We start from the raw sequence: 57,671 nt of genomic DNA, 5'->3' as shown, positions 1-57,671 counted from the left end.
GTTGAGCACCATGTCGGTGCTCTCCGCCGCGCCGCCGATACCGACCGTGGTCTCCGTCGTAGGAGTCATGGGCCCAGTTTCCCCTACGTACGCTGGGCGCATGGAAACGGGGAGTCCCGAAGGGACCGGAGCGCCGGCGGACCAGCCGGTGTGGCGCGGGCTGCGGCCCGCTCTGCTGCGCGTGCGCCGGCTGCTGCTGGTGGTGTGGACGGCGGTGCTCGCGCTCGCCGCGGGGCTCCTGCCGGGCCTCCTCGCGGGGCCCGGGTGGGCGGTCTGGGCCCTGCTGCCGCTCGCGTGCGCCGCCTGGTGCTGGTGGCTGCTGGAGCGCAACTGGCGCTCGTGGCGGTACGCCGAGCGCGCCGACGACCTGCTGATCAGCCGGGGTGTCCTGTGGCGTGAGGAGACGGTGGTGCCGTACGGGCGGATGCAGCTGGTGGAGGTGACCTCCGGGCCGTTGGAGCGGCGCTTCGGGCTGGCCACCGTGCAACTGCACACGGCCGCCGCCGCGACCGACGCGACCATCCCCGGCCTCGACCCGGCCGAGGCGGAACGCCTGCGCGACCGGCTGACCGAGCTGGGCGAGGCACGATCGGCGGGCCTGTGACCTCCCCCGACGGCCTCGAAGACGTACCGGACGGCGGCATACCGAGCGGGGGCGGACCTCACGACGGCACGCCGCACGGCGGTACACCCGAGCGCCCGCCCGTGACCGAGCACCGGCTGCACCCGGTCACGCCCTTCCGCCGGGCGTGGGCGCCGCTGGCGGTGCTGGCCGGCTGGGCCGCGCACGACCCGAACGGCGCGCAGGAGCAGCTCGACCGGCTGACCGGCACCGTGCTGCTGCTGGGGCTCGCGGTACTGGTGCCGGCGGCCGGCCTCTACGGCTTCCTGTCCTGGTGGTTCACGCACTACGCGGTCACCGACACCGAACTGCGCATACGCACCGGACTGTTGTTCCGGCGCACCGCGCACATCCGGCTGGAGCGCGTCCAGGCCGTGGACGTCTCGCGTCCGCTGCTCGCGCGGATGGCGGGCGTCGCGAAGCTGCGGATCGACGTCGTCGGCGCCGACAGCAAGGACGAGCTGGCCTTCCTGGGCGAGCGGGAGGCGGGCGCCCTGCGCGCGGAACTGCTCGCGCGCGCGGCGGGTTTCGCGCCCGAGACGGCGCACGAGGTCGGAGAGGCGCCGGCGCGCGTACTGCTGCGCGTGCCCCCGCGGGAGCTGGCACGCTCCCTGGTGCTGACGGGTGCCACCTGGGGTTCGCTGTGCGCGGCGGTGGTGATTCCGACCGTGCTGTGGCTCGTCACCCACAGCCTGTGGACGGTCGTCGGGACCGCCCTGCCCCTGGTCGGCGCGGCCGGCGCGAGCAGCGTGGGCCGGTTCGTCACGGAGTTCGACTGGACGGTGAGCGAGTCCCCGGACGGGCTCCGCATCGACCACGGGCTGCTCGACCGCACGCACGAGACGGTGCCGCCCGGCCGGGTGCAGACCGTGCGGATCGTGCAGCCGCTGCTGTGGCGGTGGCCGGGCTGGGTGCGGGTGGAACTGGACGTGGCGGGCTCCGCCAACTCCGTGCTGATCCCCGTCGCCCCGCGCGCGGTCGCCGAGACCGTGGTCGCGCGCGTGCTTCCCGGCGTGACCGTCCCCGGGGAGCTGTCGCGGGTGCCGCGCCGGGCCCGGTGGTGCCTGCCGTTGTGGTGGCGCGGGCACGGGCTCGCGGTCACCGGCGCGGTGTTCACCGCCCGGAGCGGCCTGCTGTGCCGCCGGCTCTCCCTCGTCCCGCACGCCAAGGTGCAGAGCGTACGGCTCACCCAGGGGCCCTGGGAGCGCCGCTGGGGGCTCGCCGACGTCCACGTGGACACCGGCGCGGACAAGACCGTCACGGCCCGGCTGCGGGCCGCCGAGGAGGCCGCGCGGCTCCTGGACGAGCAAGCGGAGCGGTCCCGCACGGGCCGCCGGGACGCCCTCCCCGACCGCTGGATGACCACCGGCTGACCGGCGCCGCCCACCGGACCGCTGCACCGACTTACCGGTCCGGCGCGTCCGGAACGCCCCGGGCCCGGCTCCCCTCGCGGGAAGGCCGGGCCCGGTGCTCGTCGCGTACGGCTGACGCCGGTTCAGGAGGCCGCGCTGCGCAGCCCCTGAAGGTCGATCTGCTCCGTCTCGTCGTGCGCGGTCAGGTCGATGACCTGGCCCACGCCCCGGGACCGCTCGTCGGCGGCCTTGAACCCGGCCTCGGACTCGGCCTTGTGCACGGCGAGCGCCTCGGGGCCGACGACGTCGGCGAGGTCCTCGTTCTGCACGGAGTCCAGCGTCGTCCTCGGTGCGCTCTTCTGGGTGCCGAAGAAGTCGAAGCCGCCCTCGACCACCGGGCGCCGCGCGGGCGCGGCCGGTACGACGGCCACGGCGGTCGGCACGGTGAAGTGCCCGGCGGCCGGCCGGCCGGCGGGACGCACGGGTTCGGCGGCCGGCGCCTGGCCGGCGTCCTCCTTCACGCCGTCCGCGGGTTCTCCTTTGGCGGCGGCCCCGGTGTCGGCATCCCCGGGAGCCGGGTGAGCCTCCGCCTCGGGCGCCTCGGACGCCTCGGACGCGACGGCGACGGGCTCGGCCTCCTGGGCAGCGTCAGCGGGCTCGACGGACCCGGTGGCGTCAGCGGGCTCGGCGAACTCGGGGGCGTCAGCGGGCTCGGCGGCCTCGACCTCCTCGGCCTCGACTGCGGCCTCAACCTCGACCTCGGCGTCGGTCCCGGCCCCGGTCTCCCCCTGACCCGCGCTCTCCCGGTCGAACCGCGCGAGAGCCGCCAGCGCCGACCGGTACAGCGGGGCGCCCTCGGGCGAGAACACCGCCGGCCGCTCCTCGGTGCCGGCCGCCTGCACAGCCGCGGCGGCCGCGGGCTCGGCGCTGCGCGCCGGCGGCAGCGCGCGCGACGGCGAAAGCGCGGGCTCCGGCTCGGGCACCGCCGCTTCGATCTCCAGAAGCCGCCGTCCCTCCAGGGCGCTGGCGCGCTCGGTCTCCGCCGTGGCGTACCGGCGCAGCAGGGCCGCGTGCTCGTTGCGCAGGCCCGCCAGCTCCGCCCGCTTGGCGCGCAGCCGCTGTTCCAGCTTCGCGCGCAGCTCGCGGGACTCCTCCAGGTCGGTCTCCAGTTCGGCGACCCGTTCCTCGAACCGCCACTCGTCGCCCACACGCGCACGCGTGAGTTCGGCGACCTGCTTGCCCGCCTGCGCGTCCCAGCGGCGCATCACGACCGCACCGGCGACCGCCGTCGCGGCGGCCGCAGCGGCCAGCGCGCGCAACACGGTGACCTCGGAGAACACCCACGGACCCAGCGCGCAGGCGACGGATACGCCGGCGATCGCCGACGGGGGCAACAGCCGGTGCAGAGGCGGGGAATGGCGGTGGCGTCCACGTGGCATGGCCAGAAACTTACCGCGCGTAGGCGAATCGTGGGCCCCCGCCCCGTAAAAACACGGCCACACCGTGGACCTCACCGGGCGCCGGGGCCACGACGGCTCAGCGGTCGGTGAGCCGTCCGCTGAGCCACTGGAGCGTCGGCGGGATCTCGCGCCGCCAGGTGTTGAAGTTGTGCCCGCCGCTGCCGAGGATGATCGACGAGATCCGGGTCAGATCGGTGGCCTGGACCCGCTGGATGAACTTCATCGTGGCGTTGTAGTTGTGCTCGCCGACCTTGCTGCTGGTGACGAGCAGCGAGGTGTCCGGCGCGTCCTCGTGCTTCAGCAGCCAGAACAGGTCCGCGCGGTTCCGCAGCTTCTCGTCGCCGTGGAAGAGGTCACCGGTGGTCGGGTCGATCGGCGCCTTGTAGTACGGCGAGAGACCCGCGGCGGCCGCGTACACGTTCGGGTGGTGCATGGCGAGCTTGAGGGCGCAGTAGCCGCCCGTGGAGTCGCCGACGAGGCCCCAGCTGCCCGGCCGCTTGCCGGCCCGGTAGTGCCCGAGGACGGCCTCCGGCAGGTCCTTGGCGAAGAACGTCTCCGCCTGCGGCCCGCCCGGCACGTCGACGCACTCGGTGTCCCGCGGTGGTGCCACGGTCGGCCGCAGCATCACCATGATCATCGGCTGCACCTGCCCGTCCTTGGCCATCCGCTGCGCCGTGCTCGGGTAGTCCAGCTTCTCCACCAGCGCCCGCGCGGTGCCCGGGTAGCCGGTCAGCACGACCGCCACCGGGAACGTACGCGCGCGGTACTGCGGCTGGAAGTACTCCGGCGGCAGGTACACGTACGCCGGCGTGACGATGTGAGTCGCACGGCCCACGATGTCGACCTTCTGTATCTGCCCGCCGATCTCCGGCCGCGCGGCGCTCACGCCCGGCACGTCGGAGGTGGAGACCACCTGGAGCGGGCCGCCGGTGCTGCCGTTGGCCGAGTGGTCGACGACGACCCCCTGGTCGGTCTCCTGGCCGAACAGGTCCGCCCAGCTGGCGTAGAAGCCGAAGGCCTGGTTGGCGGCGAGCCCGACGCAGGCGAAGAGCGCCACCTGGGTGAACAGCAGCAGACCGACCCGCCCGCTGACGGACCGCCAGTTCGAGCGGGCCAGGCGCGGCCACAGCCATACCGTGCCGACGAACAGCACGACGGCGATCAGACTCGCCAGCACCAGCACTTTGTTGCTCGTGAGACCCATGCGCTGCTTCCTGCCTGTGCTTTCCGCCCGCGTCGTGCCCGCGCGACGTTGCGAGGGCTTGCCCGGGGCTTTCCTTGGCCTTTGACCCGACTTTTCGATGGGGAGTGAACCTCTCCCCCCGAGACACCGTCCTAGAGGGCGCAATGTCGCCGGATGCCCGATCGGGCCCGGGTTCAAGGTCTCTCGCAGAACTACGGGATGCGATGTCTGTCAGGATAGATGGGGAAATGTCGGGCGGGGTTCCGGGCCGATCAAGCCGGGCGCGGCGCATACTGCGCGGCCCGCGCCCCGAGGCCGTTCCCGCCGTGGTCGGCAGGGCCGCCGCGCTCGTGGGCGTCCTGGACATCGCCGCGGGCGTGTTCCCGCGCTTCCGTCACAGCCGTATGCACGCCCTGGCGGAGGTGCTGCCGGGCTCCTTCGGGCCGTTCGCGGCGGCGCTCTCGCTCAGCGCGGGCGTGCTGTTGCTGCTGCTCGCGCACGGGCTCAAACGGCGCAAGCGCCGGGCGTGGCGTGCGGCGGTCGCGCTGCTCCCGGCGGGTGCGGTGGCGCAGTTCGCGTACCGGCACTCGGTGGTGGGCATGCTGATCGCGGTCGCGCTGCTGGTGCCGCTGCTGCGCCACCGCGACCAGTTCGCGGCCCTGCCCGATCCGCGCAGCAGGTGGCGCGCGCTCGCCAACTTCGTGCTCATGAGCGCCGGTTCCCTCGCCCTCGGTCTCGTCATCGTCAGCGTCCACCCGCACCGGACGATCGGCGACCCGAGCCTGGCCGACCGGCTGACGCACGTCATCTACGGCCTGGCCGGCTTCGAGGGCCCGGTCGACTACCAGGGCAACACCTCCTGGACGGTCGCCTTCTCCCTCGGCGCCCTCGGCTGGATCACCGCCGTCACCACGATCTACCTTGCCTTCCGCCCGGAGCACCCGGCCGCCCGCCTCACCGAGGACGACGAGGTCAGGCTGCGCGCGCTGCTGGACAAGCACGGCAGGCGCGACTCGCTCGGCCACTTCGCGCTGCGCCGCGACAAGGCCGTCGTGTTCTCGCCGAGCGGCAAGGCCGCGGTCACCTACCGGGTCGTGTCCGGCGTGATGCTCGCCAGCGGCGACCCCATCGGGGACGTCGAGGCCTGGCCGGGCGCCATCGAGCGCTTCATGGACGAGGCCAGGGCCCACTCCTGGACGCCCGCGGTCATGGGCTGCTCGGAGACCGGTGGCGAGGTGTGGACCCGCGAGACCGGCCTGGACGCCCTGGAGCTGGGCGACGAGGCGGTGGTGGACGTGGCGGATTTCTCGCTCGCCGGACGCGCGATGCGCAATGTGCGCCAGATGGTCAAGCGCATCGAGCGGGCCGGCTACGAAACCCGGGTACGGCGCATCCGTGACGTCGGCGAGGCCGAGCTGGAGCGGATCCGCCGGGCCGCGGAGGACTGGCGCGGCACGGACACCGAGCGCGGCTTCTCCATGGCGCTCGGCCGCATCGGCGACCCGGCCGACGGCGACTGCCTCGTCGCCACCGCGCACAAGCAGGATGACGCGCCGGGCGAGTACGGCGACCTGAAGGCGATCCTCCACTTCGTGCCCTGGGGCAAGGACGGCATGTCGCTGGACCTGATGCGCCGGGACCGCAGCGCCGACCCCGGCATGAACGAACTGCTCATCGTCGCCGCCCTCCAGGCCGCCCCCAGGCTCGGCATCACCCGGGTCTCGCTGAACTTCGCGATGTTCCGCTCCGCCCTCGCCCGCGGCGAGAAGATCGGCGCCGGCCCGGTGCTGCGCGCCTGGCGCGGACTGCTCGTGTTCCTCTCGCGCTGGTTCCAGATCGAGTCGCTGTACAAGTTCAACGCCAAGTTCCAGCCGCGCTGGGAGCCGCGGTTCGTGGTCTACCGGAACTCCGCCGACCTGCCCCGCATCGGCTTCGCCGCCATGCAGGCGGAGGGCTTCGTCAACCTCGCCGTGCCGCTGCCGCGGTTCCTGCGCCGGCGCCGGGCGACGGCCCAGCGCACGTGCGCACACGCGGTGGCCGAACGCGACGTCCGGGCGGCCTGATCCGGCCCCCTGCCCCGAGCCCCGACACGCCGAGCGGCACAACCCCCGGGACCGGCCCGGGCGGAGCCCCACCCCCTCCGGCACGGGGGCTTCCGCCCGGGCCGCGGCGCGTTCCGGCACGGTCCTGGGCCTACGCTGAACGTATGAACAACCTCAGCGGGCGCGGCCGAGTAGCCGGCCTTCCGGCATGGGACCGGTGCGCGGTCATGGGGGTCGTGAACGTGACCCCCGACTCCTTCTCCGACGGCGGCCGCTGGTTCGACACGACCGCCGCCGTCAAACACGGCCTGGACCTGGTCACCGAGGGCGCGGACCTGGTCGACGTCGGAGGCGAGTCCACCCGGCCCGGTGCCACGCGCGTGGACGAGGCCGAGGAGCTGCGGCGGGTCGTCCCCGTGGTGCGCGGTCTCGCCTCCGAGGGCGTCGTCGTCTCCGTCGACACCATGCGCGCCTCCGTCGCCGCGCAGGCCCTCGCGGCCGGCGCCGCCCTCGTCAACGACGTCAGCGGCGGCCTCGCCGACCCCGCGATGATCCCGGTGGTGGCCGACGCCGGCGCCCCCTTCGTCGTCATGCACTGGCGCGGCTTCCTCGAGGGCGGCAACGTCAAGGGCGTCTACGGGGACGTCGTCGGGGAGGTCGTGGACGAACTGCACGCGCGCGTGGAGGCCGTTCTGGCGGGCGGTGTCGCCCCGGACCGCATCGTCGTCGACCCGGGCCTCGGCTTCTCCAAGGAGGCCGAGCACGACCTCGCCCTCCTCGCCCACCTCGACCGGCTGGCCCGCCTCGGCCACCCGCTGCTGGTCGCCGCCTCCCGCAAGCGGTTCCTCGGCCGGGTCCTCGCCGGACCGCAGGGTGCGCCCCCGCCGGCCCGGGAACGCGACGCGGCCACGGCCGCCGTCTCCGCCCTCGCCGCGCAGGCCGGCGCGTGGGCGGTGCGCGTGCACGAGGTGCGCGCCACGGCGGACGCGGTCCGGGTGGCGCGGGCCGTTCAGGAGGCGCGCGGCGCGGCGGACGCGCCCGGCACCGGCGGCGAGCGCGGGGCGGAAGGAGAGCGGTGAGCGCCCCCCATACCGACGTCGAGCAGGTGGAGGCCGCCAACACCGCCTTCTACGAGGCACTCGAACGCGGCGACTTCGAGGAGGTCTCCTCGCTCTGGCTGACCCCCGCCGACCTGGGCGTGGACGAGACCTACCACGACCCCGCCGACAGCGGCGTCATCTCCTGCGTCCACCCCGGCTGGCCGGTGCTCTCCGGCCGGGGCGAGGTCCTCAGGTCGTACGCCCTGATCATGGCCAACACCGACTACATCCAGTTCTTCCTCACCGATGTGCACGTCTCCGTGACCGGCGACACCGCGCTCGTGACCTGCACGGAGAACATCCTCAGCGGCGGCCCCGCCCCCGAGGAGGGCGCGGAGCTGGGCCCGCTGGTCGGCCAGCTCGTCGTGGCCACGAACGTGTTCCGGCGCACCCCCTCCGGCTGGAAGCTCTGGTCGCACCACGCCTCCCCCGTGCTGGCCGAGACCGACGAGGACGACGACGACAACCACGTGAACGGCGCGAACCCGGACGACGAACCCCTGGCCTGACCCCGAGAAGTGGTTGGAATCACCTACCCCGGGGTAGAAGCGGCTACCAGCCCATGGCAGGACCGGGCTCCCGGGGGAAACGACCGGTGAACCCCGCAGACACCGGCTCGTGCCGACGCCCCCGCGGCCCGGCTCTGTCGGTGCCCGCAGGTAGATTCGTCTGAGGCCGGTGTGCCGCCCGCACGCGGCACGGGCCGGTCGTTCCCGACGATTGCAGGAGTGATTCGCGTGGATCGTGTCGCGCTGCGCGGCCTCAAGGCCCGCGGGCACCACGGGGTGTTCCCCAAGGAGCGCGAGGAGGGCCAGACCTTCATCGTGGACATCGTCCTGGGCCTGGACACCCGGCCGGCCGCTGCCGACGACGACCTGACGAAGACCGTGCACTACGGCATCGTGGCCGAGGAGGTCGTGGCCGTGGTCGAGGGCGAACCGGTGAACCTCATCGAGACCCTCGCCGAGCGGATCGCCCGGACCTGCCTGAAGCACGAAGGGGTGGAGGAGGTCGAGGTCCGCGTCCACAAGCCGGACGCCCCGATCACCGTCCCCTTCGACGACGTGACCGTCACCATCACCCGGAGCCGAGTATGACCCGACCTTTCCACCAGGGTCACAGCGACCCGACCGTCCAGCCGGTGCCCGCCTCGGTCCTCGAGCAGGTCGACGCCGCCGACACCACGCTGAGCAACCCGAAGTGGGCCGTGATCTCCATCGGCTCCAACCTCGGCAACCGCCTGGAGACCCTCCAGGGGGCCGTCGACGCCCTGGAGGACACCCCGGGCGTCCGGGTGAAGGCCGTATCCCCGGTGTACGAGACCGAGCCGTGGGGCGTGGAGCCGGGCAGCCAGCCGTCGTACTTCAACGCGGTCGTGGTCCTCAAGACGACCCTGCCCCCGTCGTCCCTGCTGGAGCGGGCGCATGCCGTCGAGGAGGCCTTCCACCGCGTCCGGGACGAGCGCTGGGGCCCGCGCACGCTGGACGTCGACATCGTCGCCTACGCCGGCGTCACCTCGGACGACCCGCGGCTGACCCTGCCCCACCCGCGCGCCCACGAGCGCGCCTTCGTCCTCGCGCCCTGGCACGACGTCGACCCGCAGGCGCAGCTCCCCGGCCGCGGCACGGTGGCCGACCTGCTGTCCGCCGTCACCCGTGAGGGTGTCGCGCCCCGCGCGGACCTGGAACTCCGGCTGCCCGAGTAGTCGTTAAGGTCGAGACGGGTCAGACCAAGACGACCACCGTCCGGAACGGTCCGGGGGAACTGAAGGGACACCGTGAGAGAGCTGCGCATCAGGGTGCTGGCGGGCGTGTTCGTCGTGGCAGGCATCCTGTCCTGGGCGGGTGCCCGCCTCTGGAACTCGATCGGGACCCTCCCCAGCGTCCCCCTGGCCGCCCCCGTCGTCCTCGGGCTGATCGCGGTGGTCCTGCTCTCGACGGCGCTGTCGCTGCGCGCCCGTCTCAAGGCCCAGCGCGAGCGCCGGCCCGGCGCCAAAGGCGTCGACCCGCTGATGGCCGCCCGGGCGGTCGTCTTCGGCCAGGCCAGCGCCCTGGTGGCCGCGCTCGTCGCCGGTATGTACGGCGGCACGGGCGTCTTCCTGCTGGAGCTGCTGGACATCCCCGCCCGCCGCGACCAGGCGATCTACGCCGGTTTCTCGGTCGTGACCGGCATCGGCGTGATAGCCGCCGCCATCTTCCTGGAGCGGGTCTGCAAGCTCCCGGAGGACGACGACCAGAACCACCCGGGGGCGGAGCCGGTGGCCTGACCGCCTGCCCCGCGTCCCGGCGCGTCCTCCGGCCCGCTCAGCGCGCCATGATGAGGCTCATCGCCTCGTTCCGCGTCGCGGCGTCCCGCAGCTGACCGCGGACGGCGGAGGTTATCGTCTTCGCGCCCGGCTTGCGGATGCCGCGCATGGACATGCACATGTGCTCGCACTCGATGACCACGATGACGCCCCGAGGCTCCAGGATGTTCATCAGGGAGTCCGCGATCTGCGTGGTGAGACGTTCCTGCACCTGCGGCCGGCGGGCGTAGACGTCGACCAGGCGGGCCAGCTTGGACAGGCCGGTGATCTTGCCGGTCTCGGACGGGATGTAGCCGACGTGGGCGACGCCCCGGAACGGCACCAGATGGTGCTCGCAGGTCGAGTACACCTCGATGTCCTTCACCAGGACCATCTCGTCGTGCCCCAGGTCGAACGTCGTCGTCAGGACGTCCTCCGGCTGCTGCCACAGGCCCGCGAAGATCTCCTTGTAGGCACGCGCCACCCTGGCCGGCGTCTCCCGCAGCCCCTCACGGTCCGGGTCCTCGCCGACCGCGATCAGCAGTTCGCGTACGGCGTTCTCCGCGCGCTTCTCGTCGAACTCGCCGATGGGGCCCTCGCCGTCCAGCGTCACCGGGTCGGTCATCTGGGTTCCTCGTTCCTGTGCCTCGCACGCGGATAGCTCGCGTTCCGTCCGCGGACATGCGAAATGCCGCGCCCCCCAGGCTAGAACCTGGGGGGCGCGGCATCCATTCCGGGCCTTCGCCCGGGACAGGGTCAGCTCTCGGAGCGGTCCTCGGGGGTCTGCTCCGTCACCGGGGCGGACTCCGCGGCGGTGGACTTCACCGTGCTGATCGCCGCCGTCGCGCCGTTCGCACCGTTGGTCAGTGCCAGCTCCTTCGGGGAGAGCACCGGCGGGCGGGTGGACGGGGTGCGGCGGGAGGAGCCGGTCCAGGCGGGCCGCGGCGGGCGCTTGACGATCGGGGCGAAGATCTCGGCGATCTCCTCCTTGCCCAGCGTCTCCTTCTCCAGCAGCTGGAGCACGAGGTTGTCGAGGACGTCGCGGTTCTCGACCAGGATCTCCCAGGCCTCGTTGTGCGCGGTCTCGATGAGCTTCTTGACCTCTTCGTCCACCAGCGCGGCGACCTCTTCCGAGTAGTCGCGCTGGTGAGCCATCTCACGGCCCAGGAACGGCTCGGAGTTGTCGCCGCCGAACTTGATCGCACCGAGGCGCTCGGTCATGCCGTACTGGGTGACCATCGCGCGGGCCAGGTTGGTGGCCTTCTCGATGTCGTTCGCGGCGCCCGTGGTCGGGTCGTGGAAGACCAGTTCCTCGGCCGCCCGGCCGCCCAGCATGTAGGCGAGCTGGTCGAGCATCTCGTTGCGCGTGGTCGAGTACTTGTCCTCGTCCGGCAGGACCATCGTGTAACCGAGGGCACGGCCGCGGGACAGGATCGTGATCTTGTGGACCGGGTCGGAGTTCGGCGAGGCCGCCGCGACCAGGGCGTGACCGCCCTCGTGGTACGCGGTGATCTTCTTCTCCTTGTCCGACATGATCCGGGTCCGCTTCTGCGGGCCCGCGACCACGCGGTCGATCGCCTCGTCCAGCGCCTTGTTGTCGATCAGCTTCTGGTCGCCGCGGGCGGTGAGTAGCGCGGCCTCGTTCAGCACGTTGGCGAGGTCGGCACCGGTCATGCCCGGGGTGCGGCGGGCCACGGCGGACAGGTCGACGTCGGGCGCGACCGGCTTGCCCTTCTGGTGGACCTTGAGGATCTCCAGGCGGCCCTGCAGGTCCGGCGGGTCGACCGCGATCTGCCGGTCGAAGCGGCCGGGGCGCAGCAGCGCCGGGTCGAGGATGTCCGGGCGGTTCGTGGCGGCGATCAGGATCACACCGCCCTTGACGTCGAAGCCGTCCATCTCGACGAGCAGCTGGTTCAGGGTCTGCTCGCGCTCGTCGTGACCGCCGCCGAGGCCGGCGCCGCGGTGGCGGCCGACCGCGTCGATCTCGTCCACGAAGACGATCGCCGGGGCGTTCGCCTTGGCCTGCTCGAACAGGTCGCGGACCCGGGAGGCACCGACACCGACGAACATCTCGACGAAGTCCGAACCGGAGATCGAGTAGAAGGGGACGCCCGCCTCGCCGGCGACGGCGCGCGCGAGCAGGGTCTTGCCGGTACCCGGGCGGCCGTAGAGCAGCACACCCTTGGGGATCTTGGCGCCGACGGCCTGGAACTTGGCCGGCTCCTGGAGGAACTCCTTGATCTCCTGGAGCTCCTCGACGGCCTCGTCGCAGCCCGCGACGTCGGAGAAGGTCGTCTTGGGGGTGTCCTTGGTGATGAGCTTCGCCTTGGACTTGCCGAAGTTCATGACCCGGGAGCCGCCGCCCTGCATCTGATTCATCAGGAACAGGAAGACGACCACGATCAGGACGAAGGGCAGCAGCGAGAGCAGGACGCCGACGAACGGGTTCTGCTTGGACGGCGCGACCGTGTAGCCGTCCGGAATCTGCTTGTCCTGGTACTTGGTCTGCAGCGTGCCGGCGATGGTCACGCCCTGGTCGCCGATGTAGCTCGCCTGGATCTTCGAGCTGCCCTGGACCTTGTAGCCGTCCTTGAGCGTGACCTTGATGCTCTGCTCGTCACCGGTGGTGAGCTTGGCCGACTCGACCTTGTTGTCGTTGATCGCCGCCACGACCTGGCCGGTGTCCACCGTCTTGTAGCCGCCGGACGAGCCGACGACTTGCATCAACACGACCACGGCAAGGACGGCCAGCACGATCCACATGACCGGCCCACGGAAGTATCGCTTCACGTCCATCCATACGGAGCGGTGCCGCCCCGTCCCTCCTGCCATAGTGAGTTTGATAAGACAGTTCTTCTGACGGTACCCCAGCATTGTTGCCCGAAGCCGCACGGAGCCGTTTCGACGGCTGGGGAACCCGCCTCTGCATCGTTCAACGGCGGGGAACCCGCTGGGGTTCCCGATCGTCCTACCGGGCTTGGGCCGACTGGCTCAGCCGCCGTAGACGTGGGGCGCGAGCGTACCGACGAACGGCAGGTTGCGGTACTTCTCGGCGTAGTCGAGGCCGTAGCCCACGACGAACTCGTTCGGGATGTCGAAGCCGACCCACTCCACGTCGATGGCGACCTTGGCGGCGTCCGGCTTGCGCAGCAGCGTGCACACCTTCAGGGAGGCGGGCTCGCGGGAGCCGAGGTTGTTGATCAGCCAGGACAGGGTCAGGCCCGAGTCGATGATGTCCTCGACGATCAGGACGTGCCGGCCCTTGATGTCGGTGTCGAGGTCCTTGAGGATCCGCACGACACCGGAGGACTGGGTGCCCGCGCCGTACGAGGACACGGCCATCCAGTCCATGGTGACGGGGGTGGACAGCGCCCGGGCCAGGTCGGCCATGACCATCACCGCGCCCTTGAGGACACCGACGATGAGCAGGTCCTTGCCCGCGTACTCCGCGTCGATCTTCGCGGCCAGCTCGGCCAGCTTCGCGTCGATCTCTTCCTTGGTGATGAGCACCTGCTGGAGGTCGGCACCCATGTCTTTCGCGTCCACCCGCATCACTTTCGGTCGTCCCGCACTTACGGCCGCGTGCGCGGCCACCGGCTCCGGCCGCGCGCACGGCCTCCGGCTGCCCGGCCCGCCGGAGGTCGCTCCGGGGAGGTCGGGATTCAGCCTTGCCGAATCACCAGTCTGCCACCCTGCCGCTGGGCGACGACCCTGCCCGGGAGATTGATGGCTCCCTGGCCGCGCCAGCCGGTGATCAGGCGGTCGACTTCCTCGATGTGGCGGGCGAACAGAGCGCCGGCCGGAGCACCGGCCTCGATGGCGGCGCGGCGCAGGATCCGGCGGCGCACGGCGGGCGGGAGAGCGTACAGCTTGGCGCACTCCAGCAGGCCGGCGGCGTCCCGGACGGAGGCCTCGGCCTGGCGGGCCCAGGCGTCCAGGGCGTCGGCGTCGTCGCGGGAGAGCTGGGCGGTGCGGGCGAGCGCCTCGACGACGCCCTTGCCGAGGGCCTTCTCCAGGGCGGGCAGGCCCTCGTGCCGGAGCCGGGAGCGGGTGTAGGCGGGGTCGGCGTTGTGCGGGTCGTCCCAGACGGGCAGCGACTGGACCATGCAGGCCTTGCGGGCGGTCTGCCGGTCGAGCTGGAGGAAGGGCCGCCGGTAACGGCCGCCGGCCCCCGAGACCGCGGCCATGCCGGACAGGGAGCGGATGCCGGAGCCGCGGGCGAGTCCCAGCAGGACGGTTTCGGCCTGGTCGTCGCGGGTGTGGCCGAGCAGGACCGCGGCGGCGCCGTGGCGTTCGGCGGCGGCGTCCAGGGCGGCGTAGCGGGCGTCGCGGGCGGCGGCTTCGGGGCCGCCCTCGCGGCCGACGGTCACGGCGACGGACTCGGCCGGATCGAGTCCGAGTCCGCGCAGCCGCAGGACGACCTCCTCGGCGCGGAGGTCGGAGCCGGGCTGGAGGCCGTGGTCGACGGTGACCCCGCCGGCCCGGACGCCGAGCTTGGGTGCCTCGAAGGCGAGGGCGGAGGCGAGGGCCATGGAGTCTGCGCCGCCGGAGCACGCGACGAGGACGAGCGGGGAGGGGGGCCGCTCGGCCGTCCGGTCCGGGCGCGCGCCGGCCGGCTGCGCGGCCGGGGGCGCGGCCGGGGGCGCGGGGAGGGCCTGGTGGTCGTTGAGGATGTCGTGGAGGACGCGGCGAACCGCCAGGCGTATCGCCGCGACCGCAGGATGGGGACCCATGTCCGGTTCCCTTCATGAAGTTTTCGGGGGGTGAACCCGGTGCGGTCACTCAGAGTGTGTAGATGGTGACAGAAGCGGGCCGTTCCCCGAGCATCGCACGCCTACGCATGGCCCACGGTCCCTCGGACGGGTGATTGGAGGGGCGTTCGCCTGCCGTCGGCCGGATTCCTTTCACGACGTCCACGTGACGTTCACGACTCGGCCTTGCGGTGCACCCGCGCGACCCAGTCCGCCGGTTTGGCGATCTCCGCCTTGGTGGGGAGGGTGTTGGGCGAGGTCCACACGCGGTTGAAGCCGTCCACGCCGACCTGTTCGACCACGGCCCGCACGAACCGTTCGCCGTCCCGGTACTGCCGCAGTTTGGCGTCCAGACCGAGCAGCTTGCGCAGGGCCATGTCCAGACGGGAGGCGCCCTTCGCGCGGCGCTGCTGGAACTTCTCGCGGATCTCCGCGACGGTCGGCACGACGCTCGGGCCGACGCCGTCCATGACGTAGTCGGCGTGGCCCTCCAGCAGGGACATCACGGCGGTGAGCCGGCCGAGGATCTCGCGCTGGGCGGGGGTCTGCACCAGCTCCACGAAGGAGCGTCCGGCGTCCTCCTCCTCGCCCTCGGGACGGCCGCCGACCAGGGACTGGGCGGCGTCCCGGATGCGCTCCAGGAAGGTCATCGGGTCGACGTCGGTCTCCGCGAGGAACGACTGGATCTCGCCCTCCAGGTGGTCCCGCAGCCAGGGCACGGCGGTGAACTGCGTGCGGTGGGTCTCCTCGTGCAGGCACACCCACAGCCGGAAGTCGTGCGGCTCCACGTCGAGTTCGCGCTCGACGTGGACGATGTTGGGCGCGACGAGCAGCAGCCGCCCGCCGCCGTTCTCGCCGGCCGGCAGGTCGCGGCCGGCGGGCGCGAAGGTCTCGTACTGGCCGAGGACCCGTGAGGACAGGAACGACAGGAGCATGCCGAGTTCGACGCCGGTGACCTTGCCGCCGACGGCGCCGAGGACCGCGCTGCCCGGGTTGCCGCCGCGCCGTTCCTGCATCTTCTCCAGGAGCGGGCGGAGGATCTCGCGGAAGCCGGCGACGTTGGCGCGGACCCAGCCGGGCCGGTCGACGACGAGGACGGGGGTGTCGTGGGTCTCCTCGGTGCCCATACGAGTGAAGCCCCGGACGTGTCCCTCCGAGGCCTTCGCGTGCCGGCGCAGCTCCGCGACGACGGCCCTGGCCTCGTCGCGGCTGACGTCGGGGCCGGGGCGTACGAGGCGGGTCGCGGTCGCCACCGCGAGGTTCCAGTCGACCATCCCGGGAGATGCGGTGCCACCGAAGCCAGTCATGCTGTCAACCGTACGTGAGCGCCCCCCTTTCGGGCAGGCCGTGGGGACACCGACAGGGCCGACCGTGCTTTCCGGTCACCCGGCGCCGCGAGTGTCCCAGGGCAGGCGGAGCCCGGGACCACGGCCGGGGCGGTGGTCGTCCGGGTCAGCCCGCCAAGGCCGTCGCCGCCTTGTCCAAGGCCGCCTGGGCCGCCAGGGGGTCGGTCGTGTCCGAGGCGAGGAAGGCGAAGGCCAGGAGATGCCCGCTCTTGCCGACGACCGTACCCGCCAGGGTGTTCACGCCGGTCAGCGTCCCCGTCTTGGCCCGTACGAGACCGGCCGCGCCGTCGGTGTACCGCGAGCTCAGGGTGCCGGTGAAGCCGGCCACGGGCAGACCGGTGAGGACCGGGCGCAGGCCGGGACGGCCAGGGTCGCCCGCCTTGACCAGGAGGGCGGTGAGGAGGTCGGCCGTGAGCCGGTCGTCGCGGTTCAGTCCGCTGCCGTCGTGGAAGGCGGCGCCCGCCATCGGCAGGCCGAGCTTGCGCAACTGGGTGGCGATGGCCTTCGCGCCGCCGTCGAAGCCGGCGGGCTGCCCGCTCGCCAGGGCGGTCTGCCGGGCCAGGGCCTCCGCGATGTCGTTGTCGCTGTTGGTCAGCATCCGCTCGACCAGTTGCGACAGCGGCGGCGAGGAGACCCGGGCGAGAGTCTCCGCGCGCGTGCTGGCCTTGGACGGTCCGGGGGCCGTGGTGGTGATGCCGGCGTCCTTCAGGAAGCCCGCGAACCGGCTGACCGCGTCCGCCGCCGGGTCGCCCACGCGGGGCGCCGGGCCCTCGGTGGAGGCGTCGGTGCGGCCCTCGTCCACGGTCAGGGCGCTGACCGGGGCGAGGTTGTCGTTGACGCCGATGGGGTGCAGGGCGGGGCCGGTGAAGAGGGTGGTGTCGTACGAAAGGGTGATCTTGTGGATGCCGCGCCGGTCCAGTGCCTTCGCGGTGTCCGCCGCCAGCGCCCGCAGGCCGGCCCAGCCGCCCGTCTTGACGTGCGCGGTGAGGGTGGGGTCGCCGCCGCCGACCAGGACGAGTTCCCGGGTGTCGGGTTCCAGGGCGGTGCGGGTGGTGAGGCGGTGGTCGGGGCCGAGGGCGGACAGCGCGGCGACGGCGGTGGCGATCTTGGTGGTGGAGGCGGGCGTGAGGGCCTTGCCGGCGTCGGCGCCGTAGAGGCGCTCGCCGGTGGTGACGTCGACGACGGCCGCCGCGTGGCTGTCGCCGAGCGCGGGCACGTCCAGCAGGGGCCCCAGGGCGTCCGAGAGCGCCTTCGCGTCCGGAGAGGTCTTTTTGGTGCCGACGGCGCCCGTGGTGCCGCCGAGGCCCGTCAGCACGGCCGCGGCGCTCGGCGCGGGTTGGGGCGTCCCGGCGGCCCTGCCGGAGCGGCCGTGATCTGCGCCACCTGACCGCTCCAGTGCGGCGGCGCGGTCCCGCTCGGCCGTACGCTGACCGTTGGCGTCCCAGGGACCGGCCACGGTCACCACGCCGGCGGCCAGTGCCAGGCCGGCGGTGGCGGCGCCCGCGGTGTACTGCCAGGTCCTGACGGTCCGCGGACGGGGGAGGTGTACAGGCCTGACGCGGACGGCTTCCGTCAGCCGCGCGATCCGCGGCCGGGCGGCCGTCACGGCGCGCGCCAGACCCGGTCGTACGGCGGCCGCGATCCGCGCCACGCGCGGTCTCGCGGCCCGCCAAGGTCCCAGCTCAGGCACGATCACCAGCCCCTTTCGCGATCACACACCTGCGTGAGGGACACTTAACCACCAGAACTATGTGCTGATCATGGAGGAGCCACCGGTGGAGTTCGACGTCACGATCGAGATCCCGAAGGGTTCGCGGAACAAGTACGAGGTGGACCACGAGACCGGTCGGATCCGCCTGGACCGTCGTCTCTTCACCTCGACCGCCTACCCGACCGACTACGGCTTCGTCGAGAACACCCTCGGCGAGGACGGCGACCCGCTGGACGCGCTGGTCATCCTGGACGAGCCGACCTTCCCGGGCTGCCTCATCCGCTGCCGCGCGATCGGCATGTTCCGCATGACGGACGAGGCGGGCGGCGACGACAAGCTGCTGTGCGTCCCGGCGACCGACCCGCGCGTGGAGCACCTGCGCGACATCCACCACGTGTCGGAGTTCGACCGCCTGGAGATCCAGCACTTCTTCGAGGTCTACAAGGACCTGGAGCCCGGCAAGTCGGTCGAGGGCGCCAACTGGGTGGGCCGGACGGACGCCGAGGCGGAGATCGAGCGGTCGTACAAGCGCTTCAAGGAGCAGGGCGGCCACTGAGCACCCGCTCGCGTGAACGGGCCGCACGCGCACGCGTGCGGCCCGTTTCGCATGTCCGCACAGGTACGGTCCGTCCGGGTACGTGTGCGCATACTGATGCTTACGGCAAGTGCGGTACAGGGAGCGGTGCGAGGTGACGGAGGCGGAGGAGCGCAAGCCCCGGTCGGACGAGGCGCGGTACGACCCGGAGATCACGTCCGAGTTCGCCATCCCCGAGGGCCTCGACGTCCCGAGGGCAGGCGAGTCGGAGACGACCTCCGAGTTCGCCGTGCCGAAGGGGCTGGAGACCCCGCAGCCGCCCAGTGCCGAACCGGAGGGCTCGGCGTTCGGCACGCCGAGCACCTACAGCGCGAAGAGCGCGCCGGCCGCGTTCACCCCGGCCACCGGTGTGCCGCTGGTCAGCCTGGTCAAGGACGCGCCCTGGCAGGACCGGATGCGCACGATGCTGCGCATGCCGGTGACGGAGCGGCCGGCGCCGGAGGCGGTGCAGCGCGTGGAGGAGGGCGGTCCGGCCGTCCCGCGCGTCCTGGACCTGACCCTGCGCATCGGTGAGCTGCTGCTGGCCGGCGGTGAGGGCGCGGAGGACGTGGAGGCCGCGATGTTCGCGGTGTGCCGGTCCTACGGCCTGGACCGGTGCGAGCCGACCGTCACCTTCACGCTGCTGTCGATCTCGCACCAGCCGTCGCTGGTGGAGGACCCGGTGACGGCGTCCCGGACCGTCCGGCGGCGGGGCACCGACTACACGCGTCTCTCGGCCGTCTTCCGGCTGGTGGACGACCTGACCGACCCGGAGACCCATGTCTCCCTGGAGGAGGCCTACCGGCGCCTGGCGGAGATCCGCCGCAACCGGCACCCGTACCCCGGCTGGGCGCTGACCCTGGCGAGCGGGCTGCTGGCCGGCGCGGCCTCCGTGCTGGTCGGCGGTGACCCGATCGTGTTCCTGGCGGCGGCCGTCGGCGCGATGCTCGGCGACCGGCTGGCCTGGCTGTGCGCGGGGCGCGGGCTGCCGGAGTTCTACCAGTTCACGGTGGCCGCGATGCCGCCCGCCGCGATCGGGGTGGCGCTGACCCTGGCGCACGTGGACGTGAAGGCGTCCGCGGTGATCACCGGTGGGCTGTTCGCGCTGCTGCCGGGGCGGGCGCTGGTGGCGGGGGTGCAGGACGGGCTGACGGGCTTCTACATCACCGCCTCGGCCCGGCTGCTGGAGGTCATGTACTTCTTCGTCGGCATCGTCACCGGGGTGCTGACCGTCCTGTACTTCGGCGTGAAGATCGGCGGCAAGCTGAATCCGGACGCGCAGCTGGGCATCTCCCACCGGCCGCTGATCCAGATCGCGGCATCGATGCTGCTGTCGCTGACCTTCGCCGTACTGCTCCAGCAGGAGCGGTCCACCGTGCTCTGGGTGACCCTCAACGGCGGGGTGGCCTGGTCGGTGTACGGCGCGATGCGCTACGCGGGCGATATCTCGCCGGTGGCCTCCACGGCCGTGGCGGCGGGGCTCGTGGGGCTGTTCGGGCAGCTGCTGTCCCGGTACCGGTTCGCCTCGGCGCTGCCGTACACGACGGCGGCGATCGGGCCGCTGCTGCCCGGTTCGGCGACGTACTTCGGGCTGCTGTCCATGGCGCAGAACGACGTGGACAAGGGACTGGTGTCGCTGGCCAAGGCCGCGTCGCTGGCGATGGCCATCGCCATCGGGGTCAACCTGGGGTCGGAGATCTCCCGGCTGTTCCTGCGCATCGGTTCCGCCGGGAAGCGCCGGGCCGCCAAGCGGACGCGCGGGTTCTGAGTCTCCCCGTCCCCCGCGCCCCGGTCAGTGGCCGCGGTTGTCGTACGGGTACTGGTTCGGGTCGTACTGGTTCTGGTCGTACTGGTTCTGTTCGTACTGACTCTGGCCGTACTGACTCTGGTCGTACTGGTTCGGCTGCTGCTGCGGGTGCTGCTGGTGCTGCTGCTGGGGGTACTGCTGCCGGTCGTAGGACTGCCCGGCGTCGTAGCCCTGGCCGTCATAGCCCTGGTTGCCGTACCCCTGATGGCCGTGGCCCTGGTTCTCGTAGCCCTGGTTCCAGTCCTGCTGCCGGGGCTGCTGGGGCTGCTGGTACGGCTGCTCGTACTGCGGGGTGTACGGCTGCTCGGGCTCCACGCGCCGCAGGCGGGTCGTGGCGTCGTCCATGACCGGGGGGTGCTGGTACTGCGGCTGCTGGTGGACGGGCTGGGCCTGCTGGTGGGCGGGCTGCCGCGCGGGCTCCGGGGCGCTCTGCCCGGCCTTCTTGCTCTTGCCGCGCGCCCGCAGGTACTCGATGGCGATCGGGATCACCGAGACGAGGACGATCAGAATCAGGATCGCCTCGATGTTCTTCTTGACGAAGCCGATGTTGCCGAGCCAGGAGCCGAGCAGGGTGACGCCCGCGCCCCACAGCACACCGCCGATGACGTTGAAGGTCAGGAACGAGCGGTACTTCATGCCGCTGACGCCCGCGATGATCGGCGTGAACGTGCGCACGATCGGCACGAAGCGGGCCAGGACCAGGGACTTCGGGCCGTACTTCTCGAAGAACTCGTGCGCCTTGGTGACGTTCTCCTGCTTGAAGAGGCGGGAGTCCGGCCGGTTGAACAGGGACGGGCCGACCTTCTTGCCGAACATGTAGCCCGCCTGGTCGCCGAGGATCGCGGCGAGGGAGATCAGCGCGATGGCGGCCCACAGCGGGAAGTCGAGGTCCCCGGACGTGATCAGCAGGCCGCACGTGAACAGCAGCGAGTCACCCGGCAGAAAGAAACCGATGAGCAGGCCGGACTCGGCGAAGACGATGAGCAGCAGACCCCAGACGCTGTACGTGTCGAGCAGATAGTTGGGATCCAGCCAGCTCGGGCCGAGGGCGAGTGTCATAACGGGTCCGGCTCCTGAGAGGTGAAGGCGGCTACGGCGGCAGAACGTCGATGGGGCGCCGTACAAAACTATCAACGTAAGGGGACCATCCCGGGTTCCACCGCGTCACCGTGGGGTGCCCGGGCCCGGGGAGCCGGCCCCGGGCCCGGACGTCAGGAGGCGGTGTGCCGGTCCGCGTTGGCGAGGATCGCGTCGCGCAGGTGCTCGGCGAGCCCGGGGCGCATCGCGTCGTAGAACGCCTTGAAGCGCTCGTCGGAGACGTACATCCGCGCGAAGCACCGGTGCGTCTCGTAGGGAACCTCGAAGTAGTACCGGCCGATGTGCCGCCGGTGTTCCTCGGCCAGGTCCATGGCCGCCTCGCCGGCCGGCCGCTCGCCGGCGGCGACCAGGGCGGCGTACCGCTCGCCCCAGTCGGCCACCTCGGCCTGGATGCGCTTCCAGTCCTCCTTGGTGTACGTCGCGGCGCGGCGCCGTGACTCGGCGTACGCCTCGGTGCCGCCCCAGCGCTGCTCGGCCTCCTCGGCGTACTGCTCGGGGTCCTTGTCCCCGAAGACCTCGAACCGCTCCTCCGGTGTCAGGTCGATGCCCATCGTGCGTGCCTCCAAGGCGTGCTCCACGGCCGCGGCCATCTTCTGCAGCTTCTCGATCCGGGCGGTCAGCAGGTCGTGCCGGCGGCGCAGGTGTGTGCGCGGGTCCGCGTCCGGGTCGTCGAGCAGGGCCGCGACCTCGTCGAGCGGGAAGCCGAGCTCACGGTAGAACAGGATCTGCTGGAGCCGGTCGAGGTCGGCGTCGCCGTAGCGCCGGTGGCCGGCGTACGTCCGCTCGCTGGGCACGAGCAGGCCGATCTCGTCGTAGTGGTGCAGCGTGCGCACCGTGACGCCGGCGAACCCCGCGACCTGTCCCACGGAGTAGCTCACTTTCCGCTCCTTGTCGTCGGTACGCCCCCACGCTGCGGCCTCACGTCGCGTGAGGTGCAAGCCGACAGCGCGTTCCGCGTGCCGTGGTTCCGGATGTTGCGGGCGTTTCGTCCGCTTATGGTGAGCCCGTGGCCGAGGAGACGACGCAGCAGGCGCCCCCGAGCGCTCCGAGCGCCCCGGCACGGGCTCTGCTGCCGTTCATCCTGCCCGCCCTCCTCGTGGGCGTGGCCGCGAGCCTGGTCTTCGTCGGGGTGAGCACGGCGGGGGAGAAGCTCCAGCGCCTGCTGTGGGGCCCGCTGCCCGACGCCCTCGGTGTGGGCCGCGCCAGCGTGCTGTGGATGTTCGTCATGCTCCTGGCGACCGGGATCGCCGTCGGGCTGGTGGTCTGGAAGGTCCCCGGCCACGCCGGGCCCGACCCGGCCACCGTCGGACTGGACGCGCCGGTGCTGCCGCCGGCCGTCCTGCCGGGCCTGGTGCTGGCCACCGCGCTCATGCTGGCCGGCGGTCCGAGCCTCGGCCCGGAGAACCCGGTCATCGCGGTCAACGTGGGCCTCGCGGCCTGGCTGGGCGCGCGCTTCCTGCCCCGGACGCCGGGCGCCCTGTGGCCGGTGCTGGCGGAGGCGGCGACGATCGGCGCGCTGTTCGGCACACCGGTGGCGGCGGCACTGGTGATCTCCGAGGCACTGGCGGGGCGGCCGATGCCGGGCCGGCTGTGGGACAACGTGTTCGCGCCGCTGACCGCGGGCACGTGCGGGGCGATCACGACGGCTCTGGTGGCCCGTCCGACCTTCGACCTGGGACTGCCGCCCCTGGGCCACCCGCGCGCGAGTGACCTGCTGGCGGCCCTGGTGATCGCCTCGGTCGCCGCGCTGCTCGGCATGTGCGCCGTCCGCGCCTTCCCGTACGTCCACGCGGCCTTCCGGCGGCTGCGGCACCCGATGCTCATGCTTCCGGCCGGCGGGGTCGTACTGGGGGCCCTGGCGGCCCTGGGCGGCCGGCTGACGCTGTTCAAGGGCGTGACGGAGATCGGGCAGCTGGCCCGCGACCCGCAGAGCTGGTCGGCGGGACAGTTAGCCACCATGACGGTGGCGAAGCTGGCCGCGCTGGTCGTCGCGGCGGCCTGCGGCTTCCGGGGCGGCCGGATCTTCCCCGCGGTCTTCGCCGGCGCCGCGCTGGGCCTGTGCGCCCACGCCCTGGTACCGGCCGTGCACCTCGCGGTGGGCGTGGCCACGGGCGTGCTGGGCATGCTCCTGGCGATCACCCGGCAGGGCTGGATGAGCCTGTTCACCGCCGCCGTCCTGGTCACCTCGCCCGGGACCCTCGCCCTGCTGTGCGTCGCCTCGCTGCCGGCCTGGCTGCTGGTGACGGGCCGTCCGCAGATGCAGTTGCGGCAGGACGGGACCCCGGTCCGATGACTCTCCCCACCCGACCCCCACTCACTCCCGACACCCGTTTTCCTGGAGGCACATCCCGATGGCCCTGCACAAAGGTCCCGAGAAGCACGAGCGGCGGACGATGTCGGTCAACCCGTTCTTCGGGGAGGCCAACCCCGTCGGCGGCATGACCGAGGCCCCGCCCACCCACCGGCTCCCGGACGCCCCGCTGCCGCCGTCCACGGCGTACCAGCTGGTGCACGACGAGCTGATGCTGGACGGCAACTCCCGGCTGAACCTGGCCACCTTCGTCACCACCTGGATGGAGCCGCAGGCCGGGGTGCTGATGGGCGAGTGCCGGGACAAGAACATGATCGACAAGGACGAGTACCCGCGCACGGCCGAACTGGAGCGGCGCTGCGTGGCGATGCTCGCGGACCTGTGGAACGCGCCGGACCCCTCGGCGGTCGTCGGCTGTTCGACGACCGGGTCGAGTGAGGCGTGCATGCTCGCCGGGATGGCGCTGAAGCGGCGCTGGACGAAGCGGAACGCCGACCGCTACCCGGGCGCGCGGCCCAATCTGGTCATGGGCGTCAACGTCCAGGTGTGCTGGGAGAAGTTCTGCGACTTCTGGGAGGTGGAGGCCCGGCTGGTCCCGATGGAGGGCGACCGCTTCCACCTGGACCCGCAGGCGGCCGTCGGCCTGTGCGACGAGAACACCATCGGGGTCGTCGGCATCCTCGGCTCGACCTTCGACGGCTCCTACGAACCGGTCGCCGACCTGTGCGCGGCCCTGGACGCCCTCCAGGAGCGCACCGGCCTCGACATCCCGGTGCACGTGGACGGCGCGTCCGGCGCCATGGTGGCGCCCTTCCTGGACGAGGACCTGGTGTGGGACTTCCGCCTGCCGCGCGTGGCGTCGATCAACACCTCCGGGCACAAGTACGGGCTGGTGTACCCGGGCGTCGGCTGGGCGCTGTGGCGGGACAAGGAGGCGCTGCCCGAGGAGCTGGTCTTCCGGGTGAACTACCTGGGCGGCGACATGCCGACCTTCGCGCTGAACTTCTCCCGGCCCGGCGCCCAGGTGGTGGCGCAGTACTACACGTTCCTGCGGCTCGGCCGGGAGGGCTACCGGGCCGTGCAGCAGTCGACACGGGACGTGGCGACCTCGCTCGCCTCCCGGATCGAGGCGCTCGGCGACTTCCGGCTGCTCACGCGCGGGGACCAGCTCCCCGTGTTCGCGTTCACCACCGCCGACCACGTCACCTCCTTCGACGTCTTCGACGTCTCCCGGCGGCTGCGCGAGAACGGCTGGCTGGTGCCCGCCTACACCTTCCCGCCGCACCGCGAGGACCTGTCCGTGCTGCGGATCGTGTGCCGCAACGGCTTCTCGCACGACCTCGCCGACCTGTTCCTGGACGACCTGGCCCGCCTGCTGCCGGAACTGCGCCGGCAGCCGCACCCCCTGACCCGCGACAAGGAGGCGGCCACCGGATTCCACCACTAGGGTCTTCCGTCCATCAGGCGAACCAGGCAGGCCGGTGGCGGGCTCGTCCAGGAACGGCACCGCGGGGTCGGTGGTCAGGGAGGCGGCCAGGTCCAGGCGGCGGCGCATGCCGCCGCTGCGCCGGAGCGGGCGACCGGGATCCGCCCGGTGCCGGTGAGGCCGAAGCGCTCCAGGAGCTCCGTGGCGCGCACGCGCGCGTGGCGGGCGCCGAGGTGGTGCGGACGGGCGGACGTCTCCAGGTTCCGCCGGCCGTCGAACCGCTCGTCCAGGGCCGCGTGCCGGCCCGGCGGACCGATGCGCCGGCGGACCGCGCGGGCGTCGGTCAGCACGTCGTGCCCGGCGACCCGGACACGCCCGCTGCCGGGCCTAGGGCGGGCAGGATCGCGGACCGGGGTGGCCCCGCCCGCGCCGTCCGTCTGCTCAGCGGTCGTCCTCCGGATGCCGCTCCGCTGTCGCGTACGGGTTCTCCTGCCCCTCGGCGAGCACGCCCACGAACGGCTCGCCCTCCCCCGCGAAGGTGTACGCGCCCGCCTCCAGACGGTCGATGAGCCCCTGGGTCCAGGCCGCGTCGGAGTCGGCCGTGTGGACCCAGAGGCGCATGATCTCCCCGATGTGGCCGAGCTGCTCCGGGCCGCCCTCGGGGACGTAGTGCTCGGTGACGGCGGTTCGCCACCGGGCGATCCGGCGGATCCGTTCCCGCAGCAGCTCCAGGGCCTCCGTGCGCGGCAGTTCGACCAGGAAGCCGATCGCCGCGGACTGGATGTCCGTCTTCTGGTCGTAGGCGACCAGGGACTCGCGCAGCAGCCGGAAGAACTCGTCCTCGCCCGGGTCCGTGATCTCGTACTCCACCCGCGGCGGCCCGCCGGCCGTGGACGGCGCGATCTCGTGCGCGTGCAGCAGTCCTTGCTTGGCCATCTGCTTCAGGGCGTGGTAGACCGAGCCCGGCTTGGCGTTGGACCACTCGTGCGCGCCCCAGTACTCCAGGTCGTTGCGGACCTGGTAGCCATGGGCCCGCCCGTGCTGGCGGACGGCGCCCAGCACGAGAAGACGGATCGCTGACATGAGGTCCAGGTTAGGACCCCGCGATCACCGTCAGGAGCCGCCCCGCTCCAGCGCCACGAGCTCGAACGCGGTCTTCCCGTCCAGGGACTCGCGAATGATGTCGGCGTGACCGGCGTGCCGGGCCGTCTCCCGGATCAGGTGCAGACACAGCCAGCGCACCGACACACGGCCCTCCGGCGGGAACCAGGGGTCGGGCGGCAGCGGGAAGGTGTCGTCCAGGCTGGGCGCCGAGCGGACGAACTTCTCCGTCCCCGCGGCGACCTGCTCCCAGTACGCCAGTTGCGAGGCCACCGTCTCGTCATCGGCCAGCCGGAAGGTCTCGTGCCAGTTGGACTCGTCGCGCCGCACCGCCGGCGGCTCCTGCTTCGCGCGGGCGATCCAGCTCTGCTCCGTCTCGGCGACGTGCTTGAGCAGCCCGCCCAGGGACAGCTCGCTGACGCTGGGGCGGGTACGGGCCTGCTCCTCGGTCAGCCCGAGCAGTGCCCGGCGGATGCCTCCGCGCTGTTCCTCGATGAACGCGAGCAGCGCCCCGCGCTCGTCGCCGTCCGCCTCCGCCGCAACGTGCGTGACCATGGCCTGCCGCCTTTCGTCGGACCGGTTCGCCGGGGCGGTTCCCCCGACACCGACGACGCTACGGACCCTTGCGGTCAGGTGCTGTCCGCAAGGGCCCGCGCGCGCGAGGGCGCCGGAAAGCCGGGCGCGGGACGGCAGGAGGCGCGGGAGAGCGGGAGGCGGGACGACGGGGGCGCGGCTAGAACGGGAACGCGCTGCGCCCGTGCTGCACCGAGATCCACTTCACGGTGGTGAACGCCTCCATCGTGGTCTCGCCGTTGAGACGGCCGAGACCGGAGTGCTTCTCGCCGCCGAAGGGCACGATCGGCTCGTCGTGGACCGTGCCGTCGTTCACATGGAACATGCCGGTGTCGATCCGCTTGGCGAAGGCCACGCCCCGCTCGATGTCGGCCGTGTGGACGGCGCCGCTGAGGCCGTACGGGGTGTCGTTGACGATCCGCACCGCCTCCTCCTCGCCGTCGAACGTGAGGAGGAAGACGACCGGGCCGAAGACCTCCTGCTGGAGCAGCGGGGAGCCGGCCGGGACGCCGGTCAGCACGGTCGGCTCGACCAGGTTGTTGGTCGTGGCGCCGCGCACCAGGGCGGTGGCGCCCTCGGCGAGCGCCTGCTCCACGGTGCCGGAGACGGCGCCCGCCTGCGCGGAGTTGATCACCGGGCCGATCACGGTCTGCGGGTCGCGGGGGTCGCCGACCTTGAGGGTGCGGACCTTGGCGACGAACTTCTCGGTGAACTCGTCGGCCACGGACGCGTCCACGAGGACCCGGTTGGCGGCCATGCAGACCTGGCCCTGGTGCACGAACCGGCTGAAGACGGCCGCGTCCACCGCGTAGTCGATGTCGGCGTCGTCCAGCACCACCAGCGCGCTGTTGCCGCCCAGTTCGAGCACCGCGCGCTTGAAGTGCCGGGCGCAGACGGTGGCGACGTGCCGGCCGACCTTGTCCGAACCGGTGAAGGAGATGACCTTCGGGACGGGGTGCTCCAGGAACGCGTCACCGATCTCGGCGATGTCGGTGACGACGACGTTGAGCAGGCCGCCGGGCAGCCCGGCGTCCTCGAAGATCTTCGCGAGCAGGGTGCCGCCGGCGATCGGGGTGTTCTGGTGCGGCTTGAGCACCACGCCGTTGCCGAGCGCGAGGGCCGGCGCGACCGACTTCAGCGACAGCAGGAACGGGAAGTTGAAGGGGCTGATGACGCCCACGACGCCGACCGGCACGCGGTAGACGCGGTTCTCCTTGCCCTCGACCGGGGAGGGCAGGATCCGGCCCTCGGGGCGCAGCGCGAGGTGGACCGACTCGCGCAGGAACTCCTTGGCGAGGTGCAGCTCGAAGCCGGCCTTGACGCGCGTGCCGCCCAGCTCCGCGATGATCAGGTCGGCTATCTCCTGCTCGCGGTCCTCTATCAGCCGCAGGGCCCGCTCGAAGACCGCGCGCCGGGCGTAGGGGTTGGTCTCGGCCCACTTCTTCTGGGCCCGGGCGGCGGCCTGGTAGGCCTCGTCCACCTCGTCGACCGTGGCCACCGTGATCGAGGCCAGCTTCTCGTCGTCGTAGGGGTTGAAGTCGATGACGTCCCAGGAGCCGGTGCCCGGCCGCCACTCGCCGTCGATGTACTGCTGGGCCAGGTCGGTGAAGTAGGACGACATGTGATCCCTCAATCGCTAGCGGCCACAGATCTATGCCGGGTCTGATCGAGCGTCATCCTACTTGCGAGTCACCAGAGTTGGGGCTCGTCAGGAGAGCTGCAGCAGGCCGCGCAGGAGGTCGCGGCTCTCGTCCGGGCCGGGGCTGTCCTGCTGGAGTTCCTTCAGGGCCTGCTCGTACTGGGCGACGTCCTCGCGCTTGTCCAGGTAGAGGGCGCTGGTCAGCTGCTCCATGTAGACCACGTCGGACAGGTCGGACTCGGGGAAGCTGAGGATGGTGAAGGCGCCGCTCTCGCCGGCGTGCCCGCCGAAGCTGAACGGCATGACCTGGAGCCGTACGTTGGGCCGCTCGGAGATGTCGATCAGGTGCTGGAGCTGGCCGCGCATCACCTCGCGGTCCCCGTAGGGGCGGCGCAGGGCGGCCTCGTCCAGGACGACGTGGAACTCGGGGGCGTTGTCGGCGAGCAGGTACTTCTGCCGCTCCAGGCGCAGCGCGACCCGGCGTTCGACGTCGGCGAGGCTCGCGCCCCTCATCCCGCGCCGGACCACCGCGCGGGCGTACTCCTCGGTCTGCAGCAGGCCGTGCACGAACTGCACCTCGTACGCGCGGATCAGCGAGGCGGCGCCCTCCAGGCCCACGTAGGTGGGGAACCAGCTGGGCAGGACGTCGGTGTAGCTGTGCCACCAGCCCGCCACGTTGGCCTCCCGGGCGAGGGAGAGCAGCGACTCGCGCTCCGCCTCGTCCGTGATGCCGTACAGCGTCAGCAGGTCCTCGACGTCCCTCGTCTTGAAGCTCACCCGGCCCAGCTCCATCCGGCTGATCTTCGACTCCGAGGCGCGGATCGAGTACCCCGCCGCCTCGCGCGTGATCCCCCGCGCTTCCCGCAGTCGCCTGAGTTGCGAGCCGAGCAGCATCCGCCGCACCACCGATCCGGGCTCTCCCGCGCTCACTTTCGCCAGCCTCCCCAACCGTCTTCAGGGGCCGAAGTCTGCCACTAAAACACTTCGAGCAGTACTCGTCCGGTTACGGAAACGGAAAGAGCCCGCCCATTTCCACCCGGGGCGGACCGGGAGAGGTCCGGACCTCTGGCAGGGAACGTCGGCAGGATGGCAGAAAAAATGGCCAAGAAGCGGTACGGGCAGTGTCATTTCGGTCGCGTGCACGTGCATCTGCCCTTGCATCTGTTGTGCGCATCCGAAACCATGGTGCCGCGCCACCGCTGCATCGCAACGACCGCGAATTCCCGGGAGTGCCTCGCATGGGGACGAATGGATCGACCATGCTCAAGCCGTTACGGCAGGGCCTTCCGCCGCTGGATCCCGCGGCCGTGTCCGATGCCGCCTCCTGCGCCCTGCCCGCCCGGTTCGAGGCGGTGCGCGAGGCCCGGCGCTTCACCCGGTGCACCCTGGAGCAGTGGGACGTCGGTGACCGCTTCGACGACATCTGCCTCGTCGTCTCCGAGCTCGTCACCAACGCGCTGCGCCACGCGGTACCGGCCGCGCCGCGCGGGGGCGAGGCGCACCCGTCCGTACGGCTGCACCTGATGCGCTGGACCGAGCGGCTGGTGTGCGCGGTGCGCGACCCGAGCCACGAGACCCCGGCCCCGCGGGACTCGGACGACTTCTCGGCCGAGTCGGGCCGCGGGCTGTTCCTGGTCGACTCCTTCGCCGACAGCTGGGGCTGGCACCCGCTCGCGGGCACGCTCGACGGCAAGGTGGTCTGGGCGCTGTTCCGGTTGCACACGGCCTGCTGATCCGGTTCGGCACCGGCGGGCGCGCGGTTTCCGCGCGCGTCCACCGGTCCGCGCCGCTGCGCCCCGCCGACATCGTTGCCAGCGGCGCGGCGAGAGCGGAGTGCCGGCGTCAGCTCGCGATCAGATGGTCGAACTCGCCGTCCTTGACACCCGCGAGCATGGCCTCGATCTCCGCGCGCGTGTAGACGAGCGCCGGCCCGTCCGGGAAGCGCGAGTTGCGTACGGCGACGTCGCCGCCCGGCAGCCGCGCGAACTCCACGCAGGACCCCTGCGAGTTGCTGTGCCTGCTCTTCTGCCAGGCCACTCCGTCCAGCTGCGTGGCAGCCATGCCGTTGTACACGTCGTACCCGCCGTACACGCCGTCAACGTCGCGGTCCACAGGTCGCTCCCCGAGTGGTGCACTGGCTGCTGAGGCCATAGATGCTGTAGTCAACTGACCCGGATCATAACTCTGTTCACGTGCAACTGCATGAGCAAATGCACGTGCACGGGGAGTGGTGCCACGGTTACAGCCTTGACGTCCGCTTTACCGAAGCCGCTCCAGCGCCTGCCCCGGAGCGGGCAGGCCATGCCCCCTCCGGCCCCCGCCCACGATCTTGCGTGCCACCGGCTGGGCGGGGCCGTCCGGATCGAACCCCTCGTGCACTAGGAAGAGACGCGTACCGCGCCCCTCATGTTCCAGGGTCGAGATGATCGTCCAGTCGGCCGGGTTGGCCGGATCGGCATCCGCCCGGCGGAGGGACAGCATCCGCTTGGTGTCGTAGGCCGGTACCTCCACCTCTACGACACCCGAGAAGCGGGCGTGGGGACGGGGTACGGAGGTCATCCGGTACCGGTGGCCGACCCGGAGCCGGAGGTCCTCGGCGCCGGGCATCTGCGAGCGGGCCGGCAGGTACTCTCCTCCTCTCCCGAGGCCCTTCCAATCCACCGGGGATTCCCGTGCCGCGTACGGAAGTCCTCCCGGTGACTGCTGGTAGCTTGCGCTGCGGGCCGTCCGGCGAGGGCGGCCGGCCGCTATCGCTGAGGGAGCTTCCGGTGACTACTGCGACTGCGAGGACGCGGGCGAGCGCGCGAGGGCGGTGCGCGGCCCTGGCCGCCGGGCTGGCGGGCGCGCTGGCACTCACGGCGTGCGGCGGCGGTGGTTCCGAGGGCGGGGAGGGCAGCTCGGCGTCACCCTCGAAGAGCTCCACCGCGACCCCGTCGCCGGGCGCGGCCTCCCCCGCGGGCGGCTCCGCCAAGCTCCAGGGCAGCTGGATCACCACCGCCGGCGGCAAGATCGTGGCCCTGGTGGTCACCGGGAAGAAGGCCGGGATCTTCGCGACCGGCGGCACCATGTGCAGTGGCACGGCGGGCGCCGAGGACGGCATGCAGATGATCCATCTGACGTGCACCGGCGGGGAGAAGGGGCGCTCCACCGGCATGGTCGACTCGGTCGACGGCACGACGCTCAAGGTGACCTGGTCGGGCGGGGCCGGCCAGGAGACGTACACCAAGGCGGAGGGCGGGAAGCTGCCGTCGGGGCTGCCGACGGCGCCGGTACGGCAGTGAGGACGCTTTCCCGGCGCTCGAAAGCGGCCGAGCACCATCTGAAGTGGTGAATCGGGACGGGGTGCGTGATCGCGTCCCGGACGCAGGGGCCATGATGCGGGGGAGACCGTCACCAGCTCGATGGGAACCTGCTCATGCGCGTCATTCCGCTCACCGTCACCGCTCTCGCCGCCGCTCTGCTGCTGACCGCCTGCAACGGCAGCGGCGGGAACAAGAACGGCAAGAGCGGCTCCGCCTGCGAGATCGGCGGGGTCTCGTTGCAGATCGGGGCGGCGAGCGTGGCCCCGGCCGCCGGGGACACCGGCGAGATCCCGGTCAGCATCACCAATCAGAGCACCCCCTGCACCCTGGACGGCTTCCCGGACGTCGTGCTGAACGGGGGCGGTTCCAAGACCCGGGTGCCCGTACTGAAGGGCGCGAAGGCCCAGAAGCTGAAGCTGGCCAAGGGCGACTCGGCGTCCTTCTCGATCAGCTACGTACGCGGAGCCGAGGGCGCCAAGAACGCGCTGGCCGCGCAGACCGTGAAGATCACCCTGCCAGGCTCGGACACCGGCCGGACCTTCCCGTGGAAGTACGGCCCGGTCGCGGCCAAGACCACCGGAACCGGCCCGGACGCGTCCGTGAGCGCCTTCCAGCAGGTGGGCGACTGAGGGGACGAGGGGGTCGCGGGGCGACTGGGCGGGCCGGCGAGTGGGCCGGTAGGAACGGACGCGGGCCGGCGAGTGGGCGGAACGGCGAGCGAGCCAGTCGGCGAGGCAAGCCAGTCGGCGGCCGGACGGGTCTGCGACCGGGCCGGGGAGCGCGGCCGCGGGGTCGGTCTCCGGGCCGGGGGGCGGGAGCCCGGGCCGGCGACCGGGGCAGGTCCGCGACCGGGCCGCGGGACACGCGCGCGGGTCGGCTACCGGGCGGGTCTACGACCCAGCCGCGGGACATGCGCGCGGATCGGCGACCCGGCCAGGAGGCACAAGCACGGGCCGGCGACCGGGCAAGTCCGCAACCGTGCCGCGAGGCACGCACGCGGGCCGGCAACCGAGCAGGTCGACGACCAGGCCGCGGAGCACGGGTGCGGGGACGGCGACCGGGCCGGGAGGCCCGCGCGGAGCGGCGACCGGGCCACGGAGCACGACGCGGGCCGGCGACCGGCCAGCAGGCACGAGCGCGGGCCGGCGACCTGGCAAGTCCCCAACCCGGCCGCAGGGCACGCGCGCGGGTCGGTGGCCGAGTGTGGTGGTGAGCGAGTCGGATGGCGGTGACCGGGCGGGGCGGTACCGGATCCGGGCCGGGCGACCGGGCGGGGCGGTACCGGAACCGGGCCGGGCGACCGGACGCGGCTTCGGGCGGACAGTCGGCGACCGGGTGGGTCGGCATGAGGCGAGACCGGTGACCGGGCCACGCGGTGAGTGGCCGTCACCCCAGCCGCGGGCGGGATCTGACCTGGGCCCGGTCCGCCGCGCGTGCGCCCTCCGTCCAGCCCGCCGCGTCGCTGACCCCCCGCAGCCGGGTCGTCGTGGTCTCCGGGAACATGCGCTCCAGCCGGCCGGTCACGGCCGTCTCGCGTGTGGCCAGCACCGGCAGCAGGTCCTGGGTCACCTGGGTCTCGGCGGCAGCCGCGAGCCGGTCGCCCACGCGGTGCGCGTAGGCCGCGAGGAACGACTGCCGGAAGGTCTTGGTCCGCTTGCGCCCGCCGGCTCGCTGGGCGGCCTCCGCCTTCGTCATCGCGTGCGTGGCCTGCACCAGCAGCGAGGTGTAGAGCAGCTCGACCGCCTCCAGATCCGCCTCGAAGCCGACGACCGTGGAGAAGCCGAACGGTTCGTTCCACACCGCGCGGCAGTGGTTCGCCGTGGCCACCGCGTCCAGCAGGACCGCCTTGGCCTGTTCGTACGGCGGCTCCACCCCGATACGGCAGGCGCCGGGCGCGTCCGGCGCGGGCGCCTCGGCGGCGAGCAGCGCCTCGTCGACGCTGTACCGGGCCATCAGCTCCTGCGCCTTGGCGCTGAGCGCCTCAGCCTCCTCCGGATAGCCGGTGGCCTCGGCCTTGGCGAGCAGCGCGCGGATGCGGGTGAGCATGCGGGAGGCGCCCGGACCGGGAGTGCGCCGGGCCTCCTCGTCCAGGGGCTCCAGGGCGGGCAGGCGCAGCAGCAGGCGGTACAGCTCCAGGACCGCCGTGGCGTGCGAGAAGCGGTCGGCGGTGCGCTCGGGGTCGGCGGGCAGCGCCGCGAGCTGGTCGGCCCAGCGGCGCCCGCGCGGGCGGTCCCGCCCGGCCTGCGCCCGGATCAGTGCGGCGGCCGGCCGGACGTGCGCGTCGCCCAGCTCGCGCCGCACCAGCCGTACGACGTCGGCGGGCTGCCAGCCGCGCTGCCAGGCTCCGGCCACGAAGTCCTCGCCGCGCCGCGCCAGTTCGGCGTCGGCGCCCGGGTCGGCGGCGAGCAGGGAGGCGCCCGTGTCGAGGCCGGTGTCGGTGTCGTCGTAGAGGGCGGCCCGGAAGGCCCGTTCGACGGTGCTGGCGGTGCTGGTCACGCTGTCGATCGTGCCATGCCACGCCGACAGTGCACGATTGTTGTCCACAGGCTGTGGATAACAGTCCCGGCGGGTGGAGAGGAGGGGGGTCGGGAGGGGCGGCAGAGGAGTGTCAACCATCGGTTGACACTCACGAGAGCGCAACCTACGGTTGACGCTATGGCGACCAACCCGAACATCACGGCATCCGTACGCCTCGACGACCTCATCGAGGCGATCAAGAAGGTTCACAGCGAACCCCTCGACCAGCTCCAGGACGCGGTGATCGCCGCCGATCACCTCGGTGACGTGGCCGACCACCTGATCGGGCACTTCGTCGACCAGGCCCGCCGCTCGGGCGCTTCCTGGACCGACATCGGGCGCAGCATGGGCGTGACCCGGCAGGCGGCGCAGAAGCGGTTCGTGCCCAAGGAGTCCACCGACCTCGACCCCAGCCAGGGCTTCAGCCGCTACACCCCGCGCGCGCGGAACGTGGTCATGGCCGCCCACAACGAGGCGGTGGCCGCCCGGAACGCCGAGGGCCGCCCCGAGCACCTGCTCCTCGGGCTCCTGGCCGAGCCGGAGGGCCTGGCCGCGAAGGCGATCACCGCGCAGGGCGTCCCGCTGGACGCCGTACGCCAGGCCGCGACCGCCGCGCTCCCGCCCGCCTCGGACGACGTGCCCGACCTCGTCCCCTACGGTCCCGAGGCCAAGAAGGCCCTGGAACTCACCTTCCGCGAGGCCCTGCGGCTCGGCCACAACTACATCGGCACCGAGCACCTCCTGCTCGCCCTGCTGGAGCACGAGAACGGCCGGGGGGTCCTCAGCGACCTCGGCATCACCAAGGCGGGCACCGAGGAGTACGTCGACAAGGTGCTTTCGCTGCTGCTGGAGCAGAAGGAGACAGCCGCGGCAGCGGAGCCGGCGACCGGGTCCCCGGCACCCGGCCAGGACTGAAGCCGGCCGGATCCACAGGCCGGAGCCGTTGTCAGACCCCCCTGCCACACTCGCAGACATGACCGACCGGTGGGCGCTCGCACCGGCCGAGGACGGAGGCGTGGACGTCGCCCCCCTCGGCCCGGACGGGCTGCCCGCCGGACCGGTGCGGCGGGAGAGCGATCTCGCCGCGGCGGTGCGGAGCCGCCCGGAGGTGACGCGCTGGGTGTGGCGGTCGACCCCCGAGGTCTACCCGCGACTGCTCGCCACGGGGGTGCGAGTGGAGCGGTGCTACGACATCGAGGACGCCGAGACCCTCCTGCTCGGCCACGAGGGGCGGTACGGCGAGCCGCGCTCGGCCGCCGCCGCCCTGGCCCGCCTCCGCGGCGGCCCCGTCCCGCCCGATCCACCGCAGCGGGCGGCCGATCCGAGCGCCCAGTCCCCGCTCTTCGAACCCGTCGGCAGCCACCTGCCCCTGCCGGACCTGCTCGAGGTCTACGCCGACCAGATGCGGCGCCACGAGCAGACCGCCCACCCCGGCCGCATGCGGCTGCTCACCGCCGCCGAGTCGGCCGGGACGCTGGTCGCCGCCGAGATGAACCACGCGGGCCTGCCCTGGAGCGCCGAGGTCCACCGCGCACTGCTGCGCGACCTGCTCGGCGAGCGCTACGCGGGCGGCGGCGAGCCGCGCCGCCTCGCCGAGCTGGCCGACGAGGTCTCCGCCGCCTTCGGCCGCCGGGTGCGGCCCGATCTGCCCGCCGACGTGATCAAGGCCTTCGCGCAGGCCGGGATCAAGGTGAAGTCCACCCGCCGCTGGGAGATCCAGTCCGTCGACCACCCGGCCGTCGAACCCCTGCTGGAGTACAAGAAGCTGTACCGCATCTGGGTGGCCCACGGCTGGTCCTGGCTCCAGGACTGGGTGCGCGACGGCCGTTTCCGCCCCGAGTTCCTGGCCGGCGGCACGGTCACCGGGCGCTGGGTGACCAACGGCGGGGGCGCGCTGCAGATCCCCAAGGTGATCCGCCGGGCCGTCGTCGCCGATCCCGGCTGGCGGCTGGTGGTGGCCGACGCCGACCAGATGGAGCCGCGCGTGCTCGCCGCGATCTCCCGCGACCCCGGCCTGATGGAGGTGGCCGGCCGCGAGAGCGACCTCTACCAGTCCGTCTCCGACCGTGCCTTCTCCGGCGACCGGGACCAGGCCAAACTCGCCGTGCTCGGCGCGATCTACGGCCAGACCTCCGGGGACGGCCTGAAGAACCTCGCCGCGCTCCGCCGCCGCTTCCCCCAGGCCGTCGCCCACGTCGACGAGGCGGCCCGCGCGGGCGAGGAGGGCCGGCTGGTGCGCACCTGGCTGGGCCGTACCTGCCCCCCGGCCGTCCGGGCGGGCGAGGACACGGCGGAGGAGGCGGGCATCCCCGTGGGCGAGGAGGAACCGGAGGGCCAGACCGGCTGGGGCCCCGGTTACGCGTCGACCGACTCCCGCGCGCGGGGCCGCTTCGCACGGAACTTCGTCGTCCAGGGCAGCGCCGCCGACTGGGCCCTGCTGCTGCTCGCCGCGCTGCGCCGGGCCTGCGCGGGGCTGAAGGCCGAGCTGGTCTTCTTCCAGCACGACGAGGTGATCGTGCACTGCCCCGCCGAGGAGGCCGACGCCGTCGTCCAGGCCGTCCGCGAGTCCGCCGCCCTCGCCGGCCGGCTGACCTTCGGCGACACACCGGTGCGGTTCCCGTTCACGACGGCGGTGGTGGAGTGCTATGCCGACGCCAAGTAAGGGGCCGCGTGACGCCTGCCGGGCCAGGGTGCCGCGTCGGCTCATCCCGCGGCCGGGCCGCCGCTCAGCAGCTCCCGCAGCTCCGCCAGGACCGCCTGCTCGTCGGTGCCGTCCAGTGCCTCGTGGGCCGCGCGCCAGGCGTCGTACGCCTCGGCCGGTCGCCCCCGCTCGCGCAGCAGGAAGCCGTGCTGGTGCAGGGCCAGCCCGCCCATGTACCGGTCGGCGCGGGCGTCGGCCCGGCGCAGCAGCTCGGCGCACTCGTCCGCCGCCCGCTCGGCCTGCCCCAGCCGCCGCAGCGCGCGGACCAGGCCGAGCCGGGTCTGGGACTCGCCGTGCCAGTCGCCGGGACCGCCGAGGATGCGCAGGCTCTCCTCGAAGTGCCGGGCGGCGGCGGCCGGTTCGCCGAGCGTCAGATGGGCGTAGCCGATGTTGCAGTGCGCCGAGTGCTGCACGATGACGGCGCCGATCTCGTCCCCGATGGCCAGCGAACGCCGGTGCTGTTCGATGGCCGCGCGCGGGTCGGTGTGTTCGTAGAGGTTGCCCAGGTGGCTGCGGGTGACGGCCTCGCCGTAAGGGTCGTTCAGCAGCCGCGAGTAGGCGAGGCTCTGCCGCAGCGCCTCCCCCGACTCCCGGAACCGCCCCAGTCCCTCCAGCAGCAGCCCGCGGTTGTTCAGGCAGCGCCGGATCCGGGAGGCCGTGCCCAGCCGCTCCCAGATCGCCAGGGCCTGGTCGGTCAGGGCGAGGGCGTCGTTCTGCCGGCCGGTCAGGAAGTGCAGGCCCGCGAGGTCCCCCAGCGCGTACGCCTCGGCCTCCGGGTCCCGCAGCCGCCGCGCGGCGCCCAGTGCGGCCCGCCCCAGCACCTCCATCTCGGCGACCCGGCCGCTGCGCTGCACATAGGGGAAGAGGAGCCGTACGAGTGAGGAGAGATGGGCGGCCGTGCGCGGATCGTCGGTGTCCGCGTTGCGTGCCACCAGGGTGACGACGTTCTCCAGCTCCAGCTCGCCCCAGGCGAAGGCCTCCTCGGCCGACTCGAAGGCCGCCAGGGCCGCCACGTCCGCCGCGTGCCCCGTCGGCTGCGCGGAGGTCGGCCGCCGCCGGTCGTCCTGATCGAGCCCCGGCTCCACGACCACCGACAGCACCCGCTCGGCCATGGCGGCGTACCAGCGCAGGGCGACCAGATCGGGGGCGAGGGGGATGGGTTCGGGGCGGGGTGTGGGGTCGGGGACGGAGGGGGTCGGTCCGTGGCCGGGTGCGCGATCGGGGGTGGCGTAGGCGGAGTCCTGGCCGGGTGAGTGGTTCGGGGCGGCGAGGCCGGCCACCCCGGTGGCGTCGGGGGTGCCGGGGGTGCCGTTGCCGGCGGCGCCGGGGCTCTCCGTGGAGGACTCGTCCGCGGCGGGGCGGGGCGCGGCGTCGGCCAGTTCGCGGGCGAAGTCGCGGACCAGGTCGTGGGGCGCGTAGCGGCCGTACGCCGTTTCCTCCAGGAGGGCGACGTCGACCAGCCGGTCCAGAGCGGCCTCGGCGCGGCGCTCGTCCATGCCGGTGAGCCGTGCGATCAGCGGGGCTCCGTAGGTGGGCAGGTCGAGCGCGCCGATGTGGCGCAGGGCGAGGGCCGCGTCCCGGTCGGCCTCGCGCTCGGCGGCGGCGAGCGCGTCGTGGGCGACGGCCAGGGAGCGGCGGACGCTCAGGTCGTCGTACTCCAGGTGTCGCAACCGCCCGCCGGTCTCGGCGAGTTGGCCGGCCAGCACGTCCGGGGTCAGGGCGCGGCGGGCCGCGAGCCGGGCGGCGACCACGCGCAACGCCAGCGGGAGCCGGCCGGTCAGCTCGACCAGCGCGTGCCCGGCGTCCAGTCCCGCGCGCCCGCTCACCGCGCGCAACAGGGCCGCGCTGTCCTCGCCGGTCAGTGGGGAGAGCGGGAAGCGACGGGCGCCGTCGAGCGCGGCGAGCGGGGAGCGGCTGGTGACGATCACCGCGCAGTCGGGCCCGGCCGGCAGCAGGGGCCGAACCTGGGCCGCGTTCGCCGCGTCGTCCAGCACCAGCAGGATTCTCGCGGGCGCGAGCAGTGAGCGGAGCAACGCGGCGGCCGCATCCGGGTGTTCCGGGATATGCCGGGGCTCGGTGCCGAGGTCGCGCAGCAGCGCGGAGAGCGCCTGCGTGGCGGTGAGCGGGGTCATGCCGGGGGTGGCGCCGTGCAGGTTGACGTAGAGCTGACCGTCGGTGAAACGTTCCCTCAACTCATGGGCCACATGCAGGGCCAGCGCGCTCTTGCCGATCCCGGCCATACCGCTGACCACCGCGACGGCGGGGGCCGGAGCGGACGGCTCGGTCAGCGTGCGGCGCAGCTCGCGGCGCACGTCGGCACGGCCGGTGAAGTGGGCCGGCGGGGCGGGCAGCTGGGCCGGACGGGGGGGCTGCCGAACGGCGGGTCCGTCGGCTTCCCGCGCGGACGCGGAGGCCGTGGGGGGCGCGGAGGGTGACGCGGGGGCTGCTTGGGGCACGGCACGGCCCACGGAGCCGCCGGCGGTGCCGGTGCCGGGGCCGGTACCCGTGCCGCTGGGGGTACCGGCACCGGTGCGGTCGCCCTCGCCGCCGTGAGCGTCGTCACCGTCGCCGTCGCTGTCGTCGGCGCCGTCGTCAGTGGTCGGGTCGCCCGACCGGCACGGCCGTCCACTCCCCCCGGCCCGCAGCGAGGAGTCGCCGCACTCCGAGCCGCGCCGACGCTCCTCACCGCTCCCCCGCAGCACCTCGACATGCGCCTCGCGGACCGCCGGGCCGGGTTCGATGCCGAGTTCCTCGACCAGGCGGGCACGCAGATCACGGTGGACGGCGAGGGCCTCGGCCTGGCGGCCGGTGCGGTGCAGGGCGAGCATCAGCTGACGGTGGTACGCCTCGCGCAGCGGATGTTCGGCGACCAGCGCCGCCAGCTCGGGCACGAGCGCGGCCAAACGGGTACCGCCGAGGGCGAGTTCGGCGTCGTAGCGCAACTCCAGCAGGAGCAGCCGCGCCTCGCTCAGGCGCTGCACGAGGGCGTAGCCGCCGATGTCGGCGGGGAGCCCGCTGAGGGGCGTGCCGCGCCACAGCGCGAGTGCGGAGGCACAGGCGCGTACGACGCCCGGCCAGTCGCGCCGGGCGTGCGCGGCGCGCGCCTCGGCGACCCGGGCGTCGAAGACGTGCACGTCCAGTTCGCCGTGGTCGACCCGCAGCACATAACCCGGCGGTACGGCCCTGAGCCGCTCGGGGTCGTCGAGGAGCCGGCGCAACCGGGTGACGTGGTTGTGCAGGGAGGCCTGCGCGGAGACGGGCGGCGCGCCGCCCCACAGCGCGTCCTTCAGCGCCTCGACCGACACGACCCGGCCGGGTTCCAGCAGCAGCGCGGCGAGCAGGGCGCGGACCTTGGGGCTGCCGATGGCCCGGACACCGTGGTCGGTGGCGTCGTGGCCGGCCTTCCCTGCGGGACGGCGGGGGGTGAGGGGGCCGGAGGATTCGGACGCGGCACCGGTGGATTCGGGTCCGGCACCGGAGGGATCAGATCCGGCACCGGAGGATTGGGTTCCGGTACCGGAGGATTCACCTCCGGCACCGGAGAATCCGGTTCCGGTACCGGAGGTCCCCGAAGACGTGCCAGGGGTTTCCGGAGGCGCGGCGGCGTAAGAGCTGTCGTACGACATCCCGTACCGCGGACGGTCGTAGAGGACCGGCGGTCCCAGCAGTCCGAAGCGCAGCTCGCACCGCCGCATCACGCCGCTCCACTGCCTTCCCGCGCGGTCGGCCCGACCGCGCTCCGCCGCGGGTGGGTACCCGCCGTCGCCTGGCGGAATTCCGCCCTGTCCACAGCGGTTTCCCGCCACCCTCCGCCGGTGGGCCGACCGTCGGACGACCCACCAGCCCCCCGCCGGTCCGGCAGCCCGAAACCGCCCACCCGAAGGGGCAGTTCCCGCTGCCACCGGAGAACTTCCGGCCAACCGCTCCACACGGTCCGCTGACGAGCCGTTGGCCACATGTTAGCGATCCGTTGGCGCGTCCTGATGTGATCATTCCATCGGATTCGGCCCGACGGCGCGCGCGTAGCACGCGTAACTCGGGGGAGTGTCGCCGCAGGCTGGGTCCGGGGACGACAAGGGCCCCGGCCGGCGGAGGTGAACGACCGGGGCCCCGTCCCGTTTCTTGTCCCGGACTCCGGGGCTTCCTCGGCTCGGGAGCGTCCTGCGCTCCGGCGCTTCCTGGGCTCCCGGGCTCAGATCACCGGCGGGCGTCCCAGCCGGGTGAGTCTCCACACCGTCCGCCAGCGCATCGGCCGCCGCTCGCCGGCCTGCTCCCGCAGCCCCTCCGCGAACCCGCCGAACCATGCCTTGAGTCCCGCAGCGGAACGGGCGCGGGCGAGGGTGAGGAGCGTCCACACCCCGAGGTGCACCGGGACGAGCGGCAACGGCAGCCGGCGCCGGACGAGCCAGACGCGGTTGCGTGCGTTGACCCGGTAGTAGATGGCGTGCCGGGCCGGCGAGGTCCTGGGGTGCTGGAGGAGCAGTTCGGGGGCGTACAGGATCTTCCAGCCGGCGTCGGCGGCCCGCCAGGCCAGATCGGTCTCCTCGTGCGCGAAGAAGAACTCGGCGGGCCAGTCACCGGTCTCGGCCAGCATGGCCATGCGCAGGGCGTGCCCGCCGCCGAGGAAACCGGTGACGTAGCCGCCGCGCAGCGGATCGGACCCGCCGATCCTCGGCACGTGCCGCTGCTGGGTCTCGCCGCGCTCGTCGGCGATGCGGAAGCCGACGATGCCGAGGCGCGGGTCGGCGGCGTACAGGTCACGCACCCGGCGCAGCACGTCGGGGTCGACGAGCAGTCCGTCGTCGTCCAGCTCCACGACGACGTCGACGTCCCCGAACTCCCGCAGCCGGGCGAGGGCGACGTTCCGGCCGCCCGGGCAGCCGAGGTTCTCCTCGACGTCGATGGTGGTGACCTCGCCGGGCAGCGAGAGCCGGCGGGCGAACTCGGGCAGCCGGCAGCCGTTGCCGACGATCACGATGCGGGCGGGGGCGAGGTCCTGCTTGGCCACGGACTCCAGCAGGGCGTCGACCTCGGCGGGCCGGTTGCCCATGGTCACCACGGCGACGGCGATCCTCGGCTCCACCACGTCCCTCACCCCGTCCGGCCGACGGCGGCACCGCGTCCCGAGCGCGCGCTGCCCGCCATTCACCAAGATGTTGCCTCAGGTCCCCGGGTTCACCGGACACCGATTCACTTTGCCGCGTCTTTGATCCGGTTCAGCCGGGATGCGTCGGACCCGACATCGCCCTCCTGGCCGCCCGCCTGCGCCCCGGCGCCGCCCCGCGCTCCCCCACGGACAACAGAAAAGGCCAGGTCATGAACGACATGACCTGGCCTCTCACCGAGCCGCTTTCGGGATTCGAACCCGAGACCTACGCATTACGAGTGCGTTGCTCTGGCCATCTGAGCTAAAGCGGCGTGCTGCCCGCACCATGGTGCGATCGGCAACGTCGGTAAGTCTACACAGTTTCCGGGAGTGCTTCGCACCCACCCCGGAGGGGGTGGTTCCGGGGTGGGTGGCAGGGGCTATGAGCAGCGCTTTCCGGCGGCCGGCGGGGTGCCGCGCAGGAGGTAGGTGTCGATCGCCGTGTCGATGCAGGCGCTGCCCCGGCCGTACGCCGTGTGGCCGTCGCCGTCGTAGGTCAGCAGGCGGGACGAGGAGAGCTGGCGGGCCAGGGAACGGGCCCAGCGGTAGGGGGTGGCCGGGTCGCGGACCGTGCCGACCACCACGATCGGCGCCGCCCCCTTCGCCTCGATGCGGTGCGGCTCGCCCGTCGCCCGCACCGGCCAGTACGCGCAGTTCAGCGAGGCCCAGGCCAGCCCCGCGCCGAAGACCGGGGACGCCTTCTCGAACGCGGGCAGCGCCTTCTCGACGTCCTCGGGACCGGAGAAGGCCGGCGGCAGGTCCAGGCAGTTCACCGCGGCGTTGGCCATCATCAGATTGCTGTAGTGGCCGTTCGCGTCCCGCTCGTAGTAGCTGTCGGCGAGGGACAGCAGGCCGGCGCCGTCGTTCTCCTTCATCGCCGAGGTCAGCGCCTCGCGCAGTTGCTCCCAGGACCCCTCGTCGTACATCGACGCGATCACCCCGGTCGTGGCCAGCGGCTCCCCGAGCTTGCGGCCGTCCGCGTCGCCCGCCGGGACGGGGTGGCCGTCCAGCTTGCGGAAGAACGCGTTCAGGTTGGCGCCGACCCGCGCCGGCGTCGTGCCCTTCCCGCCGAGCGGGCAGTCGGAGTGCCGTACGCAGTCCTTCGCGAACGCCTGGAACGCCGTCTCGAAGCCCGCCGTCTGGTCCAGGTTCAGCCTGCGCGCGTCCAGGGTCGGGTCCATCGCGCCGTCCAGGACCATCCGGCCGACCCGCCGGGGGAACAGTCCGGCGTACGTCGCGCCGAGGAACGTGCCGTACGACGCCCCGACGTAGTTGAGCCTCCGGTCCCCGAGCGCCGCCCGCAGGATGTCCATGTCCCGTGCCGCCTCGACGGTGGAGACGTGCCGCAGCAGCCGGGCCGAGCGGGCCCCGCAGCTCTCCGCGAACTTCCGGTCCGCCGCGACCAGCGCGTCCCGTTCCCGCTGGTCGTCGGGGGTCAGGTCGGTCTGTGTGTACGCGTCCATCTGCCGCCCGTCGAGGCATTGGACGGGCTCGCTGCGGGCGACGCCCCGCGGGTCCACCGCGACCATGTCGTAGCGGGCCCGGACCTGGGCCGGGTAGCCAATGCCCGCGTACTGCTGGAGGTACCCGACCGCCGAGCCGCCCGGTCCGCCCGGGTTGACCAGCAGGGAGCCGAGCCGCCCGGCCTTGCCGGTGGCCCTCTTGCGGGCCACGGCGAGCCGGACGGAGCCCGCGTCGGGCCTGGCGTAGTCCAGCGGGGCCTTCATCGTCGCGCACTGGAATCCGGGCACACCGCAGTCGCGCCAGCTCAACCGCTGGCCGTAGTACGGCGTCAGCGCCGACGGCGTCGCATGCGGCAGCGCGGCCAGCGCCGCCTGCACCGTCCCGCCCGCGGAGGATGTGGTCGAGCTCCCGGAGGAGCAGGCGGACACGAGCAGTGCGGCGGCCGTCAGGAGGGTGGCCGTGAGGCGGGCCGTCGTCCGGGCGCGGGTGCCCCGGGTCCGGCGGGTGCGGCGGGTGCGGGGGGAGGGCCTGGTGTGCATCCGGCGAGCCTAACCATGTGCGACGGGATGTGTGCGGTGCGTGTCAATTGTGGCTCGTACGGGGGACACGTGGGCTTCTCCCCCGTCAGCCGGTCGCCCTGCCGGGCCGAGCGCTGCACGGTCGCCCTCCCTGGGCCGGCCCCCCGCTGGTTCCCCCGCTGGGCCAGTCACCCTGACGGCCTGAGCCCTGCCCCGCCGGGTCACCCTCAACGGACAGGTTGCCCCGACGGCCCCAGCCCTGCCCGCCGGGCGCCCTCAGGGACGAAGCCCCTCATCCCGCGCGCAGCGCCATCGTCATCGCCTCCACCGCCAGCAGCGGAGCCACATTGCGGTCCAGGGCCTCGCGGCACGCGGCGATCGCCTCGATGCGGCGGAGGGTGGACTCCGGGGTTCCGGCCCGGGCCAGCCGCTCCAGGGCGTCCTCCGCGTCGGCGTTGGCGAGCGCCACGCGCGTACCGAGTTGCAGGGCGAGGACGTCGCGGTAGAACGCGGTGAGATCGCCGAGGGCGACGTCCAGGCTGTCGCGCTGCGTACGGGTTCTGCGGCGCTTCTGCATGTCCTCCAGATCCTTCATCACCCCCGCCGTGCCGCGCGGCATGCGACCGCCCTGCGCCGCGCCGAGCGCTGCCTTCAGCTCCTCGGTCTCCTTGCCGTCCATCTCCTCGGCGAGCTGTCTGGCGTCCTCGGCGGCCGCGTCGACCAGCTCCTGGGCGGCCCTCAGACAGGCGCCGACCTCGTCCAGCCGCAGCGGGAGCTTCAGCACGGCGGCCCGGCGCTCGCGGGCCGCCGGGTCGGTGGCCAGGCGGCGGGCCCGGTCCACGTGCCCCTGGGTGGCGCGGGCGGCGGACGCGGCCAGCTCGGGTTCGATGCCGTCGCGTCGCATGAGCATGCCGGCGACCGCCTCGACGGACGGCGTGCGCAGGTTCAGATGGCGACAACGGGAGCGGATGGTCGGCAGGACGTCCTCGACGGAGGGGGCGCACAGCAGCCAGACCGTACGCGGGGCGGGCTCCTCCACCGCCTTGAGCACCGCGTTGGCCGACTTCTCGTTCAGCCGCTCGGCGTCCTCGACCAGGATGATCTGCCAGCGGCCGTTCGCCGGGGAGGTGAACGACTTGCGGACCGTGTCCCGCATGTCCTTGACCAGGATCTCGGAGCCGACCGCGGCGACCGTCGTGACATCCGCGTGGGTGCCGAGCAGCGCGGTGTGGCAGCCGTCGCAGAAGCCGCAGCCGGGGGCGCCGCCGAGCGCGCGGTCGGGGCTCACGCACTGCAGGGCGGCGGCGAAGGCCCTGGCCGCCTGGTTCCGGCCCGCGCCGGGCGGGCCGGTGAAGAGCCAGGCGTGCGTCATCTTCGACGTCTCGGGCAGCGGCTGGTCCGCCGCGGCGGCCGTGACGAGGGCGTCGGCGTCCCGCGCGGCGGCGTCCAGCACCGCGCTCACCTGCTCCTGCCCGACGAGGTCGTCCCACACGGTCATGGGTCACGCCGCCCTTCCGTCACACTCCGCGTTCCGGCATCCATTGTGCGGGTGGGCACTGACAACGGGGGCGGACGGAGGTCGCGGAGGCGGAGGCGGAGGCTGTGGCACCAGTGGGCCGCGCCTCCGGAGACGGGGCGCCGCACCTGTCCGGCCGGTCCCGGTACCTGCCGGCACCGGTACCAACGCCCGGAGACCGGCTCACACCAGCGCCCGCAGACCAGCCCTTACCGACGCCCCGGGGCCCGGCCCTCACCGGCGCACGGCTCAGCCGCGGCGCCCGCGACCGCGGCCCTTGCGGCCCTGTTCCTCGCCGTCGCCCTGGTCCGCGTACTGCTGCCCCTCGTCGTAGGAACCCAGCAGTTCGTCGGCCAGTGTGGGCAGGTCGTCCAGCGGGGTCTCCTCGGCCCAGTCGGGGCGCGGTCGGCGGCGGGGCGTGCCGTCGGCGCCGAGCTGCGGCATCTCGCGCGTGCGCGGCTCGGAGCCGTCGGGGCCCGCGGCGGACCGCTCGTCCCGGAAGAAACCGGGCGGCACCCGGTCCGACGGCGCGTCGTCCCGTACGGGCGGCAGCACCGCGGTGTCGTCCACCGCGCCCGGAGCCACCGCCGGCAGCTCGGCCGTCTCCTCCGCCGCAGCCGACGGCACCCGCGGCAGCACCGCGGTCTCGTCGGCCGGCCCGGTGGCCGCCGGCGGTTGCGGCAGCTCTGCGGTCACCTCGGAGTCGGAGTGGACCCCCCAACCCTTACGGGAGTCGCGAACGTCGCGGGAGTCACGGAAGTCGCGGGCGTCACGATCCTCACGCACCGGGCGCAGCACCGTCGTTTCCTCGTCCGTGCCCCGCGTGTCCGTGCCCCGTGTGTCCGTGCCGCGCGCGGCCGCTTCCGCCGGCACCGCCGGCGTCGGCACCGTGGCCGCGTCCGGGACCACCCGCGGTGCCGCCGGCGGAGGCGTGCTGGGCCTGCGGGCCGCCGCGTCGGCCGCCGCCGCGGCCTCGGCGGCCCGCAGGCGGGCCTCTTCGGCCCGCAGCAGCGCCTCCTCGGCCTTGCGCTGGGCCTCCAGACGCCGGGCTTCCTCCTCGGCGCGCAGCCGTGCCTGCCGGGCCTCTTCCTCGGCACGCCGGCGGGCCTCCTCCTCGGCCTGCTTGCGGCGCCGCTCCTCCTCGGCCTGGCGGCGGGCCTCCTCCTCGGCGCGCGCCTTCTCCTCGGCGAGCAGCCGCTGCCGCTCCTCCTCCGCGCGCCGGCGGGCCTCCTCGGCCCGCTGCCGGGCCTCCTCCGCCTGGCGTTCGGCCTCGCGCCGCTGCGCCTCCTCCAGCTCGCGCCGCTTGCGCTCCTCCTCCTCGGCGCGCAACTTGGCCAGCTGCTCCTGGCGCTCGCGCTCCAGGCGCTCCTCCTCGGCCTTGCGGGCGGCCTCTTCCTCGGCCTTGCGGCGGGCCTCCTCCTCGGCCTTCCTGCGGGCCTCCTCCTGGGCCTTGATCTCGGCCTCGGACAGCGGCAGCACCACATCCAGCCGGTGCCGGATCACGGTGGTCACGGCCTCGGGCTCCTGCCCGGCGTCCACGACCAGGTACCGCCCGGGGTCGGAGGCGGCCAGCGTGAGGAAACCGGCCCGCACGCGCGCGTGGAACTCCGCGGGCTCCGACTCCAGCCGGTCCGGTGCCTCGGTGAACCGCTCGCGGGCGGTCTCCGGGGAGACGTCCAGCAGCACGGTCAGGTGCGGGACGAGTCCGTTGGTGGCCCAGCGGTTGATGCGGGCGATCTCGGTCGGGGACAGGTCGCGGCCGGCGCCCTGGTAGGCGACCGAGGAGTCGATGTAGCGGTCGGTGATCACCACCGCGCCCCGCTCCAGGGCGGGTCGTACGACGGTGTCGACGTGCTCGGCGCGGTCGGCGGCGTACAGCAGCGCCTCCGCGCGGTGGGACAGGCCCGCCGACGACACGTCCAGCAGGATCGAGCGCAGCCGCTTGCCCACCGGGGTGGCGCCGGGCTCGCGGGTGAGCACCACCTCGTGACCCTTGGCGCGGATCCACTCGGCGAGCGCCTCGGCCTGGGTGGACTTGCCCGCGCCGTCGCCGCCCTCGAGGGCGATGAAGAAGCCGTTGGCCGCCGGGGCCGTGTCCGGGTCGTCGCCGCCCAGCAGGGCGTCCCTGAGGTCCTGCCGCAGCGGCACGCCGGAGCGGTCGTCGACCTTGGCGAGCACCAGCGCGGCCACCGGCAGCAGCAGCGCGCCGACCAGCATGAGGGTGAAGGCCGCACCGCCGTGCGCGAAGACGAACCTGCCGTTCTCCAGCCGGTGCGGGCCGATCAGGGCCGCGATCAGGGGCGCGATCAGGGCACCGAGCGCTATGAAGACGCGGACCATGGCGTGCAGGTGCTCGGTGGTGCGCGCCCGGCGGGAGTCCTCGGTCTCCTGGTCGAGCAGGGTGTGCCCGGTGTTGGCGGCCACGCCCGCGCCGACGCCGGCGAGCGTGACGATCAGCAGGACCGTGGTGACGTCCGGGACCAGCCCGGCGGCCAGCAGCGCGATGCCCGTGACGGCGATGGCCAGGGCCAGCAGACGGCGGCGGGAGAGCGAGGGCAGCAGTGTGGGGGCGGTGCGGATGCCGAGGGCGACACCGCCGGTCAGGCCCAGCACGAGCAGGCCGTACAGCACGGGGCCGCCGCCCAGGTCCTTGGCGTGCAGCACGCACACCGAGACGGCCGCCGCGATGGCGCCGGCGACCCCGGCGCAGGCCGGGACGAGCAGCGGGATGGCGCCCGTGCGGCCCTTGTCGACGCCGGTGCCGGTGCGCGGGCGGCGCAGCCCCTCCAGCGGGGACCGCGCGCGCGGGGTGCGCGTGCCGGGCAGCTCCAGGTAGGTCAGCACGGCAAGCGAGGCCGCGAACAGGCCCGCCGCCACGTACGACGCGAGGGCCGCCTGGTGCTGGTCGAACCAGGCCACGCCGGTGCCCAGCAGGTTGTTCAGCAGGGCGGCGACGACCAGGGCGGCGGCGGCCAGCGGCACCGCCAGGAAGGTCGTCCGCAGCGACAGGCGGCGCAGGGCGTCCAGGTGGTCCGGCAGCGGCCGTACCGTCGCGCCCTCCGGCGGCGGAGCCGGCAGCAGGGCCGGAGCGGCGCTCTCCCGGCAGACGGTCCACAGCCGCTCGGCGACGCCGGTGACGAAGGCGGTGACGAGCAGGACGGCAAGCGCGTTGTCCGGCGTCCAGTCGATCCACAGGGGGGCGACGATCAGCAGCGCCGCGCGCAGGCCGTCGGCGCCGACCATGGTCCAGCGGCGGTCGAGCGGGCCCTCCGGGGCGGTGAGGGAGGCCAGCGGGCCGAGGAGGACGGCCCCGAAGAGCACCGCGGCGACGACGCGCGCGGCGAACACCGTCGCCACCGCGAACGCCACGCCTCGGTAGCCGCCGCCGAAGGCCCCCTCGGCGATCGCCGACTGGAGGACCAGGAGGACGAGGACGAGGAGGGACAGGGTGTCGCCGACACCGCTCACCAGCTGCGCGCTCCACAGGCGCCTCAGCTGCGGTCGGCGCAGCAGGGAGCGGACGGCTCGCTCGCGGGAGTCCGCGACCAGGGCGTCGTCCGGTGCTGTGGGGTGGGCCGTCGGCTGCTCGGCTCGCGTCATGCGTTCAGCCTATCCGCAGCCGCTGACACCACACCTCGCGTGTCCGGGCATGCGCGCGCCCCGGCACCGGGAGGTGCCGGGGCGTCCGTCGTGCGCACCGGGGGGCGACCGCCCGTCGCGACGGCGTGTCAGTGACGCGACGTCACGTCGGTGACCCGACGGCGTGTCAGTCCTCCGCGCCGGAAGCCGTCGCCCTGGACGCCGTCGCCTTCTTGGCGGTGGTCGTCTTGGCGGTCGTCTTCTTCGCGGCGGCCGTGGTCTTCTTCGCGGCCGTCTTCTTGGCGGCGGTCTTCTTCGCCGGGGCGGTCTTCTTGGCCGCCGCCTTCTTCGCGGTCTTCTTGGCGGGCGCCTTCGCGCGCTTCTCGGCGAGCAGCTCGAAACCACGCTCAGGAGTGATCGCTTCGACGCTGTCGCCGGAGCGCAGCGTCGCGTTGGTCTCGCCGTCGGTGACGTACGGGCCGAAGCGGCCGTCCTTGACCACGACCGGCTTGCCGGAGACCGGGTCCTCGCCCAGTTCCTTCAGCGGCGGCTTGGCGGCCGCCCGGCCCCGCTGCTTCGGCTGGGCGTAGATCGCCTGCGCCTCTTCCAGCGTGATCGTGAAGAGCTGGTCCTCGGACTGCAGCGAGCGCGAGTCCGTGCCCTTCTTCAGGTACGGGCCGTAGCGGCCGTTCTGCGCGGTGATCTCCTGGCCGTCCGCGTCGGTGCCGACGACACGCGGCAGCGACATCAGCCTCAGCGCGTCGTCCAGCGTCACCGTGTCGAGCGACATGGACTTGAACAGCGAGGCAGTGCGCGGCTTGACCGCGTTCTTGCCGGTCTTCGGGGTGCCCTCGGGGAGCACCTCGGTGACGTACGGGCCGTAGCGGCCGGCCTTGGCGACGATCGTGTGGCCGGTGGCCGGGTCGGTGCCCAGCTCGAAGTCGCCGCTGGGCTTGGCCAGCAGCTCCTCCGCCAGCTCGACGGTCAGCTCGTCCGGTGCCAGGTCGTCCGGGATGTCGGCGCGCTGGTGCTGCTCGGTGTCCTTCTCGCCGCGCTCGATGTACGGGCCGTAACGGCCGACGCGGAGCACGATGTCGTTGCCGACCGGGAACGACGACACCTCGCGCGCGTCGATCGCGCCCAGGTCGGTCACCAGCTCCTTGAGGCCGCCGAGGTGGTCGCCGTCGCCGTTGCCGGCGTCGGCCGCGCCGCCCGTGGCCGTCCCCTCGCCGAAGTAGAAGCGCTTCAGCCACGGCACGGCCTTGGCCTCACCCGCCGCGATGCGGTCGAGGTCGTCCTCCATCCGGGCGGTGAAGTCGTAGTCGACGAGCCGTCCGAAGTGCTTCTCCAGGAGGTTCACCACGGCGAACGACAGGAACGACGGCACCAGGGCCGTGCCCTTCTTGAAGACGTAGCCGCGGTCCAGGATCGTGCCGATGATCGACGCGTACGTCGACGGGCGGCCGATCTCCCGCTCTTCCAGCTCCTTGACCAGGGAGGCCTCGGTGTAGCGGGCCGGGGGCTTGGTGGCGTGGCCGTCGACCGTGATCTCCTCGGCGGACAGCGCGTCGCCCTCGGCGACCTGCGGCAGCCGGCGCTCGCGGTCGTCCAGCTCGGCGTTCGGGTCGTCGGCACCCTCGACGTAGGCCTTCAGGAAGCCGTGGAAGGTGATCGTCTTGCCGGAGGCGCTGAACTCGACGTTCCGGCCGTCGGCGGCGGTGCCGCCGATCTTCACGGTCACGCTGTTACCGGTCGCGTCCTTCATCTGGGAGGCGACCGTCCGCTTCCAGATCAGCTCGTACAGCTTGAACTGGTCGCCGGTCAGGCCGGTCTCCGCGGGCGTGCGGAAACGATCACCCGACGGGCGGATCGCCTCGTGCGCCTCCTGGGCGTTCTTGACCTTGGCGGCGTAGGTGCGCGGCTGCGGCGGCAGGTAGTCGGCGCCGTACAGCTGCGTGACCTGGGCGCGGGCGGCGGAGACCGCCGTGTCGCTCAGGGTCGTGGAGTCCGTACGCATGTACGTGATGTAGCCGTTCTCGTACAGCTTCTGGGCGATCTGCATGGTCGCCTTCGCGCCGAAGCCCAGCTTGCGGCTGGCCTCCTGCTGCAGCGTCGTCGTACGGAACGGGGCGTACGGCGAGCGGCGGTACGGCTTGGACTCGACGGACCGCACGGAGAAGCGGGTGTCCTCCAGGGCGGCGGCGAGGGCGCGGGCGGTCGCCTCGTCGAGGTGGAGGGTGTTCTCGCTCTTGAGCTGTCCCAGGGAGTCGAAGTCGCGGCCCTGCGCGACCCGCCGGCCGTCGACGGTCTGCAGGCGGGCGACCAGCGACGACGGGTCCGACGGATCTCCCGCGCGGCCGGTCGCGAAGGTGCCCGTCAGGTCCCAGTACTCGGCGGAACGAAAAGCGATGCGCTCGCGTTCCCGCTCCACGACGAGTCGGGTGGCGACGGACTGCACGCGGCCGGCCGACAGCCGGGGCATGACCTTCTTCCACAGCACCGGGGAGACCTCGTAGCCGTAGAGGCGGTCGAGGATGCGGCGGGTCTCCTGGGCGTCGACCAGCTTCTGGTTGAGCTGGCGCGGGTTGGCGACGGCCGCGCGGATCGCGTCCTTGGTGATCTCGTGGAACACCATGCGCTTGACCGGGATCTTCGGCTTCAGGACCTCCTGGAGGTGCCAGGCGATCGCCTCGCCCTCCCGGTCCTCGTCCGTCGCGAGGAACAGCTCGTCGGAGTCCTTCAGCAGGTCCTTGAGCTTCTTGACCTGGGCCTTCTTGTCAGCATTGATGACATAGATCGGCTGGAAGTCATGGTCGACGTCCACACCGAGGCGCCGGACCTCGCCGGTGTACTTCTCGGGCACCTCGGCGGCGCCGTTGGGAAGGTCGCGGATGTGCCCGACGCTCGCTTCGACGACGTATCCGGGGCCGAGGTAGCCCTTGATCGTCTTCGCCTTGGCAGGCGACTCGACGATGACGAGTCGGCGGCCGCCCTGTGCGGTCTCGCTGGTCGGGGACAACTTCGCTCTTCTCTCCGGTCGACGCTGGGGCCTCCCCAGGCCTTGTTCCCGGGGTCGCGGCGTACTGCTGGCACGTGTGACGCTGCGGAGTGTGACGCTACATCCCGCCCCCGTGTCAAACGGGAAAAGCCCACAACGGCCACTCGAACGGTAACCCGACTACCGCCATTCCTGCCGCCCGGAGTGCCCGGTCACCCTCGCGATCATGTCCGGAGCGTGACGCTCCCCTTACCCGCCGGGCAGGGCGGCGACCCGTCTCAGAGCCGGGTCAGGCAGTACACGGCGAGGCTCAGCGCGAGCGTTCCGGCCAGGCTCGCGACGGCGGCGGATGCGACCCGACTCACACCGAGGGCCACCGGTTCCCGGCGTCGCAGACGGGTGCCGGTCCACGCCAGCAGACCGGCCCCGAACAGGGCGAACACCACTCCCGCGAAGATCGCCGGTCCGCTCTCCATCGCCCGAGCGCCCCTTCCCTGCCATCGGCTGTGCCCAGCGCCGGGAGGGTGGCACGCCCGGGAGGCGGGCGGGCGACATCGCGGTGAACGGAAGACCTGCGACCATTCGAACGCACGCTCGAATGAGGGGGCCGCGAACCCGGTGCGGATATTTTTCCGGCCGTTTTCGGAAAAGCGGCTCGGCGCCGCCCCCGACCGGCAACCCCTCCGGGCCCGTGCCCCCGGCATACGACGATGGGCGCGCCGCGATCGGAAGATGATCCGACCGTAGCTACGACCGCACGGGCACCCGGCGCCTACGACGGCACCGGCACCCGGCGTACGGCACCTGACCGGCACCGCTCCTCGCCCGGCCTCTCACCGGGCGCCCCACCAGACGCCTCGGCACCGCCCGGGGCAGGGCGCCCCCCCCCGACGCCTGCACCGCCCGGAGCAGGGCCTTCCCGGACCGCCCGCGCCCGCTCAGCCCGCCGGCTCCAGGAAGCCCTGCTCCACGAGCAGCCGGATCTGCGCGGGCGTACGGTCGCGGAGCACCACCGGGTCCTCGCCGACGAGCTGCGCGATGGCGTCCAGGATGCGGCCCGCGCTCAGCGTGCCGTCGCACACCCCCGCGAACCCGGCACCGACCGTGTCCACCTTCGTCGCCCGGCGCATCCCGCGGTGCTGGCGCAGCACCACGTGCTCCGGGTCCTCGGCGCCGGGCAGCCCGACCTGCTCCTGGACCACCTCGGGGACGAGCTTGAAATGGCTGTCCAGCAGCGCCGCGTCGTCGTGCTCACGGAGGTAGTCGAGCCGCTCGAAGTGCGCCCGGATCGTCTCCCCGAGCGGCTGTTCGACCGGGTGCGGCCACTCCTCCACGGTGACGACGGGCTCGGCGGATCCTGTCCTGCGCAGGGTGATCCAGCCGAAGCCGACCGCCCTGACCTTGCGCGCCTCGAACTCGTCGAGCCAGGCGTCGTAGCGCGCCTGGTACTCCGCCGGGTCCCCGCGGTGGTCACCGGCGTCCCTCAGCCACAGCTCGGCGTACTGCGTGACGTCCTGCACCTCGCGCTGCACGATCCAGGCGTCGCACCCGCGCGGCACCCACGACCTGAGTCTGTCCTGCCAGTCCTCCCCCGCCACGTGCTGCCAGTTCGCGAGGAACTGCGCGAACCCGCCCTCGTTCAGCCGTTCCCCCGCTCCCTGAACGAGCGAGCGGCACAGATCGTCCCCGCCCATGCCGCCGTCCCGGTACGTCAGCCGGGCGCGCGGGGAGATCACGAACGGCGGGTTGGAGACGATCAGGTCGAACGTCTCGTCGTCCCGGACCGGTTCGAACAGCGAGCCCTCGCGCAGGTCGGCCGCGGGCGCCCCGGAGAGCGCCAGCGTGAGCGCCGTGATGTGCAGCGCGCGCGGGTTGAGGTCGGTCGCCGTCACGCGCGTGGCGTGCTGTGCGGCGTGCAGCGCCTGGATCCCGGACCCGGTTCCGAGGTCCAGTGCGGCGGCGACGGGGGTGCGGACGGTGATGCCGGCGAGGGTCGTCGAGGCGCCGCCGACGCCCAGGACGACGCCCTCGTCGCGCTGTCCGATGCCGCCGGCCCCGCCGACCGCGCAGCCGAGGTCGGAGACGATGAACCAGTCCTCGCCCCCGGGGCCGCCGTACGGCCGTACGTCCACGGTCGCGGCCACCTCGTCCCCGCCGACGCGCCGGAGCCACCCGGCCTCCACCGCCTCCTCGACCGGCAGCACGGCCGCCACGCGCGCGTGGGGCACCGGTTGCTGGAGCAGGAACAGCCGCACGAGCGTCTCCAGCGGCGTGTCGCCACGGGTGGCCCGGAGAGCGGGCACGGTCTCGCTGCGGGCCAGCGCCGCGTACGCGGGCGCGCCGAGCAGGTCGAGCAGCCCGTCGGCGGTGAAGGAGGCGGCCAGCAGGGCGTCCCTCAGGCGCGCGGCGATGTCGGGCCGGTCGGAAACGGGCAGGGGAGCGGGTCCGGAGTCAGTCACGCCCCCATTGTGGCCCGCGACGCCCGCGCGGGGCCGACCGGCGGCGGCTGCGCGGGCCGGCTCCTGACGGGCCGCGTGGGCCCACGCGGGAACGGCTGCGCGGGCCGACTTCTCAGCCGGTTGCCGCCGACGCCAGCCTGTTGCCGCCGACGTCAAAGGGCCGTCCCTGACCTGCGTCAAGAACCCTCCGGCGGCAGCCGGCCACTCACCGGTGTCCGCCGCGCACCGCAGCCGCGAGCCGGCCGTCCCGGCGTCAGCCGGCCGTCGTCGACGCCGTCGGCTGTGCGGAGCCGGACGCGGCGACCTTGCAGCTGGGCTGCTCGGCCATCGCCGCCTTGACGTCGCCGCTCTCCAGCCGCTTCAGCGCCTGCGTGCCGCTGTCGCTCTGCTTGCCGACCTCCTTGGTCTGCAGGGCGACCTCCTTCAGGCCCTTGGCGAACTTGCCCTGGTCCTTGGTGTTGAGCCCGTCGACCTTCTTCTTCAGGTCGGCGTACGACGTGGAGAGGCCGGCGAGGTTCTTGGCCGCGTCCTGCTGGAGCTTGGCGCCGCCGTCGATGCCGGGGGGCGCTCCGGCGCTGTCGAGGGCGTCGGCGAGCGCCTTGTAGCCCTCGGCCATGTCCTGGAAGGCGGCCGCGTACGTCTTCTGGGCGTCCTTGGGCGGGAGGTTGGTGTCCGTGGCGATGGCCGCGATGGAAGCGTTGGCCGACCTGATCTTCGCGTCCTGCGCGGGCACCGCGTCGCAGACCGTCTTGGCCCAGGACACCAGCTTGGGGTCGGGCCCCTTGTCACCGCCGTCGCTGCACCCGGACACCGCCACCATCAGTACCGCACCGCCGGACAGTGCGGCCGCGAGCTTCTTGTTCACCGGATTGGTCCCTTCCATGGCTCTCGGCCCCCGGAATCTACACGGCGGACGCACTCACTCCCCTCGCCGGGGGAGGCATAAGTCGGGTTTTGTGATCTTTCGCGCCATGGGAGAGAAGGCTCACGGCGTGGGCGAGCCCACAGACGACGGGTGGGCGGGCGGCGTCAGTACACGCCGCCCGCCCACCCGTTCGAGCAGGGCCTTGCCGTCTCGGCCCGGTCGGGAGCCGCCCGTCTACGAAACCACCGCGGCGTCCGGCGGGTTGGCGACCCGACCGGCGCTGTCGTCGTCCCCGACGGCGATCCCGCGCCGCTTGGAGATGTAGACGGAAACGACGATCACCAGCAGCGCGAGGATGGCGATCCCGATCCGCACGCCGAGGTTCTTGTCGTCGCCGTAGGAGAACTTGATCACTGCCGGTGCGATGAGCAGCGAGACCAGGTTCATGACCTTCAGCAGCGGGTTGATCGCGGGTCCGGCGGTGTCCTTGAACGGGTCGCCGACCGTGTCCCCGATCACCGTGGCCGCGTGGGCCTCGCTGCCCTTGCCGCCGTGGTGGCCGTCCTCGACGAGCTTCTTGGCGTTGTCCCACGCGCCGCCGGAGTTGGCGAGGAACACCGCCATCAGCGTGCCCGCGCCGATCGCGCCGGCGAGGTAGGAGCCGAGCGCGCCGACCCCGAGCGTGAACCCGATGAAGATCGGCGCCATGACGGCGAGCAGACCGGGCGTGGCCAGCTCCCGCAGGGCGTCCTTGGTGCAGATGTCGACGACCTTGCCGTACTCGGGCTTCTCGCTGAAGTCCATGATCCCGGGCTTCTCGCGGAACTGCCGCCGCACCTCGAACACCACCGAACCCGCCGAACGCGACACCGCGTTGATGGCCAGGCCGGAGAAGAGGAAGACGACCGCGGCGCCCGCGATGAGGCCGACGAGGTTGTTGGGCTGCGAGATGTCCAGGGACAGGCTGAGCGGCGACCCCGGCCCGGTGAGCTTCGCGCCGACGTCCTGCACGTTGGTGGTGATCGCGTCGCGGTACGACCCGAACAGCGCCGACGCGGCGAGGACGGCGGTGGCGATGGCGATGCCCTTGGTGATGGCCTTGGTCGTGTTGCCGACCGCGTCCAGGTTGGTGAGCACCTGCGCGCCCGCCCCCTCGACGTCGCCGGACATCTCGGCGATGCCCTGCGCGTTGTCGGAGACCGGCCCGAAGGTGTCCATGGCGACGATCACGCCGACCGTGGTGAGCAGGCCCGTGCCGGCCAGCGCGACCGCGAACAGCGCCAGCATGATCGACGTACCGCCGAGCAGGAACGCGCCGTACACCCCGAGCCCGATGAGCAGCGCGGTGTAGACGGCGGACTCCAGGCCCACCGAGATGCCGGAGAGGACGACGGTGGCCGGGCCGGTGAGGGAGGTCTTGCCGATGTCCCGCACCGGACGGCGGCTGGTTTCGGTGAAGTAGCCGGTCAGCTGCTGGATGACGGCGGCGAGCAGGATGCCGATGGCCACCGCGACCAGCGCGAGGATGCGCGGATCGCCGTCCTTGCCCTTGATCGCCGCGTCGGTGACGCCGTCGAGGGCGGAGTACTTCGACGGCAGGTAGACGAAGACGGCGATCGCGACCAGCGCCAGCGAGATCACCGCGGAGATGAAGAAGCCGCGGTTGATCGCGGACATGCCACTGCGGTCGGCCCGGCGGGGGGCGACGGCGAAGATGCCGATCATCGCCGTGATCACCCCGATGGCGGGCACCAGCAGCGGGAACGCCAGCCCCGAGTCGCCGAAGGCGGCCTTGCCGAGGATCAGCGCGGCCACCAGGGTCACGGCGTACGACTCGAACAGGTCCGCCGCCATGCCCGCGCAGTCGCCGACGTTGTCGCCCACGTTGTCGGCGATGGTCGCGGCATTGCGCGGGTCGTCCTCCGGGATGCCCTGTTCGACCTTGCCGACCAGGTCGGCGCCGACGTCGGCGGCCTTGGTGAAGATGCCGCCGCCCACCCGCATGAACATCGCGATCAGGGCGGCACCGAGGCCGAAGCCCTCCAGTACCTTCGGCGCGTCGGCCGCGTACACCAGCACCACACAGGAGGCGCCCAGCAGGCCGAGCCCCACCGTGAACATGCCGACGACACCGCCCGTGCGAAATGCGATCTTCATCGCCTTGTGGGAGACGGTGGTGAGATCCTTTTCCGGCTCGCCTTGCGCCGGGGTCGCTTCCCGGGCCGC

The 57,671-nt window shown here is 72.9% G+C and carries 45 protein-coding genes, 1 tRNA gene and 1 pseudogene (2 of these 47 only partly in view); 17 read left to right on the top strand and 30 right to left on the bottom strand.

The window, feature by feature from the left end; genetic code table 11:
• On the bottom strand, positions 1 to 69 hold the beginning of the coding sequence (locus AB0947_RS12210; protein ID WP_366750254.1) for an NADH-quinone oxidoreductase subunit D. 1,083 nt of this gene lie to the left of the window's left edge; only the first 69 of its 1,152 coding nucleotides appear in the window; the start codon lies at positions 67 to 69; its stop codon lies off the left edge, out of view.
• Positions 70 to 100: 31 nt separating this feature from the next.
• Here AB0947_RS12210 and AB0947_RS12205 point away from each other — a divergent pair, with 31 nt between their 5' ends.
• A complete protein-coding gene (locus AB0947_RS12205; RefSeq protein ID WP_366750253.1) occupies positions 101 to 604 on the top strand; it encodes a PH domain-containing protein in 504 nt (167 codons plus the stop codon).
• Between the two features lie 38 nt (positions 605 to 642).
• The gene (locus AB0947_RS12200) at positions 643 to 1,995 is read left to right on the top strand and encodes a PH domain-containing protein (RefSeq protein WP_366750311.1); all 1,353 of its coding nucleotides are present in this window, start codon (positions 643 to 645) and stop codon (positions 1,993 to 1,995) included.
• A gap of 122 nt (positions 1,996 to 2,117) precedes the next feature.
• On the opposite strand, the gene AB0947_RS12195 is transcribed toward AB0947_RS12200, so the two are convergent.
• Both AB0947_RS12195 and AB0947_RS12190 read right to left on the bottom strand, forming a co-directional pair.
• Positions 2,118 to 3,413 (bottom strand): hypothetical protein, encoded by a 1,296-nt coding sequence (locus tag AB0947_RS12195; RefSeq protein WP_366750252.1) that lies wholly within the window; start codon positions 3,411 to 3,413, stop codon positions 2,118 to 2,120.
• Positions 3,414 to 3,510: 97 nt separating this feature from the next.
• Complete coding sequence (locus tag AB0947_RS12190) at positions 3,511 to 4,638, bottom strand: alpha/beta hydrolase-fold protein (RefSeq protein ID WP_366750251.1); 1,128 nt, start codon at positions 4,636 to 4,638, stop codon at positions 3,511 to 3,513.
• 227 nt (positions 4,639 to 4,865) lie between these two features.
• Between AB0947_RS12190 and AB0947_RS12185 the strand changes: the two genes are divergently transcribed.
• The 6 genes from AB0947_RS12185 to AB0947_RS12160 all read left to right on the top strand — a co-directional run bounded on the left by AB0947_RS12185 (position 4,866) and on the right by AB0947_RS12160 (position 10,025).
• Positions 4,866 to 6,680 carry a phosphatidylglycerol lysyltransferase domain-containing protein gene (locus tag AB0947_RS12185; protein ID WP_366750250.1) on the top strand — a complete coding sequence of 605 codons (1,815 nt, stop codon included), beginning with the start codon at positions 4,866 to 4,868 and terminating at the stop codon, positions 6,678 to 6,680.
• Positions 6,681 to 6,823: 143 nt separating this feature from the next.
• Complete coding sequence (gene folP, locus AB0947_RS12180) at positions 6,824 to 7,738, top strand: dihydropteroate synthase (RefSeq protein WP_366750249.1); 915 nt, start codon at positions 6,824 to 6,826, stop codon at positions 7,736 to 7,738.
• The gene (locus AB0947_RS12175; protein WP_366750248.1) at positions 7,735 to 8,268 is read left to right on the top strand and encodes a nuclear transport factor 2 family protein; all 534 of its coding nucleotides are present in this window, start codon (positions 7,735 to 7,737) and stop codon (positions 8,266 to 8,268) included. Before folP ends, AB0947_RS12175 begins: the two co-directional genes overlap by 4 nt.
• Before the next feature lie 228 nt (positions 8,269 to 8,496).
• Complete coding sequence (folB, locus tag AB0947_RS12170) at positions 8,497 to 8,856, top strand: dihydroneopterin aldolase (RefSeq protein ID WP_366750247.1); 360 nt, start codon at positions 8,497 to 8,499, stop codon at positions 8,854 to 8,856.
• Complete coding sequence (folK, locus tag AB0947_RS12165) at positions 8,853 to 9,464, top strand: 2-amino-4-hydroxy-6-hydroxymethyldihydropteridine diphosphokinase (RefSeq protein ID WP_171154073.1); 612 nt, start codon at positions 8,853 to 8,855, stop codon at positions 9,462 to 9,464. The genes folB and folK overlap by 4 nt, the downstream gene beginning before the upstream one ends.
• A 72-nt stretch (positions 9,465 to 9,536) precedes the next feature.
• On the top strand, positions 9,537 to 10,025 hold the full coding sequence (locus AB0947_RS12160; protein WP_366750246.1) for a DUF3180 domain-containing protein: 489 nt from the start codon (positions 9,537 to 9,539) through the stop codon (positions 10,023 to 10,025).
• A gap of 37 nt (positions 10,026 to 10,062) precedes the next feature.
• On the opposite strand, the gene folE is transcribed toward AB0947_RS12160, so the two are convergent.
• The 6 genes from folE to dacB all read right to left on the bottom strand — a co-directional run bounded on the left by folE (position 10,063) and on the right by dacB (position 17,836).
• Positions 10,063 to 10,668: a GTP cyclohydrolase I FolE gene (gene folE / locus AB0947_RS12155; protein WP_366750245.1), complete on the bottom strand. Its 606-nt coding sequence runs from the start codon at positions 10,666 to 10,668 to the stop codon at positions 10,063 to 10,065.
• A gap of 131 nt (positions 10,669 to 10,799) precedes the next feature.
• Positions 10,800 to 12,839, bottom strand: a complete 2,040-nt coding sequence (gene ftsH / locus AB0947_RS12150; RefSeq protein WP_366750244.1) for an ATP-dependent zinc metalloprotease FtsH — start codon at positions 12,837 to 12,839, stop codon at positions 10,800 to 10,802.
• Positions 12,840 to 13,034: 195 nt separating this feature from the next.
• Positions 13,035 to 13,595, bottom strand: coding sequence for a hypoxanthine phosphoribosyltransferase (gene hpt / locus AB0947_RS12145; RefSeq protein ID WP_030342680.1), 561 nt, complete (start codon positions 13,593 to 13,595; stop codon positions 13,035 to 13,037).
• Between the two features lie 110 nt (positions 13,596 to 13,705).
• A complete protein-coding gene (gene tilS / locus AB0947_RS12140) occupies positions 13,706 to 14,776 on the bottom strand; it encodes a tRNA lysidine(34) synthetase TilS (RefSeq protein WP_366750243.1) in 1,071 nt (356 codons plus the stop codon).
• A gap of 191 nt (positions 14,777 to 14,967) precedes the next feature.
• A complete protein-coding gene (locus tag AB0947_RS12135) occupies positions 14,968 to 16,068 on the bottom strand; it encodes a zinc-dependent metalloprotease (RefSeq protein ID WP_366750310.1) in 1,101 nt (366 codons plus the stop codon).
• Between the two features lie 178 nt (positions 16,069 to 16,246).
• A complete protein-coding gene (dacB, locus tag AB0947_RS12130; protein ID WP_366750242.1) occupies positions 16,247 to 17,836 on the bottom strand; it encodes a D-alanyl-D-alanine carboxypeptidase/D-alanyl-D-alanine-endopeptidase in 1,590 nt (529 codons plus the stop codon).
• A 79-nt stretch (positions 17,837 to 17,915) separates the two neighbouring features.
• On the opposite strand from dacB, the gene AB0947_RS12125 reads away from it, so the two are divergent.
• Together AB0947_RS12125 and AB0947_RS12120 are read left to right on the top strand one after the other, a co-directional pair.
• Positions 17,916 to 18,407, top strand: coding sequence for an inorganic diphosphatase (locus AB0947_RS12125; protein ID WP_029381130.1), 492 nt, complete (start codon positions 17,916 to 17,918; stop codon positions 18,405 to 18,407).
• 133 nt (positions 18,408 to 18,540) lie between these two features.
• Positions 18,541 to 20,193, top strand: coding sequence for a threonine/serine exporter family protein (locus tag AB0947_RS12120; RefSeq protein WP_366750241.1), 1,653 nt, complete (start codon positions 18,541 to 18,543; stop codon positions 20,191 to 20,193).
• 24 nt (positions 20,194 to 20,217) lie between these two features.
• Here the strand turns inward: AB0947_RS12120 and AB0947_RS12115 are convergent, their stop codons facing one another.
• Together AB0947_RS12115 and AB0947_RS12110 are read right to left on the bottom strand one after the other, a co-directional pair.
• Positions 20,218 to 21,291: a DedA family protein gene (locus AB0947_RS12115; RefSeq protein ID WP_366750240.1), complete on the bottom strand. Its 1,074-nt coding sequence runs from the start codon at positions 21,289 to 21,291 to the stop codon at positions 20,218 to 20,220.
• A 152-nt stretch (positions 21,292 to 21,443) separates the two neighbouring features.
• Positions 21,444 to 22,208 (bottom strand): MerR family transcriptional regulator, encoded by a 765-nt coding sequence (locus tag AB0947_RS12110; RefSeq protein ID WP_366750239.1) that lies wholly within the window; start codon positions 22,206 to 22,208, stop codon positions 21,444 to 21,446.
• Positions 22,209 to 22,336: 128 nt separating this feature from the next.
• On the opposite strand from AB0947_RS12110, the gene AB0947_RS12105 reads away from it, so the two are divergent.
• Together AB0947_RS12105 and AB0947_RS12100 are read left to right on the top strand one after the other, a co-directional pair.
• Positions 22,337 to 23,623, top strand: coding sequence for an ion channel protein (locus AB0947_RS12105; protein ID WP_366750238.1), 1,287 nt, complete (start codon positions 22,337 to 22,339; stop codon positions 23,621 to 23,623).
• Positions 23,624 to 23,681: 58 nt separating this feature from the next.
• On the top strand, positions 23,682 to 25,088 hold the full coding sequence (locus tag AB0947_RS12100; protein WP_366750237.1) for a glutamate decarboxylase: 1,407 nt from the start codon (positions 23,682 to 23,684) through the stop codon (positions 25,086 to 25,088).
• Between the two features lie 27 nt (positions 25,089 to 25,115).
• Here the strand turns inward: AB0947_RS12100 and AB0947_RS12095 are convergent.
• The 5 genes and pseudogenes from AB0947_RS12095 to AB0947_RS12075 all read right to left on the bottom strand — a co-directional run.
• Positions 25,116 to 25,456, bottom strand: a pseudogene (locus tag AB0947_RS12095) (ATP-binding cassette domain-containing protein); the annotation flags it as partial.
• Between the two features lie 52 nt (positions 25,457 to 25,508).
• Positions 25,509 to 26,150 (bottom strand): PadR family transcriptional regulator, encoded by a 642-nt coding sequence (locus AB0947_RS12090; protein WP_366750236.1) that lies wholly within the window; start codon positions 26,148 to 26,150, stop codon positions 25,509 to 25,511.
• A 30-nt stretch (positions 26,151 to 26,180) separates the two neighbouring features.
• Positions 26,181 to 26,723 carry a DinB family protein gene (locus tag AB0947_RS12085; RefSeq protein WP_366750235.1) on the bottom strand — a complete coding sequence of 181 codons (543 nt, stop codon included), beginning with the start codon at positions 26,721 to 26,723 and terminating at the stop codon, positions 26,181 to 26,183.
• 178 nt (positions 26,724 to 26,901) lie between these two features.
• Positions 26,902 to 28,362 carry an aldehyde dehydrogenase family protein gene (locus AB0947_RS12080; RefSeq protein ID WP_366750234.1) on the bottom strand — a complete coding sequence of 487 codons (1,461 nt, stop codon included), beginning with the start codon at positions 28,360 to 28,362 and terminating at the stop codon, positions 26,902 to 26,904.
• 87 nt (positions 28,363 to 28,449) lie between these two features.
• Positions 28,450 to 29,274 carry a helix-turn-helix transcriptional regulator gene (locus AB0947_RS12075; protein WP_366750309.1) on the bottom strand — a complete coding sequence of 275 codons (825 nt, stop codon included), beginning with the start codon at positions 29,272 to 29,274 and terminating at the stop codon, positions 28,450 to 28,452.
• A 365-nt stretch (positions 29,275 to 29,639) separates the two neighbouring features.
• Here AB0947_RS12075 and AB0947_RS12070 point away from each other — a divergent pair, with 365 nt between their 5' ends.
• Positions 29,640 to 30,113, top strand: coding sequence for an ATP-binding protein (locus AB0947_RS12070; RefSeq protein ID WP_366750233.1), 474 nt, complete (start codon positions 29,640 to 29,642; stop codon positions 30,111 to 30,113).
• A 109-nt stretch (positions 30,114 to 30,222) separates the two neighbouring features.
• On the opposite strand, the gene AB0947_RS12065 is transcribed toward AB0947_RS12070, so the two are convergent.
• Both AB0947_RS12065 and AB0947_RS12060 read right to left on the bottom strand, forming a co-directional pair.
• A complete protein-coding gene (locus AB0947_RS12065; protein WP_366750232.1) occupies positions 30,223 to 30,492 on the bottom strand; it encodes a DUF397 domain-containing protein in 270 nt (89 codons plus the stop codon).
• Positions 30,493 to 30,639: 147 nt separating this feature from the next.
• Positions 30,640 to 31,041 carry an SRPBCC domain-containing protein gene (locus AB0947_RS12060; RefSeq protein WP_366750231.1) on the bottom strand — a complete coding sequence of 134 codons (402 nt, stop codon included), beginning with the start codon at positions 31,039 to 31,041 and terminating at the stop codon, positions 30,640 to 30,642.
• A 107-nt stretch (positions 31,042 to 31,148) separates the two neighbouring features.
• On the opposite strand from AB0947_RS12060, the gene AB0947_RS12055 reads away from it, so the two are divergent.
• Positions 31,149 to 31,661: a hypothetical protein gene (locus AB0947_RS12055; RefSeq protein ID WP_366750230.1), complete on the top strand. Its 513-nt coding sequence runs from the start codon at positions 31,149 to 31,151 to the stop codon at positions 31,659 to 31,661.
• Positions 31,662 to 31,795: 134 nt separating this feature from the next.
• Complete coding sequence (locus AB0947_RS12050) at positions 31,796 to 32,311, top strand: DUF4232 domain-containing protein (protein WP_366750229.1); 516 nt, start codon at positions 31,796 to 31,798, stop codon at positions 32,309 to 32,311.
• 757 nt (positions 32,312 to 33,068) lie between these two features.
• Here the strand turns inward: AB0947_RS12050 and AB0947_RS12045 are convergent.
• Positions 33,069 to 34,178 carry a DUF2786 domain-containing protein gene (locus AB0947_RS12045; protein ID WP_366750228.1) on the bottom strand — a complete coding sequence of 370 codons (1,110 nt, stop codon included), beginning with the start codon at positions 34,176 to 34,178 and terminating at the stop codon, positions 33,069 to 33,071.
• A 159-nt stretch (positions 34,179 to 34,337) separates the two neighbouring features.
• On the opposite strand from AB0947_RS12045, the gene AB0947_RS12040 reads away from it, so the two are divergent.
• Entirely contained in the window at positions 34,338 to 35,114 is a 777-nt protein-coding gene (locus tag AB0947_RS12040) for a Clp protease N-terminal domain-containing protein (RefSeq protein WP_366750227.1), read from the top strand.
• Between the two features lie 58 nt (positions 35,115 to 35,172).
• Positions 35,173 to 36,861, top strand: a complete 1,689-nt coding sequence (locus tag AB0947_RS12035; protein WP_366750226.1) for a bifunctional 3'-5' exonuclease/DNA polymerase — start codon at positions 35,173 to 35,175, stop codon at positions 36,859 to 36,861.
• Positions 36,862 to 36,902: 41 nt separating this feature from the next.
• Here the strand turns inward: AB0947_RS12035 and AB0947_RS12030 are convergent, their stop codons facing one another.
• The 11 genes from AB0947_RS12030 to AB0947_RS11980 form a co-directional block, all read right to left on the bottom strand.
• Complete coding sequence (locus tag AB0947_RS12030) at positions 36,903 to 40,595, bottom strand: BTAD domain-containing putative transcriptional regulator (RefSeq protein WP_366750225.1); 3,693 nt, start codon at positions 40,593 to 40,595, stop codon at positions 36,903 to 36,905.
• 497 nt (positions 40,596 to 41,092) lie between these two features.
• Positions 41,093 to 41,986, bottom strand: a complete 894-nt coding sequence (locus AB0947_RS12025) for a glycosyltransferase (RefSeq protein ID WP_366750224.1) — start codon at positions 41,984 to 41,986, stop codon at positions 41,093 to 41,095.
• A gap of 258 nt (positions 41,987 to 42,244) precedes the next feature.
• A tRNA-Thr gene (locus tag AB0947_RS12020) sits at positions 42,245 to 42,318 on the bottom strand.
• 108 nt (positions 42,319 to 42,426) lie between these two features.
• Complete coding sequence (locus AB0947_RS12015; protein ID WP_366750223.1) at positions 42,427 to 44,049, bottom strand: alpha/beta hydrolase; 1,623 nt, start codon at positions 44,047 to 44,049, stop codon at positions 42,427 to 42,429.
• 271 nt (positions 44,050 to 44,320) lie between these two features.
• Positions 44,321 to 45,526, bottom strand: a complete 1,206-nt coding sequence (locus AB0947_RS12010; RefSeq protein ID WP_366750222.1) for a DNA polymerase III subunit delta' — start codon at positions 45,524 to 45,526, stop codon at positions 44,321 to 44,323.
• A gap of 267 nt (positions 45,527 to 45,793) precedes the next feature.
• Positions 45,794 to 49,144, bottom strand: coding sequence for a dTMP kinase (tmk, locus tag AB0947_RS12005; protein ID WP_366750221.1), 3,351 nt, complete (start codon positions 49,142 to 49,144; stop codon positions 45,794 to 45,796).
• Positions 49,145 to 49,310: 166 nt separating this feature from the next.
• Positions 49,311 to 52,142 carry a type I DNA topoisomerase gene (topA, locus tag AB0947_RS12000; RefSeq protein ID WP_366750220.1) on the bottom strand — a complete coding sequence of 944 codons (2,832 nt, stop codon included), beginning with the start codon at positions 52,140 to 52,142 and terminating at the stop codon, positions 49,311 to 49,313.
• Positions 52,143 to 52,399: 257 nt separating this feature from the next.
• Positions 52,400 to 52,597 carry a hypothetical protein gene (locus AB0947_RS11995; protein WP_366750219.1) on the bottom strand — a complete coding sequence of 66 codons (198 nt, stop codon included), beginning with the start codon at positions 52,595 to 52,597 and terminating at the stop codon, positions 52,400 to 52,402.
• Positions 52,598 to 53,059: 462 nt separating this feature from the next.
• Positions 53,060 to 54,580: a class I SAM-dependent methyltransferase gene (locus tag AB0947_RS11990; protein WP_366750218.1), complete on the bottom strand. Its 1,521-nt coding sequence runs from the start codon at positions 54,578 to 54,580 to the stop codon at positions 53,060 to 53,062.
• Positions 54,581 to 54,833: 253 nt separating this feature from the next.
• Complete coding sequence (locus AB0947_RS11985; RefSeq protein ID WP_366750217.1) at positions 54,834 to 55,463, bottom strand: small secreted protein; 630 nt, start codon at positions 55,461 to 55,463, stop codon at positions 54,834 to 54,836.
• 216 nt (positions 55,464 to 55,679) lie between these two features.
• Positions 55,680 to 57,671, bottom strand: partial view of a sodium-translocating pyrophosphatase gene (locus tag AB0947_RS11980; RefSeq protein ID WP_366750216.1) — the 3' portion only. 411 nt of this gene lie beyond the right edge of the window; the window shows 1,992 of its 2,403 coding nt (coding positions 412-2,403); its start codon lies beyond the right edge, outside the window; its stop codon occupies positions 55,680 to 55,682.

The organism is Streptomyces sp. NPDC047841, assembly GCF_040704085.1.
GTDB classification, from domain to species: domain Bacteria; phylum Actinomycetota; class Actinomycetes; order Streptomycetales; family Streptomycetaceae; genus Streptomyces; species Streptomyces argyrophylli.
This window is presented reverse-complemented; position numbering and strand designations above follow the sequence as displayed.

Excerpts from the sequence above, each read along its gene's own strand:
- AB0947_RS12205 (WP_366750253.1), top strand. The coding sequence starts at position 101 with ATGGAAACGGGGAGTCCCGAAGGGACCGGAGCGCCGGCGGACCAGCCG.
- AB0947_RS12195 (WP_366750252.1), bottom strand. The coding sequence starts at position 3,413 with ATGCCACGTGGACGCCACCGCCATTCCCCGCCTCTGCACCGGCTGTTG.
- AB0947_RS12190 (WP_366750251.1), bottom strand. The coding sequence starts at position 4,638 with ATGGGTCTCACGAGCAACAAAGTGCTGGTGCTGGCGAGTCTGATCGCC.
- AB0947_RS12185 (WP_366750250.1), top strand. The coding sequence starts at position 4,866 with ATGTCGGGCGGGGTTCCGGGCCGATCAAGCCGGGCGCGGCGCATACTG.
- folP (WP_366750249.1), top strand. The coding sequence starts at position 6,824 with ATGAACAACCTCAGCGGGCGCGGCCGAGTAGCCGGCCTTCCGGCATGG.
- folK (WP_171154073.1), top strand. The coding sequence starts at position 8,853 with ATGACCCGACCTTTCCACCAGGGTCACAGCGACCCGACCGTCCAGCCG.
- folE (WP_366750245.1), bottom strand. The coding sequence starts at position 10,668 with ATGACCGACCCGGTGACGCTGGACGGCGAGGGCCCCATCGGCGAGTTC.
- ftsH (WP_366750244.1), bottom strand. The coding sequence starts at position 12,839 with ATGGACGTGAAGCGATACTTCCGTGGGCCGGTCATGTGGATCGTGCTG.
- hpt (WP_030342680.1), bottom strand. The coding sequence starts at position 13,595 with ATGCGGGTGGACGCGAAAGACATGGGTGCCGACCTCCAGCAGGTGCTC.
- tilS (WP_366750243.1), bottom strand. The coding sequence starts at position 14,776 with ATGGGTCCCCATCCTGCGGTCGCGGCGATACGCCTGGCGGTTCGCCGC.
- AB0947_RS12135 (WP_366750310.1), bottom strand. The coding sequence starts at position 16,068 with ATGGTCGACTGGAACCTCGCGGTGGCGACCGCGACCCGCCTCGTACGC.
- AB0947_RS12115 (WP_366750240.1), bottom strand. The coding sequence starts at position 21,291 with ATGACACTCGCCCTCGGCCCGAGCTGGCTGGATCCCAACTATCTGCTC.
- AB0947_RS12100 (WP_366750237.1), top strand. The coding sequence starts at position 23,682 with ATGGCCCTGCACAAAGGTCCCGAGAAGCACGAGCGGCGGACGATGTCG.
- AB0947_RS12090 (WP_366750236.1), bottom strand. The coding sequence starts at position 26,150 with ATGTCAGCGATCCGTCTTCTCGTGCTGGGCGCCGTCCGCCAGCACGGG.
- AB0947_RS12085 (WP_366750235.1), bottom strand. The coding sequence starts at position 26,723 with ATGGTCACGCACGTTGCGGCGGAGGCGGACGGCGACGAGCGCGGGGCG.
- AB0947_RS12080 (WP_366750234.1), bottom strand. The coding sequence starts at position 28,362 with ATGTCGTCCTACTTCACCGACCTGGCCCAGCAGTACATCGACGGCGAG.
- AB0947_RS12075 (WP_366750309.1), bottom strand. The coding sequence starts at position 29,274 with ATGCTGCTCGGCTCGCAACTCAGGCGACTGCGGGAAGCGCGGGGGATC.
- AB0947_RS12070 (WP_366750233.1), top strand. The coding sequence starts at position 29,640 with ATGCTCAAGCCGTTACGGCAGGGCCTTCCGCCGCTGGATCCCGCGGCC.
- AB0947_RS12050 (WP_366750229.1), top strand. The coding sequence starts at position 31,796 with ATGCGCGTCATTCCGCTCACCGTCACCGCTCTCGCCGCCGCTCTGCTG.
- AB0947_RS12040 (WP_366750227.1), top strand. The coding sequence starts at position 34,338 with ATGGCGACCAACCCGAACATCACGGCATCCGTACGCCTCGACGACCTC.
- AB0947_RS12035 (WP_366750226.1), top strand. The coding sequence starts at position 35,173 with ATGACCGACCGGTGGGCGCTCGCACCGGCCGAGGACGGAGGCGTGGAC.
- AB0947_RS12030 (WP_366750225.1), bottom strand. The coding sequence starts at position 40,595 with ATGCGGCGGTGCGAGCTGCGCTTCGGACTGCTGGGACCGCCGGTCCTC.
- AB0947_RS12015 (WP_366750223.1), bottom strand. The coding sequence starts at position 44,049 with ATGCACACCAGGCCCTCCCCCCGCACCCGCCGCACCCGCCGGACCCGG.
- AB0947_RS12010 (WP_366750222.1), bottom strand. The coding sequence starts at position 45,526 with ATGACCGTGTGGGACGACCTCGTCGGGCAGGAGCAGGTGAGCGCGGTG.
- tmk (WP_366750221.1), bottom strand. The coding sequence starts at position 49,144 with ATGACGCGAGCCGAGCAGCCGACGGCCCACCCCACAGCACCGGACGAC.
- AB0947_RS11995 (WP_366750219.1), bottom strand. The coding sequence starts at position 52,597 with ATGGAGAGCGGACCGGCGATCTTCGCGGGAGTGGTGTTCGCCCTGTTC.
- AB0947_RS11985 (WP_366750217.1), bottom strand. The coding sequence starts at position 55,463 with ATGGAAGGGACCAATCCGGTGAACAAGAAGCTCGCGGCCGCACTGTCC.